At 46.9% G+C, this 57,671-nt stretch carries 45 protein-coding genes and 1 pseudogene (2 of these 46 only partly in view); 16 read left to right on the top strand and 30 right to left on the bottom strand.

Features of this window, described 5'->3' with window-relative positions:
- Nucleotides 1–615: the 5' portion of an SDR family NAD(P)-dependent oxidoreductase gene (locus tag PCO85_04095; GenBank protein ID WJV54639.1), read on the bottom strand. 96 nt of this gene lie to the left of the window's left edge; 615 of the gene's 711 nt are visible here — the first part of the coding sequence; its start codon is at nt 613–615; its stop codon lies beyond the left edge, outside the window.
- Between the two features lie 164 nt (nt 616–779).
- Here PCO85_04095 and PCO85_04090 point away from each other — a divergent pair, with 164 nt between their 5' ends.
- On the top strand, nt 780–1,715 hold the full coding sequence (locus PCO85_04090) for a LysR family transcriptional regulator (protein WJV54638.1): 936 nt from the start codon (nt 780–782) through the stop codon (nt 1,713–1,715).
- A gap of 47 nt (nt 1,716–1,762) precedes the next feature.
- On the opposite strand, the gene PCO85_04085 is transcribed toward PCO85_04090, so the two are convergent.
- On the bottom strand, nt 1,763–2,158 hold the full coding sequence (locus tag PCO85_04085) for a VOC family protein (protein WJV54637.1): 396 nt from the start codon (nt 2,156–2,158) through the stop codon (nt 1,763–1,765).
- 221 nt (nt 2,159–2,379) lie between these two features.
- Between PCO85_04085 and PCO85_04080 the strand changes: the two genes are divergently transcribed.
- Nucleotides 2,380–2,619, top strand: coding sequence for a DinI family protein (locus PCO85_04080; protein ID WJV54636.1), 240 nt, complete (start codon nt 2,380–2,382; stop codon nt 2,617–2,619).
- Nucleotides 2,620–2,857: 238 nt separating this feature from the next.
- On the opposite strand, the gene PCO85_04075 is transcribed toward PCO85_04080, so the two are convergent.
- The 8 genes from PCO85_04075 to PCO85_04040 all read right to left on the bottom strand — a co-directional run bounded on the left by PCO85_04075 (nt 2,858) and on the right by PCO85_04040 (nt 9,677).
- Entirely contained in the window at nt 2,858–4,075 is a 1,218-nt protein-coding gene (locus PCO85_04075; protein WJV54635.1) for an amino acid deaminase, read from the bottom strand.
- Between the two features lie 17 nt (nt 4,076–4,092).
- The gene (locus tag PCO85_04070) at nt 4,093–4,860 is read right to left on the bottom strand and encodes an IclR family transcriptional regulator (protein ID WJV54634.1); all 768 of its coding nucleotides are present in this window, start codon (nt 4,858–4,860) and stop codon (nt 4,093–4,095) included.
- Nucleotides 4,861–4,907: 47 nt separating this feature from the next.
- A complete protein-coding gene (locus PCO85_04065) occupies nt 4,908–5,291 on the bottom strand; it encodes a RidA family protein (protein ID WJV54633.1) in 384 nt (127 codons plus the stop codon).
- A gap of 14 nt (nt 5,292–5,305) precedes the next feature.
- Complete coding sequence (locus PCO85_04060) at nt 5,306–6,760, bottom strand: amino acid ABC transporter permease/ATP-binding protein (GenBank protein WJV54632.1); 1,455 nt, start codon at nt 6,758–6,760, stop codon at nt 5,306–5,308.
- 8 nt (nt 6,761–6,768) lie between these two features.
- Entirely contained in the window at nt 6,769–7,431 is a 663-nt protein-coding gene (locus PCO85_04055; protein ID WJV54631.1) for an amino acid ABC transporter permease, read from the bottom strand.
- Nucleotides 7,432–7,478: 47 nt separating this feature from the next.
- On the bottom strand, nt 7,479–8,336 hold the full coding sequence (locus PCO85_04050; GenBank protein ID WJV54630.1) for a transporter substrate-binding domain-containing protein: 858 nt from the start codon (nt 8,334–8,336) through the stop codon (nt 7,479–7,481).
- 252 nt (nt 8,337–8,588) lie between these two features.
- A complete protein-coding gene (locus PCO85_04045; protein WJV54629.1) occupies nt 8,589–9,119 on the bottom strand; it encodes a GNAT family N-acetyltransferase in 531 nt (176 codons plus the stop codon).
- A gap of 132 nt (nt 9,120–9,251) precedes the next feature.
- Nucleotides 9,252–9,677 carry a hypothetical protein gene (locus tag PCO85_04040; GenBank protein ID WJV54628.1) on the bottom strand — a complete coding sequence of 142 codons (426 nt, stop codon included), beginning with the start codon at nt 9,675–9,677 and terminating at the stop codon, nt 9,252–9,254.
- A 459-nt stretch (nt 9,678–10,136) separates the two neighbouring features.
- Here PCO85_04040 and nifJ point away from each other — a divergent pair, with 459 nt between their 5' ends.
- The 6 genes from nifJ to PCO85_04010 all read left to right on the top strand — a co-directional run bounded on the left by nifJ (nt 10,137) and on the right by PCO85_04010 (nt 19,960).
- Nucleotides 10,137–13,670: a pyruvate:ferredoxin (flavodoxin) oxidoreductase gene (gene nifJ / locus PCO85_04035; GenBank protein ID WJV54627.1), complete on the top strand. Its 3,534-nt coding sequence runs from the start codon at nt 10,137–10,139 to the stop codon at nt 13,668–13,670.
- A gap of 133 nt (nt 13,671–13,803) precedes the next feature.
- Nucleotides 13,804–15,063: a L,D-transpeptidase family protein gene (locus tag PCO85_04030; protein ID WJV54626.1), complete on the top strand. Its 1,260-nt coding sequence runs from the start codon at nt 13,804–13,806 to the stop codon at nt 15,061–15,063.
- Nucleotides 15,064–15,233: 170 nt separating this feature from the next.
- Nucleotides 15,234–15,689 (top strand): MarR family transcriptional regulator, encoded by a 456-nt coding sequence (locus tag PCO85_04025; GenBank protein WJV54625.1) that lies wholly within the window; start codon nt 15,234–15,236, stop codon nt 15,687–15,689.
- Nucleotides 15,686–16,807, top strand: a complete 1,122-nt coding sequence (locus PCO85_04020) for an HlyD family secretion protein (protein WJV54624.1) — start codon at nt 15,686–15,688, stop codon at nt 16,805–16,807. The genes PCO85_04025 and PCO85_04020 overlap by 4 nt, the downstream gene beginning before the upstream one ends.
- A complete protein-coding gene (locus PCO85_04015) occupies nt 16,794–18,374 on the top strand; it encodes a DHA2 family efflux MFS transporter permease subunit (GenBank protein WJV54623.1) in 1,581 nt (526 codons plus the stop codon). The genes PCO85_04020 and PCO85_04015 overlap by 14 nt, the downstream gene beginning before the upstream one ends.
- 107 nt (nt 18,375–18,481) lie before the next feature.
- A complete protein-coding gene (locus PCO85_04010) occupies nt 18,482–19,960 on the top strand; it encodes a fructuronate reductase (protein WJV54622.1) in 1,479 nt (492 codons plus the stop codon).
- Between the two features lie 58 nt (nt 19,961–20,018).
- Here PCO85_04010 and PCO85_04005 read toward each other — a convergent pair whose 3' ends face one another.
- On the bottom strand, nt 20,019–20,228 hold the full coding sequence (locus tag PCO85_04005; GenBank protein ID WJV54621.1) for a helix-turn-helix transcriptional regulator: 210 nt from the start codon (nt 20,226–20,228) through the stop codon (nt 20,019–20,021).
- A gap of 441 nt (nt 20,229–20,669) precedes the next feature.
- Here PCO85_04005 and PCO85_04000 point away from each other — a divergent pair, with 441 nt between their 5' ends.
- Nucleotides 20,670–22,196 (top strand): MFS transporter, encoded by a 1,527-nt coding sequence (locus PCO85_04000; protein WJV54620.1) that lies wholly within the window; start codon nt 20,670–20,672, stop codon nt 22,194–22,196.
- Between the two features lie 77 nt (nt 22,197–22,273).
- Here PCO85_04000 and PCO85_03995 read toward each other — a convergent pair whose 3' ends face one another.
- From PCO85_03995 to PCO85_03980, 4 genes are all read right to left on the bottom strand, one after another.
- Nucleotides 22,274–23,284: an AI-2E family transporter gene (locus PCO85_03995; protein ID WJV54619.1), complete on the bottom strand. Its 1,011-nt coding sequence runs from the start codon at nt 23,282–23,284 to the stop codon at nt 22,274–22,276.
- Nucleotides 23,285–23,567: 283 nt separating this feature from the next.
- Nucleotides 23,568–24,065 (bottom strand): GrpB family protein, encoded by a 498-nt coding sequence (locus PCO85_03990; protein ID WJV54618.1) that lies wholly within the window; start codon nt 24,063–24,065, stop codon nt 23,568–23,570.
- 86 nt (nt 24,066–24,151) lie between these two features.
- Entirely contained in the window at nt 24,152–24,511 is a 360-nt protein-coding gene (locus PCO85_03985) for a VOC family protein (protein ID WJV54617.1), read from the bottom strand.
- Nucleotides 24,512–25,339: 828 nt separating this feature from the next.
- Nucleotides 25,340–25,735, bottom strand: coding sequence for a transcriptional regulator (locus PCO85_03980; protein ID WJV54616.1), 396 nt, complete (start codon nt 25,733–25,735; stop codon nt 25,340–25,342).
- A 766-nt stretch (nt 25,736–26,501) separates the two neighbouring features.
- Here PCO85_03980 and acs point away from each other — a divergent pair.
- A complete protein-coding gene (gene acs / locus PCO85_03975; GenBank protein ID WJV54615.1) occupies nt 26,502–28,460 on the top strand; it encodes an acetate--CoA ligase in 1,959 nt (652 codons plus the stop codon).
- 99 nt (nt 28,461–28,559) lie between these two features.
- Here the strand turns inward: acs and PCO85_03970 are convergent, their stop codons facing one another.
- From PCO85_03970 to lpxP, 3 genes and pseudogenes are all read right to left on the bottom strand, one after another.
- Complete coding sequence (locus PCO85_03970) at nt 28,560–30,206, bottom strand: Na+/H+ antiporter (GenBank protein WJV54614.1); 1,647 nt, start codon at nt 30,204–30,206, stop codon at nt 28,560–28,562.
- 421 nt (nt 30,207–30,627) lie between these two features.
- Nucleotides 30,628–31,994 (bottom strand): annotated as a pseudogene (locus PCO85_03965) (NCS2 family permease).
- 819 nt (nt 31,995–32,813) lie between these two features.
- On the bottom strand, nt 32,814–33,737 hold the full coding sequence (gene lpxP, locus PCO85_03960; GenBank protein WJV54613.1) for a kdo(2)-lipid IV(A) palmitoleoyltransferase: 924 nt from the start codon (nt 33,735–33,737) through the stop codon (nt 32,814–32,816).
- Between the two features lie 449 nt (nt 33,738–34,186).
- On the opposite strand from lpxP, the gene PCO85_03955 reads away from it, so the two are divergent.
- The 5 genes from PCO85_03955 to PCO85_03935 are packed head-to-tail and all read left to right on the top strand — an operon-like array spanning nt 34,187 to nt 39,163.
- Complete coding sequence (locus tag PCO85_03955) at nt 34,187–35,059, top strand: sugar ABC transporter permease (GenBank protein WJV54612.1); 873 nt, start codon at nt 34,187–34,189, stop codon at nt 35,057–35,059.
- Nucleotides 35,049–35,942, top strand: coding sequence for a carbohydrate ABC transporter permease (locus PCO85_03950; protein WJV54611.1), 894 nt, complete (start codon nt 35,049–35,051; stop codon nt 35,940–35,942). Before PCO85_03955 ends, PCO85_03950 begins: the two co-directional genes overlap by 11 nt.
- A gap of 11 nt (nt 35,943–35,953) precedes the next feature.
- Entirely contained in the window at nt 35,954–36,778 is an 825-nt protein-coding gene (locus PCO85_03945; protein WJV54610.1) for a phosphodiesterase, read from the top strand.
- A gap of 5 nt (nt 36,779–36,783) precedes the next feature.
- Complete coding sequence (locus PCO85_03940) at nt 36,784–37,863, top strand: ABC transporter ATP-binding protein (GenBank protein ID WJV55986.1); 1,080 nt, start codon at nt 36,784–36,786, stop codon at nt 37,861–37,863.
- Nucleotides 37,856–39,163 carry an ABC transporter substrate-binding protein gene (locus PCO85_03935; protein WJV54609.1) on the top strand — a complete coding sequence of 436 codons (1,308 nt, stop codon included), beginning with the start codon at nt 37,856–37,858 and terminating at the stop codon, nt 39,161–39,163. Before PCO85_03940 ends, PCO85_03935 begins: the two co-directional genes overlap by 8 nt.
- A 104-nt stretch (nt 39,164–39,267) precedes the next feature.
- Here PCO85_03935 and PCO85_03930 read toward each other — a convergent pair whose 3' ends face one another.
- The 12 genes from PCO85_03930 to PCO85_03875 form a co-directional block, all read right to left on the bottom strand.
- On the bottom strand, nt 39,268–40,386 hold the full coding sequence (locus tag PCO85_03930) for a glycosyltransferase family 4 protein (GenBank protein ID WJV54608.1): 1,119 nt from the start codon (nt 40,384–40,386) through the stop codon (nt 39,268–39,270).
- Nucleotides 40,386–41,528 (bottom strand): glycosyltransferase family 1 protein, encoded by a 1,143-nt coding sequence (locus tag PCO85_03925; GenBank protein ID WJV54607.1) that lies wholly within the window; start codon nt 41,526–41,528, stop codon nt 40,386–40,388. The genes PCO85_03930 and PCO85_03925 overlap by 1 nt, the downstream gene beginning before the upstream one ends.
- On the bottom strand, nt 41,525–42,415 hold the full coding sequence (locus PCO85_03920) for a GDP-mannose 4,6-dehydratase (protein ID WJV54606.1): 891 nt from the start codon (nt 42,413–42,415) through the stop codon (nt 41,525–41,527). Before PCO85_03920 ends, PCO85_03925 begins: the two co-directional genes overlap by 4 nt.
- Nucleotides 42,415–43,449 carry a GDP-mannose 4,6-dehydratase gene (gmd, locus tag PCO85_03915; protein ID WJV54605.1) on the bottom strand — a complete coding sequence of 345 codons (1,035 nt, stop codon included), beginning with the start codon at nt 43,447–43,449 and terminating at the stop codon, nt 42,415–42,417. Before gmd ends, PCO85_03920 begins: the two co-directional genes overlap by 1 nt.
- Nucleotides 43,450–43,480: 31 nt before the next feature.
- Nucleotides 43,481–44,482: a class II aldolase/adducin family protein gene (locus PCO85_03910; GenBank protein WJV54604.1), complete on the bottom strand. Its 1,002-nt coding sequence runs from the start codon at nt 44,480–44,482 to the stop codon at nt 43,481–43,483.
- Nucleotides 44,483–44,485: 3 nt separating this feature from the next.
- Nucleotides 44,486–46,210: a hypothetical protein gene (locus PCO85_03905; GenBank protein WJV54603.1), complete on the bottom strand. Its 1,725-nt coding sequence runs from the start codon at nt 46,208–46,210 to the stop codon at nt 44,486–44,488.
- Nucleotides 46,207–46,953, bottom strand: coding sequence for an HAD family hydrolase (locus PCO85_03900; protein ID WJV55985.1), 747 nt, complete (start codon nt 46,951–46,953; stop codon nt 46,207–46,209). Before PCO85_03900 ends, PCO85_03905 begins: the two co-directional genes overlap by 4 nt.
- Nucleotides 46,950–49,004, bottom strand: a complete 2,055-nt coding sequence (locus tag PCO85_03895) for a uridine kinase (protein WJV54602.1) — start codon at nt 49,002–49,004, stop codon at nt 46,950–46,952. The genes PCO85_03900 and PCO85_03895 overlap by 4 nt, the downstream gene beginning before the upstream one ends.
- Nucleotides 48,997–49,596, bottom strand: coding sequence for a phosphatidylinositol-specific phospholipase C/glycerophosphodiester phosphodiesterase family protein (locus PCO85_03890; GenBank protein ID WJV54601.1), 600 nt, complete (start codon nt 49,594–49,596; stop codon nt 48,997–48,999). The genes PCO85_03895 and PCO85_03890 overlap by 8 nt, the downstream gene beginning before the upstream one ends.
- 146 nt (nt 49,597–49,742) lie before the next feature.
- Entirely contained in the window at nt 49,743–50,444 is a 702-nt protein-coding gene (locus PCO85_03885; GenBank protein ID WJV54600.1) for a glycosyltransferase family 2 protein, read from the bottom strand.
- The gene (locus PCO85_03880; protein WJV54599.1) at nt 50,441–50,863 is read right to left on the bottom strand and encodes a GtrA family protein; all 423 of its coding nucleotides are present in this window, start codon (nt 50,861–50,863) and stop codon (nt 50,441–50,443) included. Before PCO85_03880 ends, PCO85_03885 begins: the two co-directional genes overlap by 4 nt.
- Nucleotides 50,860–52,530 (bottom strand): sugar phosphate nucleotidyltransferase, encoded by a 1,671-nt coding sequence (locus PCO85_03875; GenBank protein WJV54598.1) that lies wholly within the window; start codon nt 52,528–52,530, stop codon nt 50,860–50,862. The genes PCO85_03880 and PCO85_03875 overlap by 4 nt, the downstream gene beginning before the upstream one ends.
- Nucleotides 52,531–54,240: 1,710 nt before the next feature.
- Between PCO85_03875 and PCO85_03870 the strand changes: the two genes are divergently transcribed.
- Nucleotides 54,241–57,671, top strand: partial view of a glycosyltransferase gene (locus PCO85_03870; protein ID WJV54597.1) — the 5' portion only. 1,195 nt of this gene lie beyond the right edge of the window; only the first 3,431 of its 4,626 coding nucleotides appear in the window; it begins with the start codon at nt 54,241–54,243; the stop codon falls past the right edge of the window.

The raw sequence follows: 57,671 nt of genomic DNA, 5'->3' as shown, positions 1-57,671 counted from the left end.
TTCGATGGTAAGCGGTGCTTCCGGGCCACCTAAGGCGGTATTGATCCAGCCCGGCGCCATTGCCACCATTGCACGCGATGTTCCGGCCTGACGAGCCGCGAAACTTCGCATGAACATGTTCAGGGCCGCCTTGCTGCCGCGATATACCTCACGCATGCCGGTCTCATTATTGCTGATGCTCCCCTGCCCAGACGACATCACGCCGATCAAACCTGTCTCGCCAACGTAGCACTCCAGGCTTTCGATAACACGCATCGGGCTAAGAGCGTTAGTGATCATGACATGTATGAAGTCATCGGTAGCCACCTCGCCAACAGTTTCTGTCGGATCCCGATTGGTCGTCCCGGCATTGACAAATAGCATATCGAATATTCTGCCATACAGGCGGTCATGCAACGCCGCCAGTTGATTCTGGTCGCAGATATCCAGCGTTTCGATCTCGACCCGACCGCGATATTCATCTGCCAGATCATGCAGCTGGGTCCGGGTTTTTCCACCACGTACCGTACCGACAACATTCCACCCTTTTTTTAAAAATTCGATCGCCATGGCATGGCCAAGGCCACGTGATGCTCCGATAAGAAGAACCGTTTTTTGCGACTTCTTGGTTTGCATTAGTTATTTCCTCTGAGTTTGGTACTGACATCAAAACCAATATCCGTCGTGGTTTGGTTCATGAAATATAGCCATACAGAAGACATGGCGGAAGACGCAGCATTTGCATTGATAACATGCATCAAACGCCTTCCCTCGTTTTTCAGATCGGAATACAATGCAGCATGACTGAACCCGATCTCAATTTACTCATTGCACTCAACGTCCTTCTTGCCGAAGGAAGCGTGGCTGGCGCTGCTCGTCGCCTCGGCTTAAGTGCTTCAGCGATGAGCCGTACCCTCAGCCGCCTTCGCGGCGTAACCGGCGATCCCTTACTGGTTCGGGCAGGCCGTAATATGGTGTTGACACCTTATGCTGAAGAGATACGTGAGCGCACTCAGCGCGCAGTATTTGAGGCTCGCGCCGTACTGCGTCCCTCGTCGTCAGAACTGAATTTATCCACGCTGGAACGAACCTTTACCCTTCGCACCAACGATGGCTTTGTCGAGGTTTTTGGCGCGTCACTTATCGCTGCCGCCGCAGCGGTAGCACCTTTAGTGTGTCTGCGCTTTGCGCCAAAACCAGAGAAGACCTCAAGACATTTGCGAGAAGGTCTGGTTGATCTTGAGATCGGTGTCTTAGGGGAGATGGGGCCAGAAATACGCTTGCAAGCACTTTTCAGGGACCGTTTCATCGGCGTGGTAAGAAAAGATCATCCATTTTTGGCCGAACGCGGAGTAAACGCGGCGCAGTATGCTTCTTTAGCACATGTAGTGGCTTCACGCCGTGGACAAATACGCGGGCCGGTAGATGAAGCGCTGGCGGAATTAGGTTTAGAACGGAAAATTACCGCCGTGGTTCCAGGCTTTTCTGCTGCATTGGCAGTGGCTCAGGCAACGGATCTCGTGGCGCTCGTGCCAGCATCTTTCTTTATCCGTATTGATGGATCTTGGGCGACTAACGCACTTTGCGCTTTTGAACTTCCTGTGAAAACCAAACCAATTACGGTATCGCAGATGTGGCATCCGCGTTCTGAGGTTGATCCCGCACACCGCTGGCTTCGGCAATTAGTGTTGAGCACCTGCCAACAACAGGTGCCGGAGTTAATCCGCATCTCATAGCAATGAATCGGTCAGGGTGTATCAGCCTCACCAACAGACCTTTACCATCAACGGACCACCGGCCAGCTACTGTTTTGTAGTACCACCCGATAGCCATCATGGTCACAGAAAGTTTTCCCCTGCTGATCCCAATAGGGATTGAACGATTTTACTGTGCTGAATCCAGCTTGTTCCATACGCTGGCAGGCAAGCACCCATTGATCCTGCTCAGGAATATACAACACCAGCAGATCATCCACCGTGGGAGACGGTATAATCGGATGTGTATGGCAAAACGTAAACTCCAAGTGCCAGGGCAAATTTTCCCGCCCCAGCATTACACCGCTAAACCCGGCATGATCAGCAAATTCAGCAATTTTCTGTAATGCCAAACCGCGGCTATACATTGACAGGCTTTTTTGCAAATCCGTTACCGGGCGGGCAATGCGTAATGTCGCTATCATAAAGACCCTATGTCGATATTAATCACACTTCTTTTTACCATTTCCTTATGACGGGTTCAGCTGTCCTATTCCGCGATTTTCATTGAGCCCTCAGATAATGGATTCCGGCAGGAGAAATAGCTGGCTGACCATCAGTATTAATATCAATTTAGTGAAAATACCGTTGCCACGCCACACACCATGTCTGTATATTTACACAGTGTTTTTATAGGGACAGCATTATGTATGTAGAACTGGTTTACGATAAAAGAAACGTGAATGGCTTACAAAACGCCGCAGTGCTGATCGAAGCCGAATTAACCAAACGGATTCACCGGGTTTTCCCAGATGCGGAAATAAAAGTCAAACCCATGCAGGCTAATACGATTAACTCCGATGCCACTCGGCAGGAAAAATCCACGATTAACCGCATCATTGAAGAGATGTTTGAAGAAGCCGATGAATGGCTGACGATGGAATAGCCAGCCCTTGATCCTGTTATTATACTACGCGTTTTGACATCACATCACCGATTGCCAAGCGCGTATCACCTGAACGCCGTTGACATTGATTAGCACCCTCTTCGTATTCGCCGTACCCCATTCAATAAGACAACAACACTGATATTTATGGCACATCGCTGTAACTACCGTCAGTGAATGCCCTGATAGACAGGGCATTTGGTAATGCCATCACATTAATAGCACAGCACTATTTACATCAGAAATACGTTGGCAGGGTTTCTACCACATTCAAGGACTCATCAACCAGCGTGACATAACGCCATTTATCAAAGGTCAGGCAGGGATGGGACGCGCCAAAGGCGATCACATCGCCGACCTGAAGCGAATGGTGTTCGGGTATTTGCAGAAAAGCGTGCTGATCCATCAACGCGGTAACGCGAAACGTCTCATCCAGTGCCACTGGCGTGAATTGTTGTCTGGAAACCGCATAGGACCGTAACGGCACCGGCAATCCGGCATCAAACGCGATGTCTCTTTTACCTAACGCCACAATGGCGCACCCCGGCTCAGGCAACGACTGAACATGGGCCCACACTTCCATCGCTGGCTGTAGCGCGCCATCCATTTCCGGATGGCGGTGTAACAGCGACGCCTGTGACGTCTTGTACAAACCATGATCATGCACCAGATAACATCCCGGACGCAGCAAGGGCTGGAAGTCAGTTTCAGCCTGCAAGCGCTGAAACTCTCCGGCGATCAGATCATACCAGGCTGATCCAGATGCCGTGACATACGGATGCTCGAGATCAAACCTGCCAGCCGCTTTCAACATCACCGCCGTTTGTACCAGATAAGCGGCAAACTTGCGGATATCCTCTTCTGCCTGTTCGCCATGAATTACACCTTCATAACCTTCAATACCGCTCAACCGCACCGCAGGACATACCGCAATCGCTGCCAGCACCGCATCAACCTGTTCCGGCGTACGACAGCCGCAGCGGCCATGCGCCACACCAATCTCCAGCATGACGTTGATCGTCAGCCCTTGTGCGGCAAAAAACATCCCCAATTGACGAACATTTTCCGGGCTGTCCACCAGACAGTGGAACTCCACCTTATGCTGCTTCAGCAAAGCGGCGATGATCGCCATATTGGGTGTACCCACCAATTGGTTCGCCAACAAAATACGCGGAACACCTTGCGCAGCGGCGACCGAACACTGTACCGCTGTTGCCAGTGTGATCCCCCAGGCGCCAGCCTCCAGTTGACGTCGAAACAGGCCCGGCGTCATGGTGGTTTTCCCGTGGGGTGCCAAACGGGCACCGTGTTGTTCGGCATAACGTTGCATCCACATCAAATTATGCTGCAACGCGGTCTGATGCAGGACCAGCGCTGGCAACGTCACTTGAGTCAGCAAATGGCTACCGTTAACCGGCACGCCTTTCTCTACATGGCTGTGAGACAGTTCACTCATTGAGAACTCCCTGGGCATTAGTGGCCGGACAAACGCGCTTCCATCCCGCGAGCGCACTCCAGCAACACATCCCGATAATGGTTGTAATGGGTAATGGCATCACCACGCGGTGCCACAATACAAAAAGTGGCGACGCAGCGACGCGCTGAATAAATACCGGCGGCGAAACAGTGAGTATAAGTATCCGCAATACTGTCAAACGAGAAAAAACCATCGTGCCGGGCCTGATGAATTTCCTCCAGATAGTTAGCCACCGGCAGGTATTCGCCGTTAGGCAGGCGGAAATCCTCTGGTGGAATAAAAGCCTGGATTTCATCGTCACTCATATGCCCCAACAGCAGCCTTCCAGATGCTGTCCAGGGAATCGGCGTATCCTGCCCCACTTCAGAGGAAATGCGAAAAGCACGCTCCCCCTCGCGCATCAGCGCCACGTTGTATTTATTCCCGTTCAGCAGACACATCTGGGCCGTTTCACCCGTCTTTGCGACAATTTGTTGTAAAAAACGGTCCGACTCGCGGGAAAAATCGAAATGATCAAGATGCGCCTGTCCAAGAAAATAGAGCTCTCGTCCTAAATACACCATGCCATCGTTCCCGACGGCTTCCAGAAAACGACGTTCCTGAAGCAGTGCCACCATCTCGTACACCGTAGATGTCGGCGCATTGATACCTTTCGCAATATCATTCGCCCGCATTGGCTGACGCTGTTTCTTCAGATAGTCCAGAATATCAAGTGCCCGGTCGATACCCTTGGCCCGGCGCCTGACGTCGGGTGATGTCATCATCGAACTCCTTACCCCACCATAGTCAATGTTGATGCCGCCAATCCCGGCTACTTAGCCTTATAAGCCACGCAGTCAACTTCAACTTTACAATCTACCATCATACTGGACTGAACACAGGCGCGCGCGGGGGCGTCCGCACCAAAATATTCGCTGAAAACACGGTTGAAGCTCCAGAAATCCCGTGGGTCATCCAGCCAGACGCCAACCCTCACCACATGCTCCAGTCCATATCCTGCTTCATGAAGAATAGCCACCAGATTTTGAATCGCTTTGTGGGATTGCGGGATAATTCCCCCTTCCGCGACCTCACCGTTTTCCATCGCAATTTGACCGGAAACATACAGCCAGCCATCCGCTTCTACCGCTCTGGCAAAAGGCAACGGCTGTCCACCAGCGCCTTTTTCTCCGGCACCATAACGGGTAATACTCATAAAAAGCTCCTTGATTAAAAATGAGAATGTTTAAGAAATTCGACTAAACGCGGCGATTGTGGATGATGGAAAAGCTGTTCCGGTGTTCCCTCTTCCTCGATGCGCCCCTGATTCATAAAAATAATCCGGTCTGAAACTTCATAGGCAAAACGCATTTCATGTGTGACCAACAGCATGGTCATGCCCTCTTCCGCCAGACTTTTCACCACCGCCAGCACTTCTCCCACCAATTCCGGATCCAGCGCGGAGGTCACTTCATCAAACAACATCAGGCTCGGATTCATGGCAATAGCACGGGCGATGGCCACACGCTGTTGCTGACCACCCGAGAGCTGGCCGGGAAAATGATCTCGCCGAGCCAACAATCCAACCCGATCCAGCCACCGTTCAGCAGTGGCTATCGCTTCATCCTTGTGCATCTTTTTAACTTTAAGCAGCCCCAACGTGACATTTTCCAGGGCAGAGAGATGAGGAAAAAGATTGAACTGCTGAAATGCCATACCGGTCATGGCTCGATGCTGCGCGATGACTTTCTCGGAATGGCGAACCCGCTGCCGGTTTTTTTCGTGATAACCGATGCGTTGATTATTTAATAAAATATCCCCTTGCTGAAACTCTTCCAGCAGGTTGACACAACGTAGCAATGTGGTTTTTCCAGAACCACTGGAACCAATGAGCGTCACCACATCGCTTTTATTCATACAGAGATCGACGCCTTTCAACACTTCCACCGTGTCATAACGCTTATGTAGATTGTTGGTCGTAAGCAGTGGCGTGCCTGAAGTCGCGGTTACTACAGTCTGATTCATGGAAGCCTCACTCTTTTTTTCCAGATAACGCCCCAGGCACTCAATGGAAAAGTTGATGATGAAAAACAGCAAGCCGGCGAAAGCATAGAACGGCAGGGTCATAAAGGTTCGGGCGATAATCTGTTGAGAACTCAGCAGTAGATCCGCCACCCCGATGACAGAAAGCAAGGTGGACGCCTTGACAATTTCCGCCGCAGAGTTGACCCAGGTTGGCAGAATTTGTCTTAGTGCTTGCGGCAGCTGCACATACCACAGGTCTTGATAAAAGGTCAGGGCAATCGCTTTCGCGGCCTCGCTTTGGCCTTTAGGAACCGCCTGTAACGCCCCACGGACAATCTCCGCTACGTGCGAACTACAGAACAGAGTCAGTGCCAGAACCCCCGCTTCGAACGCACCGATGTTCCAGCCGACAGCCGGCGCAATATAAAAGCAGGCCAACACCAGGACCAGTACCGGCGTACCACGAATCACATCAATGTATAAACGCAATAACAGGCGTAACAGGCGATGACCAAAGGTGATGACTACGCCGATCAACGTACCCATGACCGTACCACCGATAATAGCCAGCCCGGAACTCAGCACAGTGACCATAAATCCCTGGGCAAGGGTTGTTTTGGCCTGCCACAGTTGGTACCACCAGCTAAAAGGATCATTCATAAGGCCTCCTAACGCGCCAATGCCAATCGCTGTTCGACCATCCGCAATGCGCGGGCAATCAGGTAGCAGCTCACGATGTAAAGCAAACTGGTCACCAGCCAGGTTTCAATCACCCGATAGCTTTCCAGATTGATCTTACGGGCATAGAACGTCAGTTCTGGCACCGCGATAGTCGCTGCCAAAGAAGTGTCTTTAAACAGCGAGATAAAATTATTACTCAGTGATGGCAGCACGTTGCGAAACATAATGGGAATGACGATATAACGCTTGATCTGCCACTCTTTCAGCCCGATGGCCTGCCCGGCTTCACGTTGTCCAGCCGGAATATTCAGCAATCCGGCCCGGAACACCTCGGTCAGATAAGCGCCAGCATAGAGAGACAGCGTGACAATGAACGATCCGATCTGATCGAGCATGATACCGAGGCTCGGTAAGGCGAAGTAGATCATCAGAATCAGGATCAGAATCGGCAGGTTGCGCACCACGGTGACATAAATCAACGCCAGCCAACGTAACGAGGCGTGTCTGGATAACATACAAAATGCCGAAGTGAGCCCCAGCACGCACCCCAGAACAATCGAAAGCAACGACAGTTCAAGCCCCAGGCACAATCCCGATAGCAGCAGATCGAAATTTTGCCACACCGGTGCAAAATTAAGTTGATAATTCATAGTGTTACCTCAATGCCCGGTGGAGAAAACCACCAGGCATTCGCCCCTTATTTATATTCCACCGGGAATCCGATTGCCGGTGATGGCAGGGAAACACCAAACCATTTCTTATAGGCAGTGGCATAGTCACCGAAATCTACCCCGGTCATGGCTTCATGTAAGGCGGTATTGAGATAGTTTTCCCACTCCTGATCGCCACGTTTTATCGCACAGGAATAGCTTTGCGGGCTCCAGGCATAGTCAGGAGAGCGATAATGCCCAGGAGTTTGGACCATCAGCCAGCGTGCGGACGACTGATCGGTAGCAACAGCATCTGCCCGTCCCGAATTCAACGCCTGATACATCAAGTCAACACTGTCATACTGCGCAACAGTCGCTTTGGGTAATGCCTGATGCACCAACTGTTCGGCATAGACATTCTGCAATACTGCGACACGCAGCGAAGTACCGGCCGCCTTCATATCATCAACCTGTTTATACTTGCTGTTTGCCAGTAACAGCAACGCCACGCCTTCCCGATAATAAGGAATAGTGAAATCGACCTGTTGGGCCCGCTGAGCAGTGACTGTCATGCCTTGGCAGGTTAAATCCACTTTGTCCGTCAACAGATTTGGAATACGGGCATCCGAGGATTGTTGTACAAACTGCACTTTGTTCAGATCGTTAAACAATCCCTTGGCAATGATTCTTGCGATATCAATATCAAATCCCTGCAATTGACCATTTGCCCCTAAAAATCCCCACGGTGCATTGGTACTTCCAGTACCGACGATCAAATAACCTCGCTTTAAAACATCCTCTAACTTGGCGGCATATCCAGAAGTGGCATAGGCAAATAGCATCACGCCACTCAGCAACAAACAGCCCAGTTTTTTATTTTTCCCTGAAAATACGTTTATGTTCATAATGTCACCATTTTACGTTATAACGGAATTGTTTTCGTAACAATGGAATATATGCAGTAAAAATGCCAATATGAACATATTGAAAAAAAATTGCTTAATACGATGAAAAAAGACGAAAAATAGTTGATAAGGACAACGTGAAGGTAATGTCTCTGGGAAGAAAAAAAAGATGTAATTGCACCAAATTAAATCATGATGCACAAAAAAGAAGCATATATGGGAAACATCAACGAAAGTGGCAGGTTGCTATTTCTATGCTTTTCGGCGGTAGAAACACAAGGTTTCTTCCCGTTCCAAAACGGGAACAAATAGGGTTTTGCAATCCAGAAAGTGAAAATGACTTTTTAGCAGCACCCGGCCTGATGCAGAATTGTGCCGCAGGTGGCAGCTGTATAGCTGGGTCAATCCAAGTTGCTCGAAAGCAAACTGGCAGATGTGATAATTTGCTTCCGTAGTAAACCCTTTACGTCTGAAATCCTTTCCCAGCCAAAAACCTGTTTCAGGATATTGACTATCAAGCGCCAAGAGCGACACCGTACCTATCAACTCGCCGCTCTCCCGCAGAGTAATAGCAAATACAACGCTTTTTCTGCTTTCCCAGTCACCGGGATGAGCGGCAATCCACGCTTCAATGGTAGGTAAAGGACAAGGATAAGGAATATCGATCGTCATCTCAGCAATGTGAGGATCGTCATTTAATAAGGCGCAAACTCGTACTGCATCATCGGCCTGGAAAGGGCGCAGAATTAAGCGGTTGGTATTAATAGATGGCTGCTGCTGCATAATATTACCCTTCTGCCGGTGGTACCGATATCATAAACAGCGCCAACCTGACTGACGCACGATAACCGTTTGTGAGCTTCCGGCGTTGATAGTTCCGGGTCTGGCAGCAAAAATACAGACCCGGAGACAGAATCAAGGGTAGAGCATGCTGGCAACCTGTTCGCTTTCCTGTTGGCGATAACCGGCATAGGACATTGCCGCGACAAACGTGGCACGATCGGTATTCGAGTGAACATCAGACGTGAGCACAATCTGTCCGATATCCTGTGGCGTCAGCTGTGGATAACAAAAGTGAATGCTATCCGCCACATCTCTACCGACATAACCGAGCTTACGCAAGATAACCCCATTATTCTGCGCGGAAATATCATCTTCGTAGGCCATCTGAAGAACCTCAACAACCAATCGGGCCGTCAGAATATTAATCCGGGAAACATCGGTATATTGGCTACCTAACGCCTGAATGATGTGATTAACCGCCTCTTCTGGCGTAAACCCGTTTTCCCGCAAGGAAGACAATACAGAAACCAGCTTATCTTTCAGCTCAGTCGACATCATGCTGTTCCTTCATTAAGTAAATGTTTCTGTCAATAAAAGTGCCCCGCTTCCTTACCGTCACAGCCTGATTCCATTAGCAAATAGGCAATTATCTCCCCGGATAAGCCACATCGCTGCCACTACACTTGCAGACAACATAAACAACCGTTAACTGTTGCCTTATTCAAATCTACTGGTAATAACATCCTGTTGCACATCTTCTCGCTCAAATCGTGACATAAAATCAATTAATAGCTGCCCGCTCCCGTTTTAATTTCACAGCATGTCCACTTTTCATTACCACAGCCCATAATGTTCGCTGCTATGCTTTCACTATCTCATCTACGGGCGCTATCTCATCTACGGATTAGAAGCAGGATTCATGCAGTAAAAAATTACACACTTTGATACAACCCTATGTGACATCAACGGCGATAATACCGTTTCATACCGTAATTCGTTCAGCAATAAGGCGTAGTCATGATCACCACCGACGGTAATAACGCGGTCACCTCCGTGGCCTGGCGAACCAATGAAGTCATCGCCATCTACCCCATCACCCCAAGTTCCACCATGGCAGAGCAGGCGTCAGCCTGGTCGAGTGATGGGCGTAAAAATATCTGGGGAGACACGCCACGCGTAGTCGAGATGCAGTCGGAAGCCGGTGCTATTGCGACTGTACATGGTGCGTTACAGACCGGTGCGTTGGCGACGTCCTTTACTTCTTCGCAGGGATTACTGTTAATGATCCCGACACTGTACAAACTGGCCGGCCAGTTGATGCCGTTTGTGCTGCATGTTGCGGCGCGTACCGTCGCCAGCCATGCGTTGTCTATTTTCTGTGACCATTCCGATGTCATGGCGGTACGTCAGACGGGCTGCGCCATGTTGTGTGCCAGCAACGTACAGGAAGCGCAGGATTTCGCACTGATATCCCAAATAGCCAGCCTGAACAGCCGTTTACCCTTTATTCATTTTTTTGATGGATTCCGCACCTCACACGAGATCAACAAGATTGAACCGCTCAGCGATGTGCAACTGCATCAGTTACTGCCACAGCAGGCCATTGCCGCACACCGTGAGCGAGCACTTACACCTGACCATCCAGTGATCCGCGGTATCGCCTCAAACCCGGACACGTTCTTCCAGGCCCGTGAAGCCACCAATCCCTGGTATGACAACGCCGTCCGGCATGTCGAGCAGGCAATGAATGATTTTGCCAACGTTACCGGGCGCCAGTACCAACCATTTGAATATTATGGCCATCCAGAGGCGACGCGCATTATCGTGCTGATGGGTTCTGGCGTGGGCACCAGTGAAGAAATGATTGATACGCTGCTTACGCGCGGCGAAAAAGTCGGGGTAGTAAAAGTGCGGTTGTACCGCCCATTCTCCGCTCATCATTTGCTGTCGGTTATCCCGCAACAGGCACAGCGTATTGCTGTGCTGGATCGGACCAAAGAACCAGGATCGTTGGCTGAACCGCTGTATCTGGATGTCATGACCGCACTGGCAGAAGCCTTCTCGCGCGGTGAGCGCCCACTGATGCCACGAGTGATCGGTGGACGTTACGGTCTCTCCTCAAAAGAATTCACACCGCAATGCGTGGAGGCGGTATTTAAAGAGTTAGCACTGACCAACCCCCGACCCCGCTTCACCGTGGGAATTTATGATGACATCACCCATCTATCCTTGCCGCTTAGCGCCGAAACGACACCCAGCCACTGCACACTTGAAGCGCTGTTCTATGGACTGGGCAGTGACGGCACCGTCTCTGCGGCCAAGAATTCCATCAAGATCGTCGGGAATGCCACGCCCTTGTTTGTACAGGGTTACTTCGTCTATGACTCCAAAAAAGCCGGCAGTCTGACCGTTTCCCATATGCGTGTCGGCCCTCATCCGATTAACGCCGCCTACCTGATTGATCAGGCCGATTTTGTCGCCTGTCACCAGTGGCAGTTCATGGATAAGTACAATATGGTGGAACGACTGAAACCCGGCGGCATTTTCCTGATTAATACCCCTTACCCCAGTGATGACCTCTGGCATCGTCTGCCACAGGAAGTGCAGGCCGAGCTGAACCAGCGCCAGGCCCGGGTTTATTGCATCAATGCCGCCAGAATTGCCCGCGAATGCCAGCTAGGCGCACGGATTAACACCGTCATGCAAATGGCGTTCTTCCATCTATCCCGCATCTTGCCAGGGGATGATGCACGGGAAAAACTGCGTTCGGCTATCGCTAGCAGTTACGGTAATAAAGGGCAGGATCTGGTTGAGCGCAACTGGCAGGCGTTAGATGCCACGCTTGACGCATTAGCTGCGGTGAATCTGGAACCGGTGAACCCGGAAAGCGGGTGCCGCCCACCGATAGTATCCGATGCCGCGCCAGATTTCGTAAAAACCGTGACCGCCGCCATGCTCGCCGGGTTGGGTGATAGCTTACCGGTCTCGGCCTTACCACCGGACGGCACCTGGCCGACCGGCACCACCCAGTGGGAAAAACGCAATATCGCAGAAGAGATTCCGTTGTGGAAACCAGAGCTTTGTACCCAGTGCAACCATTGCGTGGCGGCCTGCCCTCATTCGGCGATTCGCGCTAAAGTCGTGCCCGCTGACGCCATGGCTTCGGCACCGTCGTCACTGCAATCACTGGATGTCAAATCCCGTGACATGCGGGGCCAAAAGTACGTACTACAGGTTGCGCCGGAGGACTGCACCGGGTGCAATCTCTGCGTGGAAGTCTGCCCTGCCAAAGATCGCCAGGATCCGACAATCAAGGCCATCAATATGGCGTCACGACTGGAACATCTGACCGTAGAAAAAACGCACTATGATTTCTTTCTGCAACTGCCGGAAATTGATCGTTCCAAACTGGAGCGCATTGATATCCGAACGTCGCAGTTGATCACCCCGCTGTTTGAATATTCCGGTGCCTGCTCCGGTTGTGGTGAAACACCTTATATCAAGCTGTTGACCCAGTTGTATGGTGATCACTTACTGGTGGCCAACGCTACCGGTTGCTCTTCCATTTACGGCGGCAACCTGCCGACAACACCCTGGACTACCGATGCTCAGGGACGTGGGCCGGCCTGGGCCAACTCGTTGTTTGAAGATAATGCCGAATTCGGTCTTGGTTTTCGCCTTAGCATAGATCAACACCGTCAACGCACACTACGGCTGCTGCTGCAACTGGCACCACAGTTACCGGCAGAACTGGTCGTCGATTTGCAGGAAGCGACCGCCGCCACGGACCTTCGCCGCCAGCAGGTCGCACAGTTACGGGAGCAACTGAGCAAGATAAACAGCGAACCCGCCCGCATACTGGCCGCCGATGCCGATCATCTGGTGGATAAATCCGTCTGGCTGATCGGCGGAGACGGCTGGGCCTATGATATCGGTTATGGTGGTCTGGACCATGTAATGAGCCTGTCGGAAAACGTCAACGTACTGGTACTTGATACCCAGTGTTACTCCAACACTGGCGGACAACAGTCCAAAGCCACCCCGTTGGGAGCCGTGACGAAGTTTGGTGAAAAGGGCAAGCGCAAGGTACGCAAAGACTTGGGCATCAATATCATGATGTACGGCCATGTCTATGTGGCGCAGATTTCCCTTGGCGCCCAACTGAATCAAACGGTGAAAGCCATTCAGGAAGCCGAGGCCTGGCCTGGTCCGTCATTGATCATTGCCTACAGCCCTTGTGAAGAGCATGGTTACGATCTGGCGTTCAGTCACGACCAGATGCGCCAGCTTACTACGACCGGCTTCTGGCCGCTGTACCGCTTCGATCCGCGACGTAGCGAGCAAGGTAAACCGGCCCTGGTGACGGATTCCCGTCCGCCATCCGCCAGTCTGAGCGAAACCCTGCTTAATGAACAACGCTTCCGCCGTCTTAACAACCAATCGCCGGATGATGCGGCACGGCTTTACCAGGAAGCTGAAGAAGATCTGCGCCGTCGTTATGATTTTCTGACCATGATGGCTGGAAAAACCGAAAAAACGTCATCGGAGTAACAGCAAAAAATGTGATTCATCGCACGGAGTATTTCTCTGTGAGCTTTCTGCACATATAATGCGCATCCGGTCTCTATTGACCATAAATAAGCATACTCCGTTATGCTGGTAGGCTTTAACACTCAACAAAGACATGAAAATGAGTATTCGCGCGACCCTGATCCTAGTTCTGGCGACTGTCACATTTAGTCAAGCAGCACTCGCCGTTGTCTACCCACTGCCCGCCGGTAAAGGCCGGTTAGTCGGTGAAAATATTCACGTCACTATTCCAAAGGATAGTACGCAACCATTAGAACATTTTGCCGCCGAGTATCAGATGGGGCTGAGCAATATGATGGAAGCGAACCCCGGTATTGATGCCTATTTGCCGCGTCCAGGCAGAACCATGCTTATTCCACAGCAGTTGATCCTGCCGGATACGCCACATGAAGGCATTATTATCAACAGTGCGGAAATGCGCCTTTACTACTACCCCAAAGGCACCAACACCGTGATTGTATTACCTATCGGTATTGGTGAACTGGGTAAAGACACCCCGATCAACTGGATAACGTCCGTGCAGCGGAAAAAGGCGCGCCCGACCTGGACGCCAACGGCCGCCATGCATGCCGAATACGCGGCCCGAGGTGAAACACTGCCAGAGGTTTATCCGGCCGGTCCAGATAATCCGATGGGATTGTATGCACTTTACGTTGGCCGTCTGTATGCCATTCACGGTACTAACGCCAATTTCGGCATCGGTCTGCGCGTCAGCCACGGTTGTGTTCGTCTGCGCGACAAAGATATCAAGTATCTGTTCGACCACATACCGGTGGGCACCCGCGTGCAATTTATCAACGAACCGGTGAAAGCCACGGTTGAACCGGATGGTTCACGCTACATTGAGGTACATCACCCACTGTCTCGTGACGCTGCGGAGTTCAACTCCAACGCCCCCATTCCGATCACACTGCCTGACAGTGTAGCCAAAATCCTGGCGGATCCAAGCGTAAATGATCGCGTGACTGATCTGGCGCTTAGAAACCGTCTTGGTATACCGGTGAAAGTCAACGGACCAGTAGAAGAAGCGGCTCCAGAGGTCACCCCCGCTCCCGAAACACAGGCGCCAATTATTCAGCAGGCCGCTGCGACACCTGCCACTCCGGATAATAGCCCGTCCACCGCGCAACCGGCCGTAACAGCGGATGGGAGTGCGCAAACAACAACACCTGCCACTTCGGATAGCAGCCAGTCTGCCGCGCAACCGGCCGCAACAACGGATGGAAGTGCGCAAACAACAACACCTGCCACTTCGGATAGCAGCCAGTCGGCCACACAACCGGCTGCAACAACGGATGGAAGTGCGCAAACAACAACACCTGCCACACCGGCGACCACCGTTAACAAATCGTAATATTATTCTCAGGAGCAGCCCACGGGCTGCCCTGCTCTCCTCTATCATTTCCCTTTTTCTACCATGCGTAACCAGAGAGAAACGTCTGTGCGATATCGCACAAAATAAATTGACTTATCATTAGTTGCATTGTTAATTAATGATATGTCATTCACTGGATATAAATCGTTATGTCATTTACTGAATCATCTTCCCGTCGTCGCTTTGCCGTGATGCTTGGGCAAACTACTCGTCTTTGGCGGCGTGTCATTGACCGTGAATTACAGCCGTATGGGCTAACCCAAGCCACCTGGTTACCCTTGTTGTATATCGCCCGGGCAGAAACACCCTCCCACCAAAAAGCCCTGGCGGATGCTATCGGTCTGGATGCCTCAGCGGTAGTGCGGTTACTCGACTGCCTGCAAAAACAGGGGCTCATCGAAAGGCGAGAAGGTACAGATCGTCGTTTTAAAGAGATTCATCTGACCGAACAAGGTCTGCAACAAGTGGAAAAAGTAGAAAATATTGCCAACAAGATCCGTACTCATGCATTGGAAGGGTTATCGGAACAAGACATTGAGCAGGTAAGCCAGTTTGTCGGGCAGGTCATCGGCAATTTAACCCGCCTAGAACAAAATCAGTCATGAGAATAACGTTACCGATGCTGGCAGGGTTTCATCATCTGAATCACCGCCATAAAACGCTATTGCTGGCAGGCGTGACAATATTGCTCGCAGTGCTGGTGGCAGCCTCGTTCTGGTTTTACCAACGTTTGACGCACATTACTGAAAACGATGCGCATATCGTGGGAGAAGTCATTTCCCTTGCCAGCCGGCAAGACGGCTGGTTAACGGCCCGCCCGGTGATTGACGGTGATGTCATCAAAAAGGGCCAGATATTGGCGCAAATTGACAATCGTGACGCAAAATTGCAGCTTGCCGCGCTGGAGGGCAGCCTGGCAGCGGCCGATGCCCAGGTCAGCTACAGTCAGACTCAACGCCAAGTTACGGACCTTACCACTCAAGCTGAACAGGCACAGGCACAATCAGAGCTGGCGGCAGCTGAATCGGCTCTTAGCAACGCGGGTTATCAGCTCGCACTGGCTCAGAGCAATTTTCAGCGTGATGACCAGTTATTAAAACGAAACCTGACGTCGAAAAAAACCTGGGACGAATCCCACACCACATGGCTACAGCGGCAAAGCGGACTACGGGAAGCGGAGGCTCAACGCGATGCACAGCGGGCAGCACTCGCTAATGCCAAAGCACAACGTAATACACTACAGGTACTGGATCGACAGATCGATATGCAACGCCAGCAACGCGCCGCATTACAGGCACAAGTTGAGCAATTGAAGCAAGACATTGCCGACCGAACACTGCGTGCTCCAGTAGATGGCGTCGTTGACCGCACCATCGCCAACGTTGGGGAATACATTCAGGCTGGGCAATGGATCATGATGGTACATGACCCACATAACCTGTGGGTGGAAGCCAATATTAAAGAAACCGCTATTGCGCGAGTGAAAGTCGGGCAACCGGTTGATATTGAAGTTGATGCTTATCCTGGCCAACAATTTCAGGGACATGTCGTCCGGGTCGGAAACGCCGCAACTAATCAGTTTGCTCTGTTACCCAGCCCCAATCCATCAGGTAATTTCACCAAAATTACCCAGCGTGTACCGGTACGTATCGCACTGGATAACGTCGATACCCGGCTGAAACCGGGCCTCATGGCACAAGTGACCATCAATGTCGCCGATTGAAGCCCAGGCACAGCGTTTTGGTCACACATATCGCTGGTTAGCCACAGTGACAGTGATGCTCGGCACTATTGCGACTACCGCCACCGCGACTATTGTTAATGTCGCCATGCACGACATCATGGGTGCTTTCGGCATGGGGCAGGATCAAGTGCAATGGCTCTCCACTGCGTTTCTGGCCTCCATGACCGCAACCATGCTGATGACAGCCTGGACGCTGGAACGCTTTGGTTACCGCGCCACCTTTGTCGGCGCGTTAGTTATTTTTGTGCTGGGCAGCATCATGGGGACCCTCAGCCAGAGCAGTACCGAGGTGATTATCGCCCGCATCCTGCAAGGCAGCGCGTCCGGCATTATTCAGCCATTAGCGATGATTATCATTTCCCAGGTTTTTCCTGCCTCTGAACGAGGGCGAGCCATGGGTATCTATGGCGTCGGCGTCGTCTTGGCCCCCGCCCTCGGACCAGCGGCCGGAGGGCTGATGGTTGACCAGTTAGACTGGCGTGCCGTTTTCATGGTGGTTGTCCCGTTCTGTTTGGCAGGTATTGCCGCAGCCTTGGTGGTACTACCGGGAAAAAGTGCTGATACCGCTACACCACGGCATAAATTCGACCTGCCAGGGTTTATCTTGCTGTTGATCGCACTGACCACGTTGCTGGCTGGTTTATCCAACGGACAGCGGGAAGGCTGGAACTCATTTTTTATCATCGGAATGTTGAGCTGTTCTGTGCTGACGACTCTGGCGTTCATTATTTATGAACTGCTGACGCCACAGCCACTGCTCAGTTTGCGGGTATTCAACAATCGGGCGTTTACTGCCGGCTGTATCGTTGCTTTTGCCCTGGGAGCCGGTATTTACGGTTCAACCTACATTATCCCACTGTTTGTACAAACCATTCAGGGTTATACCCCTACCCGTTCCGGTCTACTGCTGATGCCCGCTGGCCTGGCATTGGGAATGGTGTTTCCATTGGCCGGGACGCTCAGTGATCGAGTGAAACCACACTATCCGGTGATCATCGGCTTGTTACTGTTCGGATTATCCTGCTGGCTCTCCAGTGATGCGGATACCAACACCCCATTCTGGACTATGGCTTGGTGGATTGTCGTGGGACGTATCGGCCTGGGCGTGATGTTACCGGCGTTGAACGCTGGCGCACTGCGTGCCCTGACACCAGACAAGCTGGCTCAGGGGGCGGGAAGCCTGAATTTTATTCGTCAGTTGGGAGGGGCATTGGGCGTTAATCTGCTCTCGGTATTGATCGAACGGCGCACCACGTTTCACGGTGAAATGCTGGCGGAATCACTGACTGCCGCTAATCCGGTAGGGAACGATGCTATCCGCCAACTCAGTAGTCTTTACACTCACTGGGGTAACCCGTTTGGCGACCCATTCAATATCAGCGTTAACCCTGGCGTAATGGAATTTATTCAGCGTATGCTGACACCTAAAGCACAGATGCTCGCTTATCAGGATGGCTTTTACATTGTAGCGATGTTCTTTTTTGCCGCGATCATCCCCGCCTGGTTTATCCGTCAGGTATCAACACTAAATCCGCCCCGCCGGTAATACCGGGTGATGCCGGCAAAGCTGACCGGATACACAGGTTGCTCCAGGACAGAAAGGTCGCTATCGTTAGGCAGTTAATCTCTTTTTCCATTTCGGAATCGCCGATAATGTCCAATATCACCCAAAACCTTTCTACCGTTTCCTTGCCAGCTACCGTTCAGCAGCCGCACTATGACCGCAATGCGTTGAAACCCCGCATTGTTCATATCGGTTTTGGTGCCTTTCATCGTGCACACCAGGCACTGTTGACCAACCGAGTGCTAAATCAGCAGGGTGGCGATTGGGGGATTTGTGAAATCGTGTTGTTCAGTAACGATACGATGATCACATCATTACGCCAGCAGGATCATTTATTCACTGTGCTGGAAAAAGACGCCACCGGAAATCACGCCATTATTATCGGATCCGTATGCAAATCCCTACACGCCCGCGTGGAAGGTATTCCGGCTATTCTGGCACAACTGGCAGATCCGGAGGTGGCGATTGTCTCCCTGACCATCACCGAAAAAGGCTACTGCATGGATGGCTCCAGCGGTATGTTGGATCAAAATAACCCATTGATACAGCAGGATCTGGCCGATCCTCTGCACCCGTCTTCCGTACCCGGCCTGCTGGCCGAGGCGTTACGACTGCGTCATGAACGCGGTATCGCACCTTTTTCCGTACTTTCCTGCGATAACGTGCCGGAGAACGGCAAAATCGCCAAAAAAGCGGTAATGGAATCAGCCCGGATACGGGACGCCGCGCTGGCAGAGTGGATTGACAGTCAGGTCACGTTTCCCAATACCATGGTAGACCGCATCGTACCCGCCGCCACACCGGAAACCTTGCAGCAGATTACCGACGCACTGGGCGTGGCAGATCCATGCGGGATAGCCTGCGAACCTTTTATTCAGTGGGTGATCGAAGATAATTTCGTCGCTGGCCGACCAGACTGGAACATTGCCGGGGCACAGTTGGTCGATGATGTCCTGCCGTTTGAAGAAATGAAGCTAAGAATGCTCAATGGTAGCCACTCTTTTCTCGCCTATCTGGGTTATCTGGCAGGCTATGAGCATATCAATGATTGCATGGAAGATGAGCACTATCGTCAGGCAGTTTACCACCTGATGCTAAAAGAGCAGGAGCCCACACTGCGACTGAAAGACCGGGATCTTGTTACTTATGCTGATCAACTGGTTACCCGCTTCTCCAACCCAGCGCTGAAACACCGTACCTGGCAGATTGCTATGGATGGTACCCAGAAACTACCACAACGTATGCTGGCCTCGCTGCGCTGGCACATCGAGCACAACAGCGATTGCCGTTGCCTGATTCTGGGCATCGCCGGTTGGATGCGCTATGTCAGTGGTACAGATGATGCAGGACAGACAATAGATGTCCGCGACCCATTGATTGAGACGCTACGGAATATTGTCAACACAACGGCTGATGACATCGAACGGGTACGCGGATTATTGTCGCTGAAAAGCGTATTCGGCGATGATTTGCCCGTCAACAACACCTTTGTCACTGCCGTCACGCAGGCTTATCTGGCGCTACGGGATCACGGAGCTAAATCTGCCGTTGCCGACCTGCTGAAATAAACCACAGTACAACTATTGATAATCCCCCGTTCCGGCGGGGATATTGATTCGTAGCCCCTTATTCATCCGGTCGGTATTCCAATAAATCACCCGGTTGGCACGACAATGCAGCACATATTTTCTGCAACGTATCAAAACGGATACTTCTCACCTTCCCTGATTTTAACAGCGACAGATTTTGTTCCGTAATCCCGATTAAGCAAGCCAGCTCCCGTGACTTCATTTTCTTTTGTGCCAATAACACATCCAGCCTAATAATGATTGACATAAACCATCCTGATTATGGCGTTAATCATGGAAGTGCAATGAAGATGGTTTTCTCATTGCAGGAGAGTAAATAGCAATACAACCTGTTTTCACTCCCCTGATTCACTTCAGTTGTTACAATAGCGACAACGCTCATCCTCCGCGCTCACGAACACCTCCGCGCTAACACTTATTTTTTCATAACGGCATCATGCTGGTTAAAAAACAACAAACTTACTGTATAGCGATAAAATATTAATGTTAATTAGTACAATTATATATTTTTATTCACTTTTTATCAGATCCAATTAAAAAATCTTATTTCATGATCTCTCTGACAAAATACTATTAAAAACCACCCGAACCGTGATGGTTAGTTTACTTTATCAATCGGAGAGCAAATTATAGGAACATAAGTTCATTTAAAATGAAATAATGTTTCATAAATGTAGGCAGATTGATCATGAGTAAACCTATCTCTTTTAAGCACACATTCTGTTACGGCAGTGCTAACCTGCTGGGCAGTGGTGCCTTAGCCATCAGTGGTGCCTGGCTACTGTACTTTTACACCACATTTTGTGATCTGACATTAGTACAGGCGGCGTCAATTTTCTCTGTTGCCAGTATTATTGATGCTATCAGTAACCCGGTAATGGGTTACATCAGTGACAATTTCTACAACACCCGACTCGGCCGGATGTTTGGCCGTCGTCGTTTCTTTATTCTGCTAGGCATTCCGTTGGTATTAGTCTATCCCATGCTGTGGATGCATGGTTTCGGCTTTTGGTATTACCTGGCTACCTATGTCCTGTTTGAGCTAATTTACACCTCAATCATGGTGCCTTATGAAACGCTGGCCACCGAAATGACCAGTGATTTTAAAATGCGGTCTAAACTAACAGGTTCTAAAGCCATTTTTGGCAAAGTGGCCAACTTTCTGGGCGCATTTATTCCAGGTCAATTTATTCTTATTTATGGCAAGGACTCCGCCACCCCCTTCTTCTACACCGGTCTGGTGTATGGTGCCATCATGTGTGCCGCAATGATTTCACTCTATCTGACATCCTGGGAACGGCCTATCAGCGAAATCGTGCATGAAAACACCACCAGCCTATGGAACGCGCTGAAAAAACTCAGTGTGGATATGGCATCGACCTTCCGCCTGCGTATTTTCCGTAAACATATGGGCATGTACTTGTTTGGGTTCGGCGCTGAGTGGCTGTTCGCTTCTGCCTTCACTTATTTTATCGTTTTCGGTCTGAAGCAAAACACAGCGCTGGTTTCCCAGCTCTCCAGCTTCAGCTCTATTATGCAGTTGATTTCCACCGCAGCCTTTATTGGTATCTGTGTCAAAATGGGCTTCGCACGGCCGTTCCGCCTGGCGCTAACCGTGGTTATTGTTTGTGTAATAGCATATGCCGCGCTCTATTTTGCCAATTGGTCTCACACCGCGACCATTGCCGTACTGTTCGGTATCACCGCCGTATTTGGCCTGAGCACCGGGGGGATATACTATATTCCCTGGACGGTATACACCTTCCTGGCTGACGTGGATGAAGTCCTGACGGGGCGTCGCCGTGAGGGTATCTATGCTGGTGCCATGACATTCGCCGGTAAAATGATTCGCTCCGTTATCGTATTTGTCATGGGGTGGACATTGAGTCAATTCGGGTTTGTTTCCGGTCAGTCAACTCAACCGGAAAGTGCGGTTTTAGCCATTATCGGGGTGTTCTCTCTGGGCGTGACGGGTCTGGCCATCATCGCCATTTACTACACCACCCAAATGAAGCTGGATCGTAAAAACCACGCTATCCTGTTGGAAGAAATCGCCCGAATCAAAGCCGGTGGCGCTATTGCCGATATTCCTGCCGAAGCGCGAGTGGTTGCAGAAGAACTGACTGGTTGGAAATATGAACAGTGTTGGGGTAACAACCCGCTCGGGGTGCAACCAGAAGTAAAAGAACCGATTGTCGCAATTTCATCCCGCTAACATGATGTAAGTCACTTGTTCCAGCCCGGGGATTTGCCGGGCTGAATGTTTTGGAAACGCCTCTTCACCCACCGCATTCAGATCAGAGCCGCTTCTTTCAGCTCACTTTTCAGATAGGCATAGTATATCGGCGCGGCAATCACACCGGATATCCCGAAAGCGGCTTCAAAAACCAGCATCGCCAATAGTATTTCCCAGGCATGGGCTTTAATTCGGGTACCCACAATTTTAGCGTTAAGAAAATACTCCAGCTTGTGAATCAACATCAGATAAACCAGTGCCACCAACGACACCGGCACTGAAATGGACAATGCCGCAATGAACACCACGGAATTGGAAATCAAATTGCCGATCACCGGCAGCAAACCAAATATAAACGTCAATATCACCAGTGTTTTGGCAAACGGTAAATGAACACCAAATCCGGGGAAAATACCCAGGATAAAAACGGCAGACAGGGTGGTATTCACCAGCGATATTTTTACCTGCGCAAACACAATATTTCGAAATGATGCGGACAACAGCGCCACACGGTGTAGTAACTCTGTTTTCAGTAACGGTTTTTCAACGTCTGGTTCAACGTTATACAGAGAAATGATCGCGCCCAGGATCATACCGATCAACATGGTGACAAATCCATGCAAGAAATCCTTACCCAGATTCTGCAATATCACGACATGCTTTTGCAGCCAGGACAGAAACTCACGCTGTAATTCGTCAATACTTACCGGTAAGTATCCAGGTAAATAAGTCATGAATTGCTTTTGCACGTCGTGCAAAATAAATGCAATACGCTCATTAAATACGCTGGTATCTTTCATTTCCTGCATCAACAATCCCACCAGCGTACCAAAAACTACACACAGCAGGCTAACCACTACCGTACTAATCACCGCCACCACCACCAACCGTGCGCGCTTACCGCTGATAACTTTCTGAAAATACGGCGTTAGCAGATTGATGATTTCATACACCAGAAAACCTGCGACAAAACAAGCCAGCAGGCGTAACACAATCAAAAGCAATAATCCGCTCATGATAAAGCCAATGCTTAATAATCTGGCCTGCCTTAAATTCAACAACTGCATGATGACATCCTGTATTTCTGGTGATTGATAACATAATCGTCGCCACAACCATTTTGGCTGATTAAGTAATATTCAGGCCACGCCTCGCCAAAATAACCATTGCTACGTGCATGACTATTTTCTTAGATCATGACGTCGACATCATTTAGCGACCCAAAGTCTTCGGCTTTTGTGCCAAACAGCTCATTTGGATAGTTGAGCAAAACATTCTTGTAGCTCTCTGAAAGTATGACCCCAATGGAGCCAGGAACGCCACGCGTTGACAGTCCGCTTGAATTGTTTGTTATGTCTTCAGATATTTTGACAGTATACCGCTTATGAAAGGCTCTTTCTGGCGTAAGTAGTCAGCCATACTCATTCCTCTAGCAACAAGTTTTCTTTTGAGTTCGCCATAAGCCTTAAAGTCACTTTCATGATGTTCAAGGTGTTGTTTGAAGATTAACATTTTCTGGATATCAGGATGTCCTGCATGACATAAATACAATTTATACGTTCTGACGCCCGCTTTTTCCTTCTTATAAAATTGATGGCCAGCAGATAAATCACGCCCTCTTGTATATCCAAGACACTCAATTTTATTTTGATAATCTGATTTCTCTGGAATAATGATAAGGATATCGATCTCGGGTTTAGCTGGCATTTCCTTGATTGACGTGCTCCCAACATGATGAATAGAAACATCACAAAAACAGGCTAAGAGGAAAGCAGCCTCTTTCTTATACACTTCAGGCCATGCAATGTCATAGTCAACAATCTGATTTGTAATTGGTTTATTAACCATAAACCTATCCTGATCAAGAGACATAACACCTAACTCAGCGGGCAATTTGCAGCGACTGCGGGAGATTGGGCCGTTGCTTGCGCTTGTTATACGCGAGCTTCAGACCACACCGCAAACTCATTACCACTTGGCTCAAGAAAATGAAAACGGCAGCCGCCAGGAAACGCAAATATTGGACGGATAACTTCACCACCATTTTTCAGCACGTTGCTTAATGTTGCCTCGATGTCAGCACTATAAAAAATAAGAAGTGCTCCGCCAGTTGTTGTTTGGCTACAAGCGTCAGATTTATAAAAACCACCGTCTAAACCTTGATTAGCAAAAGCAGTATATTCCGGCCCATAGTCAACAAAGTCCCAGCCGAAAACAGTGGTAAAGAATGATTTTGTTGCGTCTAAATCTTTAGCAGCAAATTCTACGTAATTAAGTTTTTCATGCTGATTCATGTTCACTGCTCCGTCTGATTTTCCAGATAAACATATAACACTCCGCTAAACGACAAGCGTTAGCGGGCCCAGTAAAGGATGCGTCTTTTGTAACCGAAAAAATGTTTGAGCGACTTGTTAGCATTTAGCGTTCCAACACTATTGGCTGAAATCCAATTCCATCTTTACTTACCGCAGCCTCGGATTCCTTAAACCCCGACTTCTCATCCATTGGGACCACATATATAGATGAACGAACTGTATAGGTGTTTGTACCCAAAGCAAAGTCGACGATTACTGAACATTTTATCACCTAACGAGACCACAATCTGACCTTTATCGTCCCTGTCGTTGAGCAGTTTCAACTAGAATCGGTCAGAAAACTGAATTCTCGGACAAACCTGCCAAATGTTGAAACGAAATGGGGTGATCTGAAACCTACCAGGCAGCAATAATAGTTAGTGGATATACGGGTTAAAAGACCAAATCTGAATTAACAACGACGAGTATAAAGGTCACGATAAGTATTACTAATACAGACTATGCATGTAAATTTAACAATTCATTATCTATGATGATTATTCTAAAAAGATTGGCAATATTCATAACATTACTCATAACACATGCGTAAAGATAAATTTTGCTACTCTCATTAATTAATTTTCTTATTCTATAGATAGAATTTTTAATTATAAAAACACCACCATCGAAACGTATCGATAAAGCCAATTGAAATAAAAATGTAATAAAATGAGTGATTATTGCTGGTCAAAAAAATGGCAGCACTGCTGATAGGCGCAAAAATGTTCAGTTAAGGCTGCCATTCATTGTTTTATGCAATAAAAACGCTTAAGAAGCGAGGTGTGATGTAGTGTCAGTATTTTCTTGATTCAAAATCACTAAGGATAATACCCGATTTTCCACATTCAATTTAGAGAAAGAAAGCGTACCCTGGTTCTTTTTAGAAAAACCATCTGATAATAAATCCCAAACCACGCGAGTGCTAAGTACATCACTGTTGGTTATGAAATCCTGATATGCAAATTTCACGTTAACCGGCAATACCTCGTCAATAGATACTGGAGTATTAGGCACGGAGCGTAGGCCAAAATGCGCATTAAATGCAGAATTGGCGTAGATCACCTTGCATTTTTCATCAATTACTGCAACAGCGCGCCTGTCATTGTGCGCTGGGGCGGTACTTAACATGTTTATGATTTCGTTCTGCCCAAATATCAGACTCATTATTTCCTCTGCTTCATGCTGTGTAAAAGCTGTCCATCTGAGTAGGTGTGAGTAAGCCATAGCTCAAGAGCCACATGATGATAGTTCTTAAACTAACCAGATCGGGGAAATCCGATTGATGCAAAAATAGCCAAACCGTTCAGGAATAATAACCAACTAGTTGAATTATATAAATAATGAAAATTGTTCAACATTATTGGTTACTGACCTGTTTATTATAAATAGACGAATAATATTACCGTCGAGTCATTATTGGTTTTGATTATCCACATCAACACATCATTAAATAATCAAACCTATTTACTACTTTTCAGTCTATTTTTTATTCAAAAGAAGAAACTGGCAAATGGCTGTATAATACAGTCTGTATAGGATCAACTTTCGATCCAACCGCACTATACCGTCTTCTTCCTCGAGGTTATCGACTGAATAAGCATGATTTTTGCGCCATTTGATCGCATAGTCCGATCAAATATTCATTAATAATAGTTATAAGCAATTGAAAGTGTCAGATTGGACATTACTTGCCTCATGATCAAGTAAATAGTTTTTGCAATACCTAAAAGTGTGATAGATATCACATACTATCAATACTTGTTATCAATCCCAACACCTGGTGTTTAAAAACCAGAGCCCCCTTAAATAGCAACCTCATCATGGCGTTCCAATAATGCGTGATCTATCGCGCAGAAAAGAAACAAATGCCGATGGCACACTACTATTAACTATTGGTTGACATATTATTAACAGGTTTAAGGAGAGCACTATGAGCCAACAGAATAAGCACCCCATACCCGTTAACATCGCGAAAGATACGTTAATAACAGCCGATCAATATAAAAAGATGTACCAGGAATCTATCCAGGATCCTGCCGCCTTTTGGCGAGAACAGGGGAAGATCGTTGATTGGATGAAGCCATATCAACAGGTCAAAAACACATCATTCGATCCCGGCCACATCCATATTGGTTGGTTTGAAGACGGTACCTTGAATGTTGCCGCCAACTGTCTTGATCGTCACCTGGAAACACGTGGCGATCAAACTGCCATCATCTGGGAGGGTGATGACGCTAAAGAAAGTAAAAAGGTCACTTACCGGGAACTACACCAATCCGTCTGCCGCTTTGCTAATGTTCTGAAAGCGCAGGGAATAAAAAAAGGCGACGTGATCGCTATTTACATGCCGATGGTACCTGAAGCTGCCGTCGCCATGCTGGCCTGCGCTCGTATTGGTGCCGTCCATTCCGTTATTTTTGGTGGTTTTTCACCTGAATCTATTGCCGGGCGTATTATTGACTCCAGTGCGAAACTGGTTATCACCGCTGATGAAGGGATTCGCGCCGGGCGTGCAATTCCGCTGAAGAAAAATATTGATGAAGCACTAAAAAATCCCGCCGTGAACAGTGTTTCCAACGTAATCGTTTTCCGCCGTACCGGAAAACAAGGTGAGTGGAAAACCGGACGAGATCTGTGGTGGCACGATCTGATGGAACTGGCCGCTGATCATTGCCCACCGGAAGAAATGAACGCGGAAGATCCACTGTTTATCCTTTATACCTCTGGCTCGACCGGCAAACCCAAAGGCGTCCTGCATACTACCGGTGGTTATCTGGTTTATGCGGCTACCACCTTTAAATATGTCTTTGATTATCATCCTGGAGACATCTACTGGTGTACTGCCGATGTCGGCTGGATCACCGGTCACAGTTATTTGGTCTATGGTCCGCTGGCCTGTGGCGCCATTACGCTGATGTTTGAAGGGGTTCCCAATTGGCCAGATTCCAGCCGTATGGCACAGGTAATTGATAAACATCAGGTCAATATTCTTTACACCGCACCGACAGCCATCCGTGCATTGATGGCGGATGGAGACAAAGCGATTCAGGGCACCTCCCGGACATCGCTGAAAATCATGGGATCCGTCGGCGAACCCATCAACCCGGAAGCCTGGGAATGGTATTTCAACAAAATTGGTAATGCGAAATGCCCGATCGTGGATACTTGGTGGCAAACCGAAACAGGTGGTTTCATGATCACACCGTTGCCTGGCGCCACCGAACTCAAAGCTGGTTCAGCAACCCTGCCGTTCTTTGGTGTACAACCTGCGCTGGTCGATAACCTCGGAAATCTTCAGGATGGGGCTTGTGAAGGCAATCTGGTCATCACCGACTCCTGGCCTGGTCAGGCCCGTACTTTATTTGGTGATCACGACCGCTTTGAACAGACGTATTTCTCCACGTTCAAAGGAATGTACTTCAGTGGTGATGGCGCGCGCCGCGACGAAGATGGTTATTACTGGATCACTGGCCGAGTGGATGATGTATTGAACGTATCCGGGCATCGCCTGGGAACTGCTGAAATCGAATCTGCATTAGTGTCTCATCCCAAAATAGCCGAAGCCGCCGTCGTTGGTATTCCACACCATCTCAAGGGGCAGGCTATTTATGCCTATATCACGTTGAATCACGGTGAAGAGCCGACCAGCGAGCTGTATACCGAAGTGCGCAACTGGGTACGTAAAGAGATTGGCCCGATTGCGACACCTGATATTCTACACTGGACCGACTCTTTACCTAAAACCCGTTCCGGCAAGATTATGCGGCGTATCCTACGCAAGATCGCTGCCGGGGATACCAGCAATCTGGGAGATATCTCTACACTCGCCGATCCTGGCGTTGTAGATAAATTGCTGGAAGAAAAACAGACGATGAATATTCCTTCTTAGCCTCTGTCCGCTTTACACCAGGCAGCTTGGACTGTCTGGTGTAAAGTAACCGGTCTCTCTCACCATAGGACTGGATACCCTGCGGTTTTTCTGCGACAACTACACTTTTTCACTTAGCACGGCTTCCAGTAAATCCAGCTCCCGTAGCATGCTTTGCAATGTTTCATTACTGATTTGCTGAGTCGCACGTAGATGATAAAGCTCGGCACGCTCCGCATTTACCGCCGCCAACCGAAAACGTCGTTCCAGATTCTCAATCATCAAGCTGTTTTCCAACTCATCCTTGCCCACCACCCGACGGCGTAACATCCCTATGACGCGGGTACTCACCTCTTTCAACACCTGCTCATCAATATTCTCATCCCGGTCCATCGCCAGACGCTCTTCCATCTTATGCAGACTATCGATAGCCACTTCAGCCATCGAAATACGGGCCATTCGCTCCTCTTTTTTATGTGTGCTCTTGTCCGTCAACACTATACCTTTTAATAACATAGGTAGCGCCACGACCCCGCAAAACAATGACAGCAAAATAACACCAGTCGCAATGAACACTAATTGATAACGCGATGGAAAAGCTGCACCATTTATCAGCACCAATGGAATGGATAACACACCAGCCAACGTAATAGCGCCACGCACACCGGCAAAAGAAGAGATCCACAGTTCACGGGTCGAAAACTCGGCAAATAGCATCGGGTGCTTATCCTGGATCTTCTGACTATAGGTTTTCATCAGCCATAACCAGCAAAAGCGCAACAGCAGTAACGCAAAATAGATAACCGCAATATCGGCAAATAACATCCAGGTTTCGATAGTAGGGTCACGGCTTGCCTGTAACATCGAATCTTCCAACACGCCGGGTAACTGTAGCCCTAGCATCAAAAACACCATACCGTTAAAAACGAATTCCAGCATCGACCATACACCATTGGCGCGTAACCGCATGTTCAGAGGGGCGTTGCGAATAATACCAGATTGGCTGATGGTCATCCCTGATGCAACAGCAGCCAGAATGCCAGATACACCAAGATGTTCAGCAATCATATAAGCAGCAAAAGGGAGCAATAGCAGCAAGACAATTTGGGTTGCCGCGTCATCATCACTCCAGCGGCTGAGCAAGCGTAGCGATTTACTGTAAACCCAGGTCACAACAATACCGGCCAATAATCCTCCCAGCGCCACCAGCAAAAAAGCCAGCGTAATGCCGGAAACACTAAACACCATAGTTCCCAGGGCTATCGCTACTGCAAACTTCAGTGAAACCAGTGCAGAAGCATCATTCATCAATGCTTCACCCTGCAAAATACTCATCAGTTTTTTCGGTATCCGGTCTTCTCCCACGATACCAGACAGCGCTACCGCATCCGTGGGAGAAAGCACCGCCGCCAGTGCAAAAGCAGCCACCAATGGCATTCCCGGGATCATCCAGTGAATAAGGTATCCCATGCCCACCACGGTAATCAGCACCAGTACCAGCGCCAGCCCTAAAATTTCCCGCATATGGCGCAGAAATTCTCGTGTCGGTGTTTTCCAGCCATCAGCAAACAACAGCGGGGGGATAAATAACACCATGAATAATTCTGGGTTAAAGTCGACATGTAGACCGAATTGCGACCAGGCCAGCATGGCTCCCAGCGCGATTTGCATTAATGGAATGGGTATCTGAAACGGCATGATACGAGTAACAACGCCAGACAGCGATACCACCAGCATCAATATCAGAATGGTAAAAAAGATTTCCATACTTTCCCTGATTCATTGCTGTTACATCGAGGATGTCCTCACCGATTCCTCAACGCGACATGTCCTGTAACGATGGCCGATCCAGCAACCATCAACATCCGCAGGCGAGAGAACCACCTTGGCTTGTGCCGGTGAAAAAATAATAACAACATGTGACACAATAGAAAGGAAATGAAGGTAAAAATATCAGAGACAAGGATAAAAAAGGGGAATACTGAGTTTAATAATAAAGTCTATATAGCGGTGATAATGAGAGATCGTAAAGACGCTGCAAATACCTCCCCGGTAAGCTCAAGCCGCGCCATCCCTGGCGCGGGTGCTTTACTCCTCTCCCTCATTATCACCGTTCTGACGCTATACGTAGATTTGTCAACGGTCTGAGGGGAGCACAGTTCCCCTTCAGTTTACGGCAGCTAAAGATTTACAACGCCCAGCCACCTGCATAGAACACCACCAGCGCAATGGCAATAATTACCGTTCCTATGTTCAGCTTACGCCATTCACCAGCGAACAGACGTCCCAACACCAACGAACCAAAGCCCAACATAATGCCGGTGACAATGTTACAGGTCAGTACGATAAATACCGCACACACCAGGCCAGACATGGCATCCACAAAGTCATCGAAATTCAGTTTGGATACATTGCTCAGCATCAGTAAGCCGACATACATTAACGCCGGGGCCGTAGCATAGGACGGAACCAGATAAGAAAGCGGCGACAGAAACAGCATAAACAGAAACAGGACACCAACCACCGTAGCAGTCAAGCCGGTTTTACCACCTGCCGCCGTACCCGCTGCCGACTCGATATAAACGGCTGCCGGAGAGGTCCCCACCAGGCTGGCAAAAATACTGCTCACGGAGTCTGCGGTCAGTGCGCGACCGCCACTGATGATCTGACCGTCTTTGTCCAACAAATTAGCCTGCCCCGCAACGGCCCGGATAGTACCGGTAGCATCAAAGACAGCGGTCATCACCAGTGCCAAAACGCTTGGCAGAACAACTGGCTGCAAGGCCCCCATAATATCCAGGCCAAAGATCAATGACTGACCATTCGCACCAGTCAGACTCGGAAGAGCAAACAGCCCCTGATATGTCACATTCGGATCAAAGATCAGGCCGATAATGGAAATGGTGACAATCACAATCAGGATACCGCCCGGTACACGGCGTTTTTCCAGGCCGATGATCGCTGCCAGACCAACCAGCGACATAATAACCGGAAACGCCGTGAAATGGCCCAGCGCGACTGGCAAACCATCAATCGGATTCTTCACCACCAGGCCAATACCGTTAGCCGCGATGATCAACAAGAACAGACCGATACCAATCCCCGTACCATGTGCCACGCCTAATGGTAAGTTACGTAAAATCCAGGAGCGAATACCGGTAGCAGAGATCACTGTAAACAGTACGCCCATCATAAAAATGGCGCCCAATGCGACCGGTACACTAATATGCTGCCCCATCACCAGACTGAATGCGGTAAATGCCGTCAGAGAAATGGCACAACCGATAGCCATCGGCAAATTTGCCCACAAGCCCATCAGTAATGAACCGAAACCGGCGACCAGACAAGTGGCAACGAAAACGGCTGCTGGTGGGAAACCAGCCTTCCCCAACATACCTGGAACGACGATCACGGAATAGACCATCGCCAGAAATGTCGTTAAGCCCGCCAGGATTTCCTGACGGACACTACTTCCACGCGGTGTGATTTTAAAAAAGCATCAAGCGCGCCATGCGGACGGGCCGCATCGTCAGCCTGATGAGTCGTATTGGACATGGTGGTATCCCCTGAAATGTCATCATTATTAAAAGCCTATTCCAATAAGGCTACCGGAATAGGCTTTGAGTCAGTTTTCGGCTGAAACCACACCGTTTCATTTGCCCTTGCCAGATACAAACAAAACACAAGGCCTCAGCAACCCACTACGCAAACGATTACCTTGGACATTGCCAAACTGCTGAATTCTGCCAGGTAATTTGAAGCGAACGATTATCCTGCCTTCATGACGTCGATTTCAACTGCTATTCACCACTATTTCGCCGTCGTTATCGTTAAATTACCCAGGGAAATGATGAAATCACGTAAATGTTATCCATATTGAACAGGCACATCTTTTTATCGACCTGTGATGAAGTGTAGCGTGAGAAAATCAGAATGATGGAGGAAATTGAAACATGGGTTTAGTGACAACAAACTGTATGTTTGCTTTTTGTGATTCATATCACAAAAAAGTTGACCGTTATTTTGACGAGGTGTATCTTTAAAACCGTGAACAGCATCACAAAAAAATTAACCAAACTGAGGAAGACGAAAATGAAACTGCTGAACAGAATTATCGCTATGTTTGAAAACATCACCGTAAGCTTCGGTACTTTCAACAGCTAATTTTAAGATTACGTGTGGGTACGACATATGAATATTGTCCGTGAAATCAATAAATTATTAAAAGCGTTGGGCAAGACCTATCGCGGTGTCAACCCATACGCTATCTTTCGTTAATCACTAACATTCACCTGCTTAAAATGGCTGCCAAAAGGCGGCCATTTTTTTGCCTGACATTCACAATAGAAACCTACTGCTACGCTACCACTTTATTCAGGCATACAAAGAAACTTCGCCAGCCGGGCGCGTTTTAAAACGGCGATGAAGCCAAAGATACTGTTCTGGTGCCCGTAAAATTTCCTGTTCAATCACCCGATTAATGTAACAGGCCGCCAGTTGTTCATCATCGTATGGATAATCCTGCAATTCTGGCTGAATCACCAAGTAATATCCCCGACCATTCTCTTTACGAATTAACACGGTAGTGATCATGGCAGGTCTTGCCAGACGGCTGATGGTAAAGGTTCCACTGGTCGTGGCTGCGCGTTTCACCGCAAAGAATGGCGCAAATACACTGCCTTTAGGGCCATAGTCCTGATCCGGCGCGAACCACACGGCTTCGCCCTGTTTTAGAGCCCGAACCATGCCACGTAGATCTTTACGATCAATCATCGCTTTATTAGAGCGAGAACGCCCCCAGGTCTGCACCAGCTCCATTACCTTATTATTATGCGGACGATACATCGCCATCATTGGTTGGCATAACCCCATCGCCCGCCCCCCCAATTCCAGCGACATAAAATGGATACCGATGATCATCACGCCTTTATGACCCCGACCCGCATGCTGTAAATTTTCCAACCCACGGACATCAAACCATGTCCGTACCCGACGATCAGACCAAAACCAGGCCATACCCGTTTCTATCAGCGCCATACCCAATGACGCAAAATTGGCTATCAATATCGAATTCCGTTGCTCAACAGGCATCTGCGGGAAGCAGAGTTCCAGATTACGTCTGGCGATAACTTCTCGGCGTTTAAGAAAAAAACGAGAAAATCTGCCAACACTGCTGCCGAAACGCATCAGTAGCGGATAAGGTAACTGAACCAGCAAAAACAACACGCCAAGGCCAAACCAAACCAGCCAATAACGTGGATGAAGTAATGATTTCGTAAATTTTTGTGGAGTGCTCATGAATATCGTCTTGTGTGCAGCCAAAACCAAACAACAGTGCTGGCAGAATGAATTATTTTTCGTTGGTTAGAGGCATATCCCTGGATAACAAACCGAAAATGATTAATGAATGGTCGTGTAAAAGACTCAGCGCCAGACAAACGAACAACACCATATTACCCGATGTGGCTGTTTGAATGATTATAAATAAAAGCTATATCACACTCGGGTAATAATTAAATGTCCGTAATATAGACAACATGGCCTCAGTTAAGTTCAGGACCACACCACCGAACTTACGCATCACTTTATGGCACCTCCGTTCACTTTCTCAATCTTGAAATTTATTAGATAGATAACGTAGTCAATAGGGTGTCATCACAAAACCGTCACCCATTTGCAATGTTCTTGCAGCATTTACTGCTCAGGATGAGCCACTCTTTTTATTTTACAGAAAGAATGAATACACCATGCGTAGTAAATGGTTACCTTGGCTAATTTTGTCGCCTTCTCTGCTCTTCCTGTTCTTGTTTACCTATTTCCCGTTACTACGGTCGGTTTTCGATAGTCTTTACGACACCCGCATGACAGAAAACTCGCCACCCTTTGTCGGTTTAGGTAATTACATCCGCTTGATGAACGACCCGGTATTCTGGCGCGCACTGCTGAATAATGCGCTGTACATCCTGATGACGGTGATACCCGGCGTAATACTGGCGTTGCTACTGGCCGTAGCATTGAGGGAAAACTCCACAGTTAACCGTTGGTTACGTACGGCTTTCTTTTTTCCAATGATTATTCCAATGGTCAGCGCCGCCGCCTTATGGTTATTCATTTTTATGCCAGGCATGGGGTTGCTGGATTACTACCTGGCCAAACTGTTTGGCCCGATGAATAACAACTATCTCGGCATGAGTCACAGTGCGCTAATTGCGCTGAGCGTGATTGGTGTATGGAAATTCGCGGGCTATTACATGCTGTTCTTTCTGGCCGGACTGCAAGGCATCCCCCCCTCTACCCGAGAGGCCGCCATGATGGAAGGCGCTTCGCCGATACAGATTTTCTTCAATGTTACGCTGCCATTACTGCGTCCCACGCTCAGTTTTGTGATTACCACCGCGCTTATCTACTCCATTACCCAGATAGATCATGTGGTAGTGATGACTCACGGCGGGCCGGATAACGCCACTACCGTGCTGCTGTACTACATCCAGAATCTGGCCTGGGACACTCACGACCTTGGTAAAGCCTCCGCCGCCACCTTCCTTACGCTGGTCGCGTTGTTCCTCTTTTCGATGATTAATCTGAAAGTGCTTAATAAAGGGGCCCATTATGAGCGTTGAGATCTCTCCATCCGCTTCCCGTTCAGCCCACGCAGTCACATCTCTTCCCACGTGGTTGCGAGTACGCAGCCTCAACAGTGTGACACTGAGTACCTTACTGATTTGCTCCGCATTTCTATGGATAAGTCCATTTATCTGGATGTTGTCATCCGCCTTCAGCGCCAGCACTTTTAGTATCGACATGGCATCACTACTACCGCGTTTACCATTGACGCTGGACAACTTCCGCGATGCCTGGCAAAGCGCCAACTGGTTAAGTCTGTATGCCAATACGCTGTTTTTTGCCCTCGGCACCTTTTCCGTTCAGCTACTGACCATTACCACGGCCGGTTATGTGTTTGCCTGCCATGAATTTCGCGGCAAACAGACGCTGTTCACGCTGTTTCTGGTGCAATTGATGATTATGCCGGTAGTGATGATCGTACCCAACATGATGACCCTGAAACAGTTTGGGCTGCTCAATACACTAACCGGCGTGATGATGCCCTATTTCACCTCCGCATTTGGTGTATTCCTAATGCGTCAGGCATTCATGAATATTCCCAAAGAGATAGAAGAGGCCGCGCTGATGGAGGGCTGCCGTTGGTGGCAAGTGGTATTTCGTGTGCTGCTACCGATGTCATGGCCTTCCATTCTGGCGTTCGCCACAGTCAGCATCACCTACCACTGGAATGAGTATTTATGGCCGCTGATGATGCTCAATGACCCAGATAAGCAGGTACTGACTGTCGGGCTGGTCTCCTTCGCCATGGGCGCAGAATCCGGTGGACAGTGGGGAGTAATCAGTGCGGGGACATTGATGGTATGTCTGCCGCTAATGTTGGCGTTCATTCTTTTTCAAAAGCAGTTTTTAAGAAGTTTTGGTTTTTCAGGGATTAAATGAAGGAGTAAGTCATGCTGTTAGCCCATATATCCGATACCCATTTTCGCAGCCAAGGGCAAAATCTGTACGGGTTTATTGACATCAACGCCAGCAATGCTGATGTCATGTCCCAGTTGAATGCATTAACTGAACGCCCGGATGCAGTAGTGATCAGCGGCGATATCGTTAATTGCGGCCACCCGGCAGAATATCAGGTAGCGCGCCAGATACTGGGATACCTGCGCTACCCGCTGTATATCATCCCCGGTAACCATGACGATAAAACACATTTTCTGGAATATCTGCACCCGCTTTGTCCGCAATTGGGTAACGATCCGGAGAATATGCGCTACGCGATAGACGACTATCCAATGCGTCTGCTGTTTATCGACTCCAGCCGGACCGGTACCTCAAAGGGCTGGCTGACGGAAGAGACATTGGCATGGCTGGAAACACAACTCAGTACCAGCGGCGATAAGCCAACAGCCGTGTTTATGCACCATCCACCCATCGCACTGGGTTCGGCACAAATGGACCCCATCGCCTGTGAAAACGGCTATCGACTGCTGGAATTGGTGGAACGTTTTCCCTCACTGGTCCGTATTTTTTGCGGTCACAATCATTGTCTGATCATGACCCAGTATCGCCAGGCAATCATCGCCACCCTGCCTGGAACAGTGCATCAAGTGCCTTATTTCCATGAAGATAAACGTCCTTACTACAACATGTCACCACCAGCCTGTCTGATGCATCGGCTGGTCGACAACCATCTGGTGAGTTACCTCCATTCTCTGGCGCACTATGCAGGCCCATGGCTCTACAATGAAACCATCAGCTACCCGGTGGATGAACAGTGATGTCAATGTTGCGACTGAATAACATCAATAAGTATTTCGACGGCAAACCCGCGTTACAGTCATTATCTCTGGATATTGCCGACGGTGAATTTTTAGTACTGGTTGGCCCCTCGGGCTGTGGTAAAAGCACGCTGCTGCGACTGTTGGCAGGGTTAGAAAACGTCAGTGATGGGGAAATCTGGCTAAACGGTGAGAACATCACCGCGCTTTCGCCCCGCGAGCGCAATTTCGCGATGATCTTTCAGAATTATGCGCTGTTCCCACATTTGACAGTAAAAGAGAACATCACTTTTGGCATGCGGATGCGTAAAGAACCCAAGGCCATCTATCAACCGCAAGTAGAAAAAGTCACTCGGTTACTGCAACTGGATACGCTGCTGGATCGTAAACCGGCCAAACTTTCCGGCGGCCAGCGTCAACGAGTGGCGATGGCCCGTGCCATCGTGCGTAATCCACGCCTGTTCTTAATGGATGAACCGCTCTCCAACCTGGATGCCCGACTGCGCACCGAAGTCCGGGACGGCATTATGGCACTGCATCAACAGTTGAAAACCAGCACGGTGTACGTTACCCACGACCAGACGGAAGCCATGTCGATGGCTGATCGTATCGCCGTGATGGATGGCGGTAAACTGCAACAGATTGGTACGCCGGAGCAGCTTTACACCTATCCGGCCAATCTGTTTGTCGCGCGGTTTATCGGTACTCCAGCAATGAATGTATTTGAACTACCCTGCAATGATGGCAACGTGTTGGTGGATAAATGCACCATGCCGTTACCTTCCCATGCGACACAAATACAAAACGTCTTCTTTGGCGTACGACCAGAACATATCACCGACGCCCCCAACGCAGAAGAGCACGCTCTACAGCTTACCGGCACCGTAATACAGCGGGAACTGCTGGGTGCCGAGTATCTGCTACACGTTAATACGCCTATCGGCCTATTGCGCTATTACCGCAAAAATCGCGGAACAGCTCCGATCACCGGCGAAACAGTCTGTCTCGGATTTTCACCCTTGGATGTTCATCTTTTTAATGCCGAAACCCGGCATAATTTATACCAGGAGATCCCCCATGCATAAGTTACAGGCACTAACGCTCAGCGTCGCCATAACGTTCTCTGGCGCGGCGTTAGCAAAACAAGATATTGATTTCATGTTTCCAGCACCAGTAGATGGCAAGCTGACCATGGAAATGACACGGATCATTAAAGACTTCAACAGCTCACAAGACAGCGTGAAAGTACGCGGTATCTTCACCGGCAATTACGACACCACAAAGATGAAAGCGGAAGCAGCCACTAAAGCCGGCCAGCCTCCTGCATTAGTGATTATGTCTGCCAACTTCACCACCGATCTGGCGCTGAAGAAAGAAATTCTGCCGATGGATGAACTGTTCAAATATGGCGATCAGAAAGCTACACCCTTCCTGATGAACGAGTTTTGGCCCGCGATGCATAAAAATGCGCAGGTAATGGGCGTGACCTACGCTATCCCATTCCAGAATTCCACACCGATCCTCTACTACAACAAAACCATGTTTGCGCAGGCCGGCATTCATCAGCCACCGCAAAATTGGCAGGAATTGCTGGCAGATGCCAAAAAACTGACCGATAAGAGCAAAGGTCAATGGGGCATTATGTTACCGTCCACTAACGACGATTACGGCGGCTGGATTTTCTCTGCTCTGGTACGCGCCAATGGCGGTAATTACTATAACGAAAACTATCCTGGCGAAGTGTATTACAACTCCCCAACGACTATCGGTGCATTGCGCTTCTGGCAGGACCTGATTTACAAGGACAACGTAATGCCAGCTGGCGTACTGAACTCCAAGCAAATCAGCGCGGCGTTTTTCTCCGGTAAGCTGGGTATGACGATGCTAAGTACCGGAGCACTGGGATTTATGCGGGAAAACACCAAAGGCTTTGAGCTGGGTGTCGCGATGCTGCCAGCAAAAGTACAACGAGCTGTAACGATTGGCGGTGCCAGTCTGGTCAGCTTTAGAGGCATATCGGAAGATCAGAAAAAAGCCGCTTACACGTTCCTGAAATATCTGGTTAGCCCGAAGATCAACGGCAGTTGGAGCCGCTTCACCGGCTATTTCTCACCGCGCAAAGCTTCTTATGGCACACCAGAAATGAAGGCTTATCTGGCGAACGACCCTCGTGCGGTCATTGCGTTGGAACAGCTGAAATACGCACATCCTTGGTACGCCACCTACGAAACCGTAGCGGTACGCAAAGCGATGGAAAACCAGTTGGCCGCAGTGGTCAATGATGCAAAAGTGACGCCTGAAGCCGCAGTCAAAACCGCACAGCAAGAAGCGGATGCAATTATGAAACCTTATGTTGACCAGACCACGCTAGACACCGTGAAATAATCAATGCATCAGCCCCACGCGAGTGGGGCTGGATTCATTCGGTAGCGTATAAGTCTTTCAGCAAAGAGAACCATTTACTTTTATCACGATTAATTCAGGGAAGCTCAATTATATTTCGCAATCAAACGTTCATAGATACTCATATAACTGTCTACCATTTTGGTAGCAGTAAAATGCTCATAAAATCGAAGTTGTGCACTTTTCCCCATATCCTGGGCCATGTCAGGGTTGGACCAAAGACGAATCAATGCCTGCCTCAAATCCTGGACATCTGCTGGTGCAACGGCTAACCCAGTGACATTGGGTTCATTAACAAATGTTGTAGCAGTACCAATTTCGCAGGAAATCATTGGTCTTCCATACATGGCAGCTTCCAGCAATGTCATGCCATATGCTTCAGCGCGGAGATGTGAAGGGAAAACCACCCCATAGCAAAGCTCAAGCAATGCGCACTTATCTTCATCCGTAACTGGGCCGATAAAGTGAGTCTGCTTAAGCCCCAAAGCAGCTGCCTGAGCTTTGAGCTCCTTTTCGTAGGGCCCTTCACCTATAATAATCAGAGGATAATCCAGTCCGGCCATCGCCTGAAGTAAATAGGACAACCCTTTGTAATAGCGTAAAAAACCAATAAAAAGGAAAAAACGGCCACCAAATTGATTGCGCCATTTCTCAAGTTGGGAAAAAGATGCTTTCGTATAGAAACTTGGCTCCAAACCATAAGGAATCACATCAGGTGTTCTTTTAAGTGACTGTAAGACTGGGCTGGTTCGCATATAATTCGGCGACGATGCAACAACAGCATCAACGCTATTCAGGAAGTGATACATCAACGGTCGATAAATGCGTAACAAGTTTTTTTGTTTAACAATATCAGCATGGTAGCTCACAATTGTCGGTTTACGGGGACGAACCAGAAAGTGAACCAAATCCATGTAAGGCCATGGGAAATGGTAATGTATCAAATCAGCCTTCTCGGCAAGGCGACGAAAATCATTGATTGCCGAGAGAGAAAATCCCGTTGATGCTACATATAGATCTTGACGGGATGTATAGACATGATGATTGCCATTGAGCCTATTTTGTGAAGACCCATTAGGACTCAACGCAAGAACATCCACTTCAGCTCCCCGTTTACAAGAGCCTTCAGCAAGTTGATAAATGACTTGCTGAATCCCACCATAAGCGTCGGGATAATAAGTTTTGAAGAAATGAAGAATTCTCATTAGCTGTTAACAACTTTCTCATAAACAGCAATTGTCTGTTCAGTACAACGTTGCCATGAAAACGCGCCAGCACGTCGCAACCCACGGGTGATACTACTACTTCGCCACGGCTCATCCTCAATAGCCTGAGCCAACAAATCTGTCATACTGTCTACATCATCCGGTTTGCACATTAATCCTATATCTCCAATTACTTCGGGTAAAGAAGATGAATCCGAGCAGACTACAGGGATACCAGAAGCCATTGCTTCAAGTACTGGTAAACCGAATCCTTCATATAAAGACGGGAAACAAAACACTCGTGCACCAGCAAACAACACAGGTAGCTCTCTGGCAGGCAAATAACCAAGATAACGAACCCATCCTTCTCTCTCTGCAACTTCAATCCGGTGCATGATATCTTCATTATGCCACCCCTTATATCCCGTCAGGATCAAAGGAATTAGGCGCCGACAATTAAGAGAAAGTCTGGAATAGGCATCCAATAATGCCACGAGATTCTTACGTGGTTCAATGGTACCGACATAGAGTAAATATTGCTGGTATTTCAATTGATACTTGTTCAATACAGGAAGGCACTCATCTGCAGTGCGAGGGTGAAAATCAGCAGAACAGGCCAACGGAACGGCATGAATATACTCAATAGGCCAGTTGAAGTAATCTGCAACCTCCTGACGTACATAATCAGAGTCCGTGATCAACGCATCAGCACAACTAATTGTTTTTATGAGCTCTTTCTGCATAAAACGAATTCGCTGCGATGTGTTGCATTCCGTCCAGGTAAATGGAGATAAGTCATGGAAGGTGGCGATCTTTTTACCCGGAAATGGCGGTAAAAAAAAATTTGGACCATGATAGAGGTAATCACCATATTGCTTCAATGCAATGCGCTTTAGCAAAGGCAGTAGAACCCGGTAAACCTCGGTAGCAAAATAGCTTTTCTGTACCCACTGTTTCATACCGTGCTGCAGCCCGGCTCTCTCTTGAACCACAGGTAGCTCTGAGAGAAAACGATTACCAGCGAAGAACTTGAGGTCAGAAAGTTGGGGAGCCTGCATTAGAGCAGATGCAAGCTCCCATGTGTAACGGCCAATACCCGTTAAAGGAAACCGAATTGTTTCAACTGATAATATAATCCTCACTCCGATTCCAACATCCAACGGAGTGTTTCTTCAAGTTTCGGCGTCTGCCATTCACCAATCAACGAACGAAGCAAGGTAGCATCACCGCATAGCGTTTTGACCTCATTTGTCCGAACCCAAGCAGAATTCACACTAATACCTATATGATAACCAGTAATCGACTCACAGAGAGCAATCACTTCACGCAGACTGTGCATCTGGCCGGAACAGACATTGACCACCTTGCCAGCGACACCATTTTCAATCAAACGACGATATGCCTGAACCAAGGCACGTACATCACTAAAATCTCGCCAGACATCCAGGTTCCCCAGTTCAAGAATCTGGGCTTTACGCTTAAAGTGATCGACTATCTTAGGTAGCAGAAAGTCATTCGTCTGGCCAATCCCTGTGTAATTGAAAGGCCGGGTGATGACGATCGGTAGGCGATCCATCCACAGATGGGCCATAAATTCCATAGATAACTTGCTGACGGCATAGTCATTGGCAGGATCCGGCTGAGCAGACTCAGCCAGCATTCCTTCCGAACGGTTACCATAAACATTAGCACTGCTGGCAATCAGAACTGACTGAGGCTTTTTAGTCGTTTTAACCAGGCATTCGAGCAGATTATGTGTGCCAATTACATTCACCTGATAGTAATCATTGGCATTACCATGGCCGATAAAGGCCAATGCAGCCAAATGGATAATCACATCCGGTTGGATGTGATCAATGGTGTCCTGTAGCCCGACCTGGTCAGCCAGATCAACCTGGAAAAAATCGGCCTCGGATGAAGGTTGTGTTCCCAACCCAAAGATACGATACCCTGCTGATGACATTTCGTCCGCCATATAACGGCCGGTAAACCCATTAATGCCAGTGATCAGAATGCGTTGTTCAGCCATCAGAAAGAGAATCCTGCTTCATTACGACGAAGGTCTGCGCTCACCATCATCTGGCAGAGTTCTTCCAATGTAGTTTTAGGTTCCCAACCCAATTTCTTTTGAGCATAGGCAGGGTTACCAATCAGTAACTCCACCTCTGATGGACGATAAAACTTCGGATTCACTCGCACCAAGACCTTTCCAGTAGTCGTATCAATCCCGACCTCATTCTCTGATGCCCCTTCAAACTTCAGCGTAAAACCACCTGCTTTAAAAGCCATGGTCACAAAATCACGCACACTCTCGGTACGGTTAGTCGCCAGAACGTAGGTATCTGGAGTATCAGCCTGCAGCATCCGCCACATACCCTCAACATACTCCTTAGCAAAACCCCAATCACGCTTAGCGTCAAGATTTCCTAATTCCAGCACATCTAGTTTGCCCAATTTGATTTTGGCAACTGAATCAGTGATCTTGCGCGTTACAAACTCCCGACCACGCAGTGGAGACTCATGATTGAACAGGATGCCGCTACAAGCAAAAATATTGTAACTTTCGCGGTAGTTTATGGTCATCCAGTGAGCATACAATTTGGCTACACCATAAGGACTACGTGGGTAGAAAGGCGTGTTTTCAGTTTGCGGAATAGCCTGAACCTTACCAAACATCTCGGATGTCGATGCCTGATAGAAGCGGATCTTTGGATTAACAATACGAATAGCTTCAAGCAAGTTCAAAACACCAATACCGGTAATTTCAGCAGTGGTTACAGGTTGTTCAAAAGAAACGCCAACAAAACTTTGTGCCGCAAGATTGTAGACTTCTGTCGCCTTTGTGTTCTGTAGCAAACGGATACTGGCGGACATATCGGTTAAATCGTATTCAACCACATGAAAATTCGGATGTTTATCAATGCCCAGCTCTTCGAGACGCCAAAAGTTAACGGAGCTGGTGCGGCGATATGTGCCATATACCGTATAGCCCTTGTTCAGCAATAACTCGGCCAGGTAAGCGCCATCTTGACCAGTAATACCCGTAACAATTACCGAAGTCATCAATGATTCCTTATTTTAAACAGAGTGAAAATTACACATTGTGTTGAGTGAATTGGCGAAATTTCTCTGCATCCCAGTTAAGTAACTCAGCGATAGCGTTTTGAGAAAGCGCACGAGGCTCATAATCATAAACACGAAGCAGAACTTCCACATAGCAACGCAACATACTTTCTGCGGCCAAAGAGGCCGTTTCTTTCAACAAAACACCCTGACCTGGAACGATTATTGAGTCAGGATAATTGTATGCTGGTAGAGCCGCTGGTGAAACACAAATATAAGCTCGGCTGCCAAGAAAAACCGCATGGTCTGGGTACAATACCCACGCCTTCCGGCTGAGCTCCATCAAGCGCTCATCAAACGCCAGAGCATTCACTGTTGCGTCCGAAACGACCCGATACCCAGCATTCCGCCAGTTAGACAGACTACTATCCGAAAACTGACAGCGTGCGCTAACCACTCTAGGTGAACAGTTCAAGCGCCTAATAACAGAATCAAGAAGATCACACAATACCGACACCGATTCTGCTGCCACCACTAGTCCATGATTTCCCAATACCAAGATATCCGGCATACAATGATGTCTCGAGATTTCCGACGAAACAGCCGCCGCAAGCTCTTTACCTGGCTTGGCATAATCAACCCATTTCCAATTCAATCCGTCCAGTAATGCTGCAATACGCCGATATCCATCCGCCAATACACTTAAAGCAATCATGTCAACAGGATGCAAATGAAGAACAACACGTTGTGGTAACAATGCATGCAATGCCGTTTCAATAGAAGGACGTGAACCCTCAGCTGCAAAACGAACAGCAGACGAGTAATCCTCCCCACCATCAGCGATTAACGCACGAACAGCGGTCAAGTCCATCTGAACATAGATATCTCGGCGCATGGCATCCATCAGCCAGGTCCCCGAGCTTTTTACATAAAGGGAGTCGAGCTCCTTCCAGGATATATTCCCTCCGGCCCCCTGGACCAAAAGTGGATTTTCTCCCACGTTCACTGCAAGGGAATTAATTTCATTTCTCATAACTTACCTTATTGTGAAACGAACATCCTGAGCACTATGAGGATTAGCATTATAAAACCATTCACATCCTTCTTGAACCGGACTCAATCGAAGAATGTAATTACCTGCAGCCGTCGGAAAAAGGACAACAATAGGAACGCTAACCGTTTCACCATCTTTTATTCCTTCAGGGATATAAGAACGAATACCCTCTTTTACAACAACATGGGTATCGGCCGACAACCACTGATAACTCATGTTGACGGATCCTTTGCCGGCAAGAGAAACAAATGGTTCACCAGAATGATTAGTTAGATTGACCCAGAAAACTTCGACACGCGGTCCTTTCATGAAGGGGAAAGAATTTGAGACTTGCACATCTTCTAAGCCAGTTAGCTGTACCGTAGCATCATAATGCACCAGACATTTTGCCTCTGCTGTTCGCGTTACGTCAGCGACACGAGTAAAACGGGAATAACCACTGTTTGCTTCGAAAGCTATTTTATATTTCCACAAGTATCCGCTGGTAACAGCAACAATGCCCACCAATAATGTATAAACAAGATATCGTTTACTTGTCGATATATTAGCTTCCGCCACAAATAATGGGATTAAAAAGATGAATACGTTAGCTGCTTTCATATAAAAGGTATAGTACATCATAACAGTGCGACCAAAACAGAGGTACAGCAACGACATAATGACGGCGCCACCCGCTAATGCAACTATCCACTCAGGCTTTTCCTGATATTTAATCAGCACTTTGGATGCAAAGAAGATCACCATAATTAGAAGTAGCATGAAACAAATTAAGGAAGCTGCTTCAAGATAAGATTGTATGCCTGCCGAAACCAAATAATGGTGTCCAGAAAGTCCAGCATGCAGTGCTATCCACCATTCTTTGAAAGGTAGGCCCAATATTCCAACCGTTTGCTCAGAAGGTGCGAATCCAAAATGGTGCCGAAGATAAATCTGCCAAATTAAAAATACGATGACAGGCACACATAGCGCTAAAAAAACCCGGCTACGTATTTCACGTAACAATACGTTGACCCAATCTTTCGATGGGTATTCAATCAGCCTTTTTAACAACAGGAAAGCCAAAAAAAACACCGGGAAAATAACATAACTTTCTCTGGACAGAACTGACATCATTATCAGGAATGCCCCTACCCCTAACCACCGTTTTGACTTTAACAACGCCAGAGTACCGACGATCAAAAAAGCATCTGCCGCTGCGTCAGGCAAGCCATTAAGAAGGGTAATTTGTGTCCCTACGCCAGCAACCCAAGCAATTCCTGTAAACACCCAGCCGTTTCTCATCGACATAATACGGCCAATAGCCCAAACAGCAACAAGCACCAATCCCAGATAGGAAAAGTAATAAACCTCAGGCGAAACCCAACTATGGCCTGTAATAAATGCTACAAATGCAGCATAAAGAGGCAGGCCAATCCGTTGATAACGATAAGCAGGGACATCTATATGTTTAGGAATATCTTTTAATCCAAGAAGATCATTGGAAATATAATAATAAAATTGACCATCCCAGCCGGATTCATTCTTACCGTAAAATAAAGGTTCGATCCCTTTTTGGGCAAGTTCGGTAGGCACTCCGAACATTTTTGCTGGCAAAAAGAAGTAATTAATATTGCCATTTAATGTCCCCTTCATATATACAGACATTGTTGTCATACATATTACAGCGGCAAATATAACCAATATTGACTGCACTATTCCCTTTCTCATACAATTTCCCTCAGATTAGCTAAAATACACCTTAACTCTCCAAATGATTCAATAAATATATCAGGCCTTGTGTCCCTTACACCTTTCTCTACACCCTCATGAATCTTTTGGATGGTAAAAGCACCAATAGTCTCACGAGCCCCCTTTATATCGTTAACCGGGCTATCACCGATCATCCAAATGGGGCCCACACCCGGACGCATTTTCTCAAGTGCAATTTTGAAAGGTGACGGATGCGGTTTGTCAAAACCCGCCTCTTCACTCGTGACAATATAATCAAAATATTGATCAAGCCCGAAGTAAACAATCTTTCTGAACTGGATTTGCGCCGTTAGGTCTGTCACGATAGCAGTTGGCACTTTCGCCAAACGTAGATCATCAAGAAAATCCGTCACACCATCAAATAACTCTGCTTTACCAAGGAAAGTTCGCCAATATGTCTGCTCAAGATCCAGCGCCAAGAGAACTTGAGATCCAAGACCAATTAACTCAAGCATACGTTGAAAGTATAATAAACGGCTATGTGAACTCGCTAAATGTTTAAGCCTCGACTTCACCTCGTCACGGGCCTTATAAAACGCATGATCAAATTGCTCAGGAGTAATAGAAAAGAGACTAACCGCCTTCTCCCTTGTCGCTTTCATTGCTGCCACGTGACAAGGTTCATAGTGATATAAAGTATTATCTGTATCAAATAAAACCGCAGCCGGTTTTTGAACACTTAATTTATTCAAAACATTCACCATACGAATTTTTTTACACGAGTCTGATATAAATGACTGATAACAAATAGCTGCATCAATCCAAGCATTCCCCCTTCCCATACCGGATTCAAATCAAGGAGTTCATCAATATTAGGAAGTAATTGATTTGCTGCAAGGGCAATATCTTCAGCCCAAATATCACCTTCTATACTCATCATGACATGCGTATCATTTGATGCGATATCCATATCCACATGCATACCACAAATACCCACCAGCACTCTTCTTAACGCAATCTCTAACCCTCCGCGTCTAGTCTGAACATGAAGCTTAGTACGGATGACGTTATTATCTGATGTATTATTGAGTAGTAAAGGATGGATAGGTTGTAATGATAGAACAAGATCAGCAAATGCTTTCTGTGGCCTAATAAAATGACAAGAATCAGGTTCACGACGTACTAATGTAGCAAAAACTTTTTCACGTGAATGGCCACGCACATCGACATCCCGCCTAAGTTTAAAATAGTGTCTCAACCCTTCATCAATATCTAGGTATACAGATACATCGTAGCACTCTCTCATCATAGGCAAATACAAAGCATGTAATCCACTAACCATGACAACATCATTTGGTGCCAGACGATATGGTTTACCTTTCAATCCTTGGCTATGATCGTAATGACGAGCTAGGATAGGGCGACGATGAGTCAGATTCACCACGTCTTCACTCATTTTTTCCAGTTCATTGGCCTGAGGATTAAGGTGAGTCATGGCATGCCACATTGGCTTATGTCTGTCCCAAAAATGATAATCATCACCTGAAATAGAAACAACGGAATGGTTCCCAAACAAACCTGTCAAGCAATCAACTAACGTATCTTTCCCTGCACCTGAATCACCAGCAATACCAAGAACGATAGGGCGACGAGACAATCCAAAAATATCGTTTGCCCGAACAGCTTCCTTATATAAACGCCAGCAAAGTACCATACCAAAAGCAGTAAGCGATGACAGTAATATCCCGCGCAAGTGCTCATTTATCCCAGCTTTGATACTTATCAGGAAGTCCAGCGGTATAAATTCAGATCTTGGTACAGGCGTGGAAAGAAAAACGACCAAAACATAAATAAGAGAAAAAGCCGCGACCAACTCAACCATCCTTCGACCATTTTGAACCTGCAAATAAACTAAAAACGGCATAACCCATACAAACCAGCCAGGGGACGCAGGAGTCAGAAGTAAGAACAAAAAGAAAACTATCGCTAGTGAAGCAATCAGAAAACCCAAACCAAATCGCCCAATACGCCACACAACATACAACATAAGCAAATAGGCCATAAAGAGAAGGTAAATCTCTGTGTGATCGTTAATTTTTATCGAGAACTGATAAATCTTCTGCATCTCTGGATTAGTCAACAACATATCCATTGCACCAGCAGAAAAACAGAAGGGAACCAGCAATACTACTGATGCTCCCAATAATCCTTTAAAAAAATCAAAAGCCAAGATCCGATTTGCCTTATTGCGCCATAAATAAAAATACAACAACGGTAAAACAGCCACCATGCTCAGTTTGGCGGATATCGCACACCCAAACAAGACACCCGCCAAAAGAGGTTTTTTATCCCTGATATATAACACTGCAATACAGAGTAAAGTTACTGGTAGAAGATCATTCAGACCCAGCCAATAAGTCGCAAACAGTATAATAGGAGAGCACCAATATAGCACCATCAAGGTTCGTTCAGACACCTTCATAAACTTGTGCAAGACAGCCAATAATATAAAGTCAGCAAACAACAGAGTTAATGCATAACCATAATAAATTGGGAAACCGACCCAATAGGCAACACTACATAATGGCAGAAATGCGAGCCACATGGCATACCCATAAGGAAATACCAAATAGGAACCGCCTGTTGCCAAATAGGTAGACCATGGATCAAGTGAAAAATTACTGATACTACTTTTGATAAAGGGGACATACCATAGATTTGCAGCCTCTGGTACCAATAATACGATCAAACTCAGCTTAACAAGCAATCCTGTCAAGAATAGAGGATGACGCAACATCCTCTTATCAAACATCTGTCCGTCCCCATAATTCTGGTTTCTTGGTACAAATTGCATCCATCGTCATACATTTTTTTGCAATTAAGTCACGCATTCTCGGAATCTCAGTTTCTGCATTTCGCCCCTGAAGTTCGGGAGAAACAAGACAAAGCCTGAAACCAGCTTCTTTCAAACGCTGATAGTCAACCAACGCCAAAGGGAAATGTGTAAAGCAATCCACCCAAACCCAGTCTATACGACCAGCGAGAGTTAATGCCGTTTCAACAGATTCAAACTCCGAAACACGTACAGCGCAACGCGGCTCTCCCATATTTGCCCATTTGACAATAAATGGAAATGATTGATCTAAAAAGAAAAAATTTGTAATATTATGTCGACTCATACACCCTAGCACCTCCTGCTCCAGTCCTTCCTCTTTGACATTCAAAATTAGGGTGCCATGACGATAAGCCGCAGCCCATGTATCAAAATCTTCACCCACTACAAAGGGATCGTGGTGTATAACTAATCGCCCGCTTTCACTGCGAATATCTACCTCAACACCACAGTCGACAGGGGTATTATTAAGTTCAGCTATAGTATTACGCCTATGTATAATGTATTCCATTTTCTATTTCCCTATAAACAAAGATAATATTATCGCCTTCTTCTCAAGCAGTACGCAAGGTGAGCAATAATATCACTCCCGCCACTGCGCTAACATCAATCGTCCCAGTCAGCTCCTACATTCCAAACAGTCCGCTCTGCCAATATTCACGACTTCAGTTCTCGGAGTAATCGAAGGCTAAAATCGACTGTCCTGCGAATGAACTTCCATTTAGCAGACCAGCTTATATTCCAGTGAGAGGTACCGTGAACCCGTTCACCGAAACAAACTGGGAAACGCTTAATTTTAAGACCAGCTTCCTTGGCCTTAAAATACACATATAAATCCAACGAAAAATCATGTGGAGGGTTATCTAGTTGTTCAAAGAAGGCTCGGGGAAACATATTAGGTTGGGCGTTAATGTCCCACATTGCACGGCGGAGTAGTAGGGTTTCAAACAAACTCATACTGACGGTGAAGACAACATCAGTCAAAGGGCGTCCATAACGACGTCCCTTGACAAAGGTGTTATCCCCATATTGTTCAAAAATGCGAATCCCTTGAATAATATCAAAAGGGTCAGTCTGCATATCTGCATGCGTCCATCCCATCAAATCCCCTTGAGCCGCACGTAACCCACTCAGAATCCCAAAACCATATCCTTGATTAGTTTCAATCCTTACACTTCGACAACCAGGGTATTGAGGTAGTAAATGTTCGAGTACAGCGGGAGTCTCATCTGTCGAGCCATTATCAATCAGTATGACTTCAATATCAGTGAGTTCTCGCAATAAACGCTCACAACGAGTCAACAATAAAGGAATATTTTTCGATTCATTGTAACATGGAATAATCAGCGAAAATTTCACAAACGACCCCACTCATTCATACAAGAGGTGTTGAAAACATAAAATTTCATGCCAACGAAATTCAAAACAGCACTCGTCCCTGTAGCTATAAGGAAAGCAATAACCACCGCATAATTTGTCCCAGCAAGCAAAGCTAATACACCCATATTCAATAAAACATTGACACATAAATTTAGGCTGTATACGACAACAAACCTCCAGACACTCGCTAAAGGTGCATCCTTTGCCGAAAAAGTCCAAAAACGGTTCACAAAATAGGCAAATAGTGTTCCAGAAATAAACCCAATAGCCTTAGCATAGGCTAGATCAATACGTAGACTGTGCGAAAAACGGTAGCAAAGAAAATCTACACACACAGTTATAGTACCCACAAATAGAAATCTCAAAATTTCTTTATGGGTTGATGAGATAGTTTTCATTGAGGCAGCTCCGGTTGCCATGAGGAGTAAGCTGCATCAAGTTGTGAAACAGATTCACTAGAGATACTTACATCTAAATCAAGATGATAAGGGTGACCAGGCCAGAGATGAAAGCAGGATTGCCAATAATTAAATGTTTTGAGATCATTCGGAGTTCCCCAAGAAAGATAACTGTCAACCTCAAAAAGAACACAACGTAGCCCTAACGCAATAGCATCATTTATACATGAATCAAGATAAAACTCTCCATTTACACGGCCATTACGGTTAATCAGTCTATCTACACTACGACGGACATCGTCATTACGACGAAAAGTAAAAGTGCCTAATACAACGGGATCATTTGACGGATCTAAAAGAGGTGTTTTTACTGATATATGTTTGATAACACCGTCAACATCCGCATCAATCCAACCAAACATATTGGGATGCCTGGCAGCATTTGCGTAACCACGAACTCCCCAAACAATAACATCTACAGTTTCATCATTAACTAGCTGTATTAACTTGGTATAATCATATATAGCACCGTTATCGCAGGTGCCAAACGTAATATGACCAGGCTCATTTCTTGTTTTTTCTAACTCATTCAAGCCAAACAATGCTGTACACGCCTGCCCTTCAGTTACTTTTTCAACTTTAGTCAAATGTGCCCCAGGGAAATCCTGCAATATGGCACTACTGACATCATCAATGCCAGGCATATCAGATCTGAGAACAAACACATAATTGTTAGCAGTAGGCAGATCACGAGCCGCTTGCAAAACCATAGGTTTAGCAGAGACAGGAATCAAAGGTTTCGTCAATTCATAGCCTTCTTTGCGAAAACGTTCCCCTATGCCGGCCATCGGTATAATGACAGAACCTACAGGTTTGGAATTTATGGGAGTGTTTAATAGGTGACGGAAAGCATCAGACCAGTAATTATATTCTTTTACGTCTGCAGGTGTACCCCATTGCATGAAATGTTGTAATGGATAAACCCCAATTCGTTTCCCTGCAGCCAGCAATAGTTTATATGTCAAACTTACATAATATTCACCATTCAACGACAGACCTAGAGAAACGGTGTCATGGAAAGCAGCAAGCATTGTTTTCCCAGTTGAATAATAGTAAGTACCACTGGAAGCATACTCATTCATACGATTATTAGTATATGGCTTTTTTTCCTGAATATCGACGACCCAACCTTTTTCCTCACGCATATATGCGTAATTCGTAGTCCCCAAAGTATGTGGGTGAAATCCCTTATATGCAGGGATAGCACCATCACATTTTGATTCATATGCCCATTTTTTAAAAAGTACCCAGTCCCAATAACACGTAAAATCGCAATAATTAACCACTACAGGTTTTTCTATGTCTATCATAGATTCAGACTGCAATACGGCATGCACCGGTCCCAATTTGTGAGGTGCAATTCCCAATATTCGCCCTGTAGGACAATAATGCTGGAGAATTTCTTCCATACAATACATGGGATCATTCAGATGCTCCTGATTGCAAATAAAAATAAAATCAGTCTCGCCAGGGAACATATCTATTACATGAGCAATAATCGGCTTACCTTCAATCTCAATTAAAGGTTTTGGTACAGAATAACCAGCCCGACGGAATCTCTCACCAAAACCGGACATAGGTATAACAACTTGGATTTTATTACTCATGATTTTTTACCCCCCCAAATGTTCCAAACTACAGTCACTGTTCAGCAGTACAATCTGATAGCTCCCAGAAAATCAGTTGCACTTTGGCTGCTATGTAATCCATGGCATATCATTCGATACTGGATGAGTCTCAGATTTGAAACTATTGAGCAATTGTACAATAGCAGTTGAAAGATCTTCAGCACTTTCATCATCGACATCGAGACAGAAGGCATGCTCACCAGCAACTTCCTTGAATTCATCTGTCCCTGATGTTATTCCCACCTAATTACACGGCCATTTCATAGTTCATTGATATCAGATAACTCAGTGTTAAGGGTTTACGGTGGCGATTGTAAAACACGTCGATAATAGCCTAATATCGCATTCATCGCCTGCTCCCGACTAACAAAAACTTTACCCTACATCAAGTGTGTGATAAACGCGTTTCATTACCGCATTGTCATAACAACAGCCCTTTCCGCTTATCGAACAGCGTAAACAGTTACCTTTCAGTGTATCGCGATACCGATGACTCGCATATTGACTCTTTCTGTCCGAATGAATGATGACCTGTCCTGTCGGTTTCCTCTGTTTATCGCCATCTCCAATGCATCAATAACAAGCTAATTTTTTCAGCCTATTACTCAGACTCCAGACTATTATCTGTCTGGAATACAGGTCTATAACCGTTGCCAGATACAGCCAGCCTTCTCTCGTCCTGATATGAGTAATTCGATGCTCAAGCCATATCTGCCGCGATAGGGCTAAATTCCCGATTCCGCAGATTAGCCACTATAGGAAAATCGTGCTGATTGTTTGTCATCACCTTATTAACGCACCAGATTCTCTGCTTTCAAACCAGACTATTTCATCAGGCGGCTAATACTGCTTTTGCCATGAAAATGCTATTCATCCTACAAGTCACTTTGCAACTGCCGGATACCGAAAGTCCTCGGCTGGCATAGTGCAACTGAACAAGTCGCTGGTCCGGTGATCCCTCACGAAGAACGTCGTCGCTTTTTCAGCGATAAGTTTATCCTATTCCAGTTCAACAATTTTGGCTTTTAAGCGGCGAATTCCCAGCGCTTGTTCTGGAATCTGCAGCGCATTGGAGAAAGCAACATATCTCTATCCTGATAGAGCCTTTCCAATTTTAGAGTGTGTTCTTTTTTGATATCAATCCCTGCCTCATACGGGCAACGGACTTGCCGCTTTCTAGCAGAAACGAGGCGACTCTGCGCTTGAACTTCGGGGGTGGGGTGTATTGCCATGGTGATCTCGCTTTCGTTGATTGATTTGAAGCAAAGTGGGCACTAAATCAAGGACAGATCATTCCTTTCCTGTCGTATTCTTGCTGAAAATATATAAAAAAGAGAGTTAAATGACAAAATGGTTTCAATGGTATGTTATTTAACTGGTTGTGATTTATGATCATATTGCGTTATATTACGCTTCAAAATTGAAGCCTGAATACCTTAGTCATGCGATATCAAGGCCTTAAAATCAGCCAGGTTGGTTTGTCTAAACATCAGCATTGTCCCCCTTGAAAGTAATAGCGTGGCGGGTGAGGCAGTTGTGAACACGTTTGCAAAAAATTGCGACTTTTCTATCATTAGCGGACAAAATATTGTGTTCTTGTATTAATTTCTTTATGGACGGAACGGAACCAGAACCATGTTTTGCTCTGGTGCGGCTCGATAATGACTCTCTGATCAGGAAAATTAACTTATGACTTTTGTTTCATACGCAAAAAATTTTGAGGATGTAATTTTAAAGCGTGCCCTGAAGCAGATGAGTAAAGGTTTTTATATCGATATTGGTGCAGCCCAGGCAGATATTCATTCTGTAACGAATGCATTTTACAAGGAAGGTTGGCATGGAGTTAATATTGATCCGAACATAGATTCATTTAACCAATTGGTTCAGAAACGCCCTAAAGATGTAAATCTGAATATAGCGATTTTGGATAAAAAGTATTCGGACGTTCCACTTTACGTTTTCAAAGAAAAAGGGATTTCAACATTTGAAAAAGGTTTAGCTAAATACTTTTCAGACTACGGGTTTAGCTACAAAACATATACTTCAAGTTCTTTAACCCTTAAAGATATATGGGAAAAATACGTTCCTCAGGGGCAAGAGGTGCATTTTCTCAGTATTTCTGTGGAAAATACGGAGTTACAGGTTATTGAGGGAAATGATTGGGAACGCAACAGACCCTGGATTGTGGTTGTACAGACCGTTGATCCTCTCGGGGGGGAAACCAAATCAAAGAAAATTGAAGACGCATTTCAGAAAGCTGGCTATGATTCGGTTTGTTTCAATGGCGTCAATCGTTTTTATCTGGCGCATGAAAAACGTGAGCTTGCCGAGCTTCTCACATTACCTTCCAGTGTATTGGACGAATTTGTGCCTGTAGCAGAGTTTGAAAAAGCTAATGCGCTGGTTGCGTTGAACTCTGCTATTGCTGAACGTGATGAAGCGCGTGCTACACTGAATACGGCAATCGCCGAGAGGGACGAATACAAAGTTTCCGTTGATGCGATCGCGATTGAGCGTGATCAGTTTGAGAGAGACAGGCATTTTTTGCTGCATTCACGATCTTGGATGATCACAAAGTTCTTACGAGAATTGTCCCTTTTTGTTAAAACCCAGAAAACCGCATTAAGAAATAATATGAAATCAATCATCATTTTTTCTTATAAAAAAGCACGCAATTTCCCTTACCTGTTGAATCTTGTAAAGAAAATTTTGTCACTCTCTCCGCGCATTGAAATTAAAATTAGGCGACTGATGTCCACTTATCGGCAAAACCTAATTCTCCCATGTGACAACATCAAAATAAAAGATGGGCATGACGATCACAACGTCTCTCTTTTAGCGACTGGTTTGAATGTAAGGCCTATTCAGAAGAAAATCGTTTTCATTTATGTTGATTTTACTTGCAGACAGGATTCGATGTTTGGCATTACTCGTGTGGTGACAAAATTGACCGAAAATCTTTGCAATTTGGGCGAAACTGTTGTTCCGGTTAAACTGTCTCCCGATACGCTCAGATTAGCGCCGTTGTCCGAAGCAGAATTGGAAAACTTCAAGAAAATTGCAAACATAAAGCTCAACTCTCTTTCGCGTCATCTTCTTGATAAGGATTATTTTGATCAGGTTGGGCCACATCTAAAATCGTCTCCGGTGCAACACTGGCTTCTTGTCCCGGAAGTTACATATCATACTTATCATAATGTTCCTGTGACCTCCCGGTTAATCAAATGTGCACGGGATTGGGGCCTGAAAGTTGGTTCCGTGTTTTACGATCATATTCCTCTGACACACGAGTCAGCGAGTTCTAATGCTCTTAAGCATATGCGGTATTTGTCTGATCTGTCCCTGTCAGACATTATTTGGCCAATAAGTGATTTTTCCGGTAGAGAGCTACATCATTATTATGCCGCGATAGAGAAGCTTTCTACCAGAGAGACTCCCGTCATTTCTGCCAACAATTTGCCAGAAGCGGATGCATCTGAGAGACAGATTTTTGATTGGTCTTCTACTGAAAAAATCATTCTTTCCCTTGGATCAATATGCCTGAGAAAGAACCAGTTAACGTTGGTCCGGGCATTTAATGCCTATTGTCATTCTCATCCTGAAACAGAGTGGAAACTGGCTCTAGTCGGACAGTATGTCGAACCGGAATATATGATACAGGTTCAAAACGAAGCCCGGAAAAATAAGCGTATTTGCATATACAACGAGATGAATGATGCGGATCTGGACCTTCTTTACAAGAAGGTCGCCTTTACTGTGTTCGCCTCAACGAATGAAGGATATGGATTGCCGATCGTCGAAAGTCTCTGGCGCCTGAGACCTTGCATTTGTGCTGCAAACGGAGCGATGCTGGATCTGGCAAGGCATGGTGGTTGCGTAACAGTAGATGTTACAGACCAAGTGGTTTTGCAGAGTGCAGTTGAAAAGTTGATCGTAGACAGATCCTTCTATGACGCAAAAATAGGTGAGATCATCCGACGACCAATGCGAAGTTGGTCTGAGTATGCCCAGCAAATCATCAATGAAACGAATCGACCTAGATCGAATCTGACATTTGATGATGTGATTTGCGTTTGGGTTGATGCGACTGTTGCATCTAGCGGGAATAGCGGTATTCAACGTGTAACCCGACAATTATGTCGCACTCTAATAGAGGCAGGACACCGGTTGGTGCCAATAAAATGGGATGAAAAAAGACATTGTGTAACCGTTGCAAATGACACTGAGCTTGCAGTTCTGGCAGCATGGAATGGCCCAGATCCGAAGAGATGGTTGAAAGAGCTGCCCCAGGACAGTGACAATGAGCAGATCGTTTATCTTTTAAGCGATTTACCTCTCAATCGTGACCTTTCTTTCCAGCAAGAGGTGATTCAATACTTCAAAGAAAAATCGGCTCATTGTTGTAGCATTTTCTATGATGCCATCCCTCTTATCATGAATGACATATATCCGCAGCCCTTTGTTCAGGCGATGCAACAATATATGAAAATGCTCGATCAGATGGACCAGGTTTTTAGTATTTCAGAGAGCAGCAATGATGATCTTTACCGTTTTTTAAATATAAAAGCTCTTAAAGGTCTTGCTCTTGAGCAAAGATTAAAAGCAGTCTGTTTGCCTGAACAGTACTCAGCATCCTCAAGAATTAAACGGCCTGCCCTGTCATCGGACGAAACATGCAACATCATTTGTGTGTCGACTGTGGAGCCAAGAAAAAATCACCTGGTACTTTTACAGGCATTCCTTGATGCTGAAAAAAAATCTCCACGAAAACTGAAATTAACACTGATTGGCAGCGGTAATACATTCGATACAACACTTAAGCCAAAAGTAAATGATCTGATTGCCCAATCAGAGAATATTGAATGGATTCAGGATGCTGATGATCAAAAGCTTAGCGAATGCTATCAATCGGCACATTTCACGGTCTATCCGTCTGTACGAGAGGGGTTTGGCCTGCCGATTGTTGAAAGTCTATGGTTTGGACGCCCTTGTATTTGCGCCAATTTTGGTCAAATGGCAGAGCTTTTACAGCATGGTGGGTGTTATGGAGTAAACGTACACAATGCTGATGAGATTAGAGACGCTATTATTGCGTTAGCCAATAACGGCAGTGAATATCA

The organism is Prodigiosinella aquatilis (genome assembly GCA_030388725.1).
Classification (GTDB): Bacteria; Pseudomonadota; Gammaproteobacteria; order Enterobacterales; family Enterobacteriaceae; genus Prodigiosinella; species Prodigiosinella aquatilis.
The sequence above is the reverse complement of the archived record's forward strand: the minus strand, read 5'-3'. Positions and strand labels throughout refer to the sequence as shown.

What these genes read in the sequence shown, in the direction of transcription:
- PCO85_04090 (WJV54638.1), top strand. Translation starts at nt 780, where the DNA reads ATGACTGAACCCGATCTCAATTTACTCATTGCACTCAACGTCCTTCTT.
- PCO85_04085 (WJV54637.1), bottom strand. Translation starts at nt 2,158, where the DNA reads ATGATAGCGACATTACGCATTGCCCGCCCGGTAACGGATTTGCAAAAA.
- PCO85_04080 (WJV54636.1), top strand. Translation starts at nt 2,380, where the DNA reads ATGTATGTAGAACTGGTTTACGATAAAAGAAACGTGAATGGCTTACAA.
- PCO85_04075 (WJV54635.1), bottom strand. Translation starts at nt 4,075, where the DNA reads ATGAGTGAACTGTCTCACAGCCATGTAGAGAAAGGCGTGCCGGTTAAC.
- PCO85_04070 (WJV54634.1), bottom strand. Translation starts at nt 4,860, where the DNA reads ATGATGACATCACCCGACGTCAGGCGCCGGGCCAAGGGTATCGACCGG.
- PCO85_04065 (WJV54633.1), bottom strand. Translation starts at nt 5,291, where the DNA reads ATGAGTATTACCCGTTATGGTGCCGGAGAAAAAGGCGCTGGTGGACAG.
- PCO85_04060 (WJV54632.1), bottom strand. Translation starts at nt 6,760, where the DNA reads ATGAATGATCCTTTTAGCTGGTGGTACCAACTGTGGCAGGCCAAAACA.
- PCO85_04055 (WJV54631.1), bottom strand. Translation starts at nt 7,431, where the DNA reads ATGAATTATCAACTTAATTTTGCACCGGTGTGGCAAAATTTCGATCTG.
- PCO85_04050 (WJV54630.1), bottom strand. Translation starts at nt 8,336, where the DNA reads ATGAACATAAACGTATTTTCAGGGAAAAATAAAAAACTGGGCTGTTTG.
- PCO85_04045 (WJV54629.1), bottom strand. Translation starts at nt 9,119, where the DNA reads ATGCAGCAGCAGCCATCTATTAATACCAACCGCTTAATTCTGCGCCCT.
- PCO85_04040 (WJV54628.1), bottom strand. Translation starts at nt 9,677, where the DNA reads ATGATGTCGACTGAGCTGAAAGATAAGCTGGTTTCTGTATTGTCTTCC.
- nifJ (WJV54627.1), top strand. Translation starts at nt 10,137, where the DNA reads ATGATCACCACCGACGGTAATAACGCGGTCACCTCCGTGGCCTGGCGA.
- PCO85_04030 (WJV54626.1), top strand. Translation starts at nt 13,804, where the DNA reads ATGAAAATGAGTATTCGCGCGACCCTGATCCTAGTTCTGGCGACTGTC.
- PCO85_04025 (WJV54625.1), top strand. Translation starts at nt 15,234, where the DNA reads ATGTCATTTACTGAATCATCTTCCCGTCGTCGCTTTGCCGTGATGCTT.
- PCO85_04020 (WJV54624.1), top strand. Translation starts at nt 15,686, where the DNA reads ATGAGAATAACGTTACCGATGCTGGCAGGGTTTCATCATCTGAATCAC.
- PCO85_04015 (WJV54623.1), top strand. Translation starts at nt 16,794, where the DNA reads ATGTCGCCGATTGAAGCCCAGGCACAGCGTTTTGGTCACACATATCGC.
- PCO85_04010 (WJV54622.1), top strand. Translation starts at nt 18,482, where the DNA reads ATGTCCAATATCACCCAAAACCTTTCTACCGTTTCCTTGCCAGCTACC.
- PCO85_04005 (WJV54621.1), bottom strand. Translation starts at nt 20,228, where the DNA reads ATGTCAATCATTATTAGGCTGGATGTGTTATTGGCACAAAAGAAAATG.
- PCO85_04000 (WJV54620.1), top strand. Translation starts at nt 20,670, where the DNA reads ATGAGTAAACCTATCTCTTTTAAGCACACATTCTGTTACGGCAGTGCT.
- PCO85_03995 (WJV54619.1), bottom strand. Translation starts at nt 23,284, where the DNA reads ATGCAGTTGTTGAATTTAAGGCAGGCCAGATTATTAAGCATTGGCTTT.
- PCO85_03990 (WJV54618.1), bottom strand. Translation starts at nt 24,065, where the DNA reads ATGGTTAATAAACCAATTACAAATCAGATTGTTGACTATGACATTGCA.
- PCO85_03985 (WJV54617.1), bottom strand. Translation starts at nt 24,511, where the DNA reads ATGAATCAGCATGAAAAACTTAATTACGTAGAATTTGCTGCTAAAGAT.
- PCO85_03980 (WJV54616.1), bottom strand. Translation starts at nt 25,735, where the DNA reads ATGAGTCTGATATTTGGGCAGAACGAAATCATAAACATGTTAAGTACC.
- acs (WJV54615.1), top strand. Translation starts at nt 26,502, where the DNA reads ATGAGCCAACAGAATAAGCACCCCATACCCGTTAACATCGCGAAAGAT.
- PCO85_03970 (WJV54614.1), bottom strand. Translation starts at nt 30,206, where the DNA reads ATGGAAATCTTTTTTACCATTCTGATATTGATGCTGGTGGTATCGCTG.
- lpxP (WJV54613.1), bottom strand. Translation starts at nt 33,737, where the DNA reads ATGAGCACTCCACAAAAATTTACGAAATCATTACTTCATCCACGTTAT.
- PCO85_03955 (WJV54612.1), top strand. Translation starts at nt 34,187, where the DNA reads ATGCGTAGTAAATGGTTACCTTGGCTAATTTTGTCGCCTTCTCTGCTC.
- PCO85_03950 (WJV54611.1), top strand. Translation starts at nt 35,049, where the DNA reads ATGAGCGTTGAGATCTCTCCATCCGCTTCCCGTTCAGCCCACGCAGTC.
- PCO85_03945 (WJV54610.1), top strand. Translation starts at nt 35,954, where the DNA reads ATGCTGTTAGCCCATATATCCGATACCCATTTTCGCAGCCAAGGGCAA.
- PCO85_03940 (WJV55986.1), top strand. Translation starts at nt 36,784, where the DNA reads ATGTTGCGACTGAATAACATCAATAAGTATTTCGACGGCAAACCCGCG.
- PCO85_03935 (WJV54609.1), top strand. Translation starts at nt 37,856, where the DNA reads ATGCATAAGTTACAGGCACTAACGCTCAGCGTCGCCATAACGTTCTCT.
- PCO85_03930 (WJV54608.1), bottom strand. Translation starts at nt 40,386, where the DNA reads ATGAGAATTCTTCATTTCTTCAAAACTTATTATCCCGACGCTTATGGT.
- PCO85_03920 (WJV54606.1), bottom strand. Translation starts at nt 42,415, where the DNA reads ATGGCTGAACAACGCATTCTGATCACTGGCATTAATGGGTTTACCGGC.
- gmd (WJV54605.1), bottom strand. Translation starts at nt 43,449, where the DNA reads ATGACTTCGGTAATTGTTACGGGTATTACTGGTCAAGATGGCGCTTAC.
- PCO85_03910 (WJV54604.1), bottom strand. Translation starts at nt 44,482, where the DNA reads ATGAGAAATGAAATTAATTCCCTTGCAGTGAACGTGGGAGAAAATCCA.
- PCO85_03905 (WJV54603.1), bottom strand. Translation starts at nt 46,210, where the DNA reads ATGAGAAAGGGAATAGTGCAGTCAATATTGGTTATATTTGCCGCTGTA.
- PCO85_03895 (WJV54602.1), bottom strand. Translation starts at nt 49,004, where the DNA reads ATGTTTGATAAGAGGATGTTGCGTCATCCTCTATTCTTGACAGGATTG.
- PCO85_03890 (WJV54601.1), bottom strand. Translation starts at nt 49,596, where the DNA reads ATGGAATACATTATACATAGGCGTAATACTATAGCTGAACTTAATAAT.
- PCO85_03880 (WJV54599.1), bottom strand. Translation starts at nt 50,863, where the DNA reads ATGAAAACTATCTCATCAACCCATAAAGAAATTTTGAGATTTCTATTT.
- PCO85_03875 (WJV54598.1), bottom strand. Translation starts at nt 52,530, where the DNA reads ATGAGTAATAAAATCCAAGTTGTTATACCTATGTCCGGTTTTGGTGAG.